The following is a 56,790-nucleotide window of genomic DNA, read 5'->3' as shown; positions in this document are numbered from 1 at the left end:
CGAAGGCCAGACGCTGGTCTACCAGGTGCCGATCCCGGAACCTCTGCGCTTCCTCGAGCCGCGCGAGACCGAGACCCGCAAGATGCATGCGCTCGAAGAATACGGGCTGATGCATGTGAAGCTTTACGAGGACATTGCCCGCAACGGCCACATCGCCACCACCTATGCCTATCCGGTGAAGGTCGAGGGTCGCTACGTCATGGATCCGTCGCCAACGCCGAAGTTCGACAATCCGAAGATGCACATGTCGGAAGCGCTCCAGCTTTTCGGCGCCGGCCGTGAAAAGCGCATCTATGCGGTTCCGCCCTATACCGAGGTCGTCAGCCTCGATTTCGAAGATCACCCCTTCGAGGTGCAGAAGTTCGACAAGCCCTGCGCGCTTTGCGGCGCCGAGAACGTCTATCTCGACGAAGTGGTGCTCGACGACAAGGGCGGACGAATGTTCGTCTGCTCGGACACCGACCATTGCGAAGACCGCCGCGACTGCGGCCATGCTGGACACATGCTTGCCCGCCAGGAGGCTGCAGAATGAGTGCCGTACCGCTTCTTAAAGTCAACGACGTCTCGAAATTCTACGGCAGCCGCATCGGATGCCGGAATGTCTCCTTCGACCTCTTCCCCGGCGAAGTGCTGGCGATCGTCGGAGAATCCGGCTCGGGTAAGACGACGCTTCTGTCCTGCCTTTCGACCCGGTTGATGCCGACATCAGGCATCGTCGAATACCATATGCGCGACGGACAGTACCGCGACCTCGCGCGCATGGGCGAGGCCGAACGGCGCTTCCTGATGCGCACCGACTGGGGCTTCGTACACCAGAACCCGGCCGATGGCCTCAGGATGACGGTCTCGGCCGGTGCCAATGTCGGCGAGCGGCTGATGGCCGTCGGCGACAGGCACTACGGCAACATCCGCACTGCTGCCAGCGACTGGCTGGAGCGTGTTGAGATCGGCATCGACCGCATCGACGACCAGCCCCGTGCATTTTCGGGCGGCATGCGCCAGCGCCTGCAGATCGCACGCAATCTCGTCACCAACCCTCGCCTCGTCTTCATGGACGAGCCGACCGGCGGCCTCGACGTTTCGGTCCAGGCTCGCCTGCTCGATCTCGTGCGTGGCCTGGTGCACGACCTTGGCCTCGCCGCCATCATCGTCACCCACGATCTCGCCGTCGCACGGCTTTTGTCGCACCGCATGATGGTGATGAAGGACGGCGCCGTCATCGAGCAGGGCCTGACCGACCGCGTGCTCGACGATCCGCGCGAGCCCTATACCCAGCTGCTCGTCTCCTCCATCTTGCAGGTATGACGCATGATCCCGAAAAGTGAAAATCGGTTTTCGGTCAAGATCATGCCCAAAGGAAAGTAAGAATCATGGCTACGCCCCTTGTTGTTTCCGAAGTCGCAAAGAGCTTCACCATGCACCTGCGCGACGGTGTGCGCCTGCCTGTCGTCGCCAACGTCTCCTTCTCGGTCAAAGCCGGCGAATGCGTCGTTCTCGGCGGCCCTTCCGGCGTCGGCAAGAGCTCGATCCTGAAAATGCTGTACGGCAATTACGGCGTCGATGAAGGCCAGATCCTGATGGAGCACGACGGCAAGCTGGTGAACCTCGCCACTGCCGAACCGCGCACCGTGCTTGAAGTCCGGCGCGCAACGCTCGGATATGTCAGCCAGTTCCTGCGCGTCGTGCCGCGTGTTTCGGCCCTCGATATCGTCGCCGAGCCGCTGCAGGCGCGTGGCGTCGCCATGGAAGATGCCCGCGCACGCGCCGCCGAGCTTCTGTCGAAGCTCAACCTGCCGAAGGAATTGTGGTCGTTGCCGCCCGCGACCTTCTCTGGCGGCGAGCAGCAGCGCGTCAACATCGCCCGCGGCTTCATCACCGACCACAAGATCCTGCTTCTCGACGAGCCGACGGCTTCGCTTGACGCGAAAAACCGTGCGGTGGTTGTCGAGATGATCGCCGAGAAGAAGGCGAAGGGAACGGCGCTGATCGGCATCTTCCACGATGAGGAAGTCCGCGACGCGGTGGCTGACCGCATTCTCGACGTATCGGCCTTCTCGCCGCGAAAGGCAGCCGCATGAGCCAGAAACTCGGGATCGAGCCTTTCATCCACCCGACCGCAAGCGTCAACAACTCGACGCTCGGCCGTTACACCGAAATCCAGGAGCGTTCGCGCCTGGAGGAGGTCGAGTTCGGCGACTACTCCTACATCATGCAGGACGGTTCGATCTGGTGTGCGACGGTCGGCAAATTCGTCAACATCGCTGCCGCCGTGCGCATCAATGCCACCAACCATCCGACTTGGCGCGCGACGCTCCATCACTTCACCTACCGCGCTCCGAACTACTGGGACGATACCGAAGTCGACCACGATCTCTTCGCATGGCGCCGGTCCAACCGGGTGACGATCGGCCACGACGTCTGGATCGGCCACGGCGCGACGCTGCTGCCCGGCGTCAATGTCGGCAATGGCGCTGTGATTGGGGCCGGCGCTGTCGTCTCCAAGGACGTAGCACCCTATACGATCGTCGGCGGCGTGCCGGCAAAGCTCATCCGCGATCGGTTCAATGCCGGCATCGGCGAGCGCATGGATAGCCTTGCCTGGTGGGATTGGGACCATCAGCGCCTGCGCAAGGCGCTCGACGATTTCCGCGAACTGACGGCCGAGGAGTTTCTCGTTCGCTACGCCTGAGCACGCCGACATCAGCGCCGCAGTTGGGGTCGAAGCTGCGCTTCGGCAGAAACGCCGCGAAACTCCGAATTGGTGGGGGGTTGCGGACGCTAGGGAGCGTCAAGCGAAGTGGCTGTTCGCCGTCGAGCGCGTTTTCTTCAGTCCTGGATTGCAATTTAACGGATTGCACTCAGACGGAATATTTCGCCCAGAATTACAAAGCTTATCGGGGGTAAGGACAATCATTTCCACCGACAAAGAAAGCCGGCAGGCATCCGCAAGTTAAACCGCAGTGCGCGATAGGGATATACATTATGCAATCGGGATAAAGCCACACGAGGTGACGTAAACATCCCATCGAATACATATTGCAGATTATGCCGTTCCTAGTGCATAAATGTCATTGGCACCGCCCTGGAAAGAAGGTGGCGGGCGTTGGTCGAATAGAGGAACTGCGCTGATCTTGTGACTTTGAATTTTCTTCTCTGCCACTCACCGGAAGGAACACGGAGATGGCTGTATGAAGTTGCTCAGAGAACCTCTGCTGCATTTCGCCGTCGCCGGTGCGCTCATGTTTGGCGGCTACTCATGGCTGCATGACAAGCGGGCGGAAGACGGGGCTGAACCTGTCCGCATCGGCGAGGGCGACATCCGATGGCTGAGGCAGACGTGGTCGAGCCAATGGTTACGTGATCCGACCGCCGACGAGTTGAAGGGAATGGTCGACGGTCTCCTGAACGAAAGGCTTCTGGCACGCGAGGCCAAGGAGATGGGCCTCGATCAGGATGACACCATCATCCGCCGCCGCCTGGCGCAAAAACTCAAATTCATGATTGAGGACACCGCCCAACTGGCTGAGCCGACGGAGGCGGAACTGCGGAAATTCTACGCCGCCAACTCGTCGCGCTTCGAGACGCCTGGCAAGCTGTCGTTTAAGCAGGCTTACTTCAGTCCCGAGCGCCGCGTTAACGCTGCGGCAGACGCCAAGGCGGCGCTCGCCAAATTGAACGGCGGCGACGTCGAGCCGGCGGCAGGCGACCGGCTGCTCCTCGGGAACAGCTTCGACGACACAGACGCAGCGGCTATTTCGGGCATGTTCGGTGCCGATTTCGCGCACGACGTCCTGGCCCTTCAACCGGGCGGGTGGAGCGGACCGGTGAAATCCGGCTATGGCTTCCATCTGGTGTTTGTCACACAGCGCGCGTCGGCAACTCCGAAACCTTTCGAAACGGCGCGGGACGCTGTTCTCGCCGAGTGGCGCAGCGCGAAGCAAGCCGAACTTACCCGCAATTATCTCGTCGAGCTTCGCAGGAAGTATGGGGTCGAACTGGATGACGGCGTGAGCGCGACTCTGGGTTCCGAGCCCGCGTCGAAGGCGGCTGCGAAATGAGCGGGCGACCCCGCCCATCCGTATTCGTGCGAGAGGCTTGCTCCGCAGCGAGGTTGGTTTGGCTGGTTGCACTTGCGGTGGCTGCCATGCTGCTTTCGGAGGCCGCCTTCGCCCATGAAGTGCGCCCCGCCTACCTCAGCATCCGGGAAGAAGCGCCGAACGAGTTGCGCGTGCTCTTCAAGACGCCCATGCAGGGCGATGCGCGGCTGGCGCTGAAAGCCTTGTTTTCCGGCAGGATCGAGATGATGACCCCGATCGTCTCGCATCCGACCGGCGATGCGATGATACAGACCTGGCGCATTCGAACCCTGGAGCCGCTGGCCGGCCAGACGGTGCTGATCGACGGGTTGCAGAACACCATGACCGACGCCCTGGTCCACCTGGTGCTTGCCAATGGCAACACCTGGACCGCACGGCTGACACCCGGCGCGCCATCTGCGCTGATACCCGCAACGCAAAGCACCTGGGGCGTCTTTACCACCTATGTTCGTCAGGGCATCGAGCACATCGCGTTTGGCTTCGATCACCTGCTCTTCGTCGCCGCTCTGATGCTGATCGTGCGCGACTGGCGCAAGCTGGTGAAGGCGGTCACCGCTTTCACCGTTGCTCACTCGATCACGTTGACCTGCGCGACGCTCGGCTGGGTGACATTACCATCGCGACCAGTCGAGGCGATGATCGCCATCAGCATCGTCATTGTGGCGGCAGAGATCGTGCGCATGGAGCGTGGCCAGACCAGCCTTGCGATCACCAGTCCATGGATGGTGGCCTTCGCCTTCGGGCTGCTGCATGGTTTCGGTTTCGCTGGCGCGCTGATCGAAATCGGCTTGCCGCAAGGCGACATTCCGCTGGCATTGGTAGCGTTTAATTTCGGGGTCGAACTTGGGCAACTGGCGTTCATCGGAGTATTGCTGACGCTGGCGCAAGTTGTCCGTCGCTTTGCCGCAATGCCGCGCGGGGCAGCCGTTGCCTCGGCGTACGCGATCGGGATTGTCGCGGCATTTTGGTGCGTCCAGCGGCTTGACGCCATGTTCCTGTAGGGCAGCGCAAGTCGTGAAGTTCTTACAGTTCGTTGAGTAGGAAAGATGAGAGCGAGAAGTTAACCGTCGATCGGGAGGACGTCATGCGCGTTTTGATGCCTTTGGCCGGATTGGCCTTGGTTGCGACCACGGCATTTGGTTACCCCACACTGGCACAGGAAACCATAGATAAGGGGACGCTCGATCCCAATATGGTCGACACTCTCTTCCCAAAGCCGGGGTATTCGCCTTACGCCGGCAATAGGTTCCCGTCCCGTCCGCTGTTCGGCGATACGCATCTGCACACGTCTCAGTCGTTCGACGCCATCGCCTTCGGCAACTCCCTTGGACCGGAGGAAGCCTATCGCTTCGCACGCGGCGAGGAAGTCATCTCCTCGACCGGTCAGCATGCACGATTGAGCCGCCCGCTTGATTTTCTGGTGGTGTCCGATCATGCCGAGAACATGGGCACGCTGGGCGAAATCAAGACCGGAAACCCGACCTTGATGAACGTTCCTGAACTGAAACGCTGGAACCAGATGATGGCAACCGGCGGCGACCAGGCAATGAACGTCTACTACGAAATAATGGCGAGCGTCGGCGGTGGAGGCAAGCCTTTGCCGGCTGCGCTTCGTTCGGACGAACTGACTCGGTCGGTATGGCAAAAGAACGTCCAGGCTGCGGAGAAATACAACGATCCCGGCACGTTTACTGCATTGATCGGTTATGAATGGTCATCCAACACCGGCGGCAACAACTTGCATCGCGTGGTCGTCTTCCGCGATGGCGCGGAAAAAACAGAGCCGATCCTGCCATTCTCGTCCTTGCAGAGCGACAATCCGGAAGACCTATGGAAGGCCCTCCAAAACTACCAGACGAAGACCGGCGGCAGCGTGCTCGCCATCCCTCATAACGGCAATCTGTCGAACGGCCTGATGTTCCCGTTGATCAATCCCGTCGGAGGAACGCCTATCACCGCGGAGTATGCGCGCACCCGCGCAAGCCTCGAGCCGCTGATGGAAGTTACCCAGATGAAAGGCGACGGAGAGACGCATCCCACTCTGTCGCCGACTGACGAGTTCGCCAACTTCGAGCGGTGGGATATGGGCAACCTCGACCTGAGTGCGGCGAAAACTCCGGACATGCTGCAGTTCGAGTATGCGCGCTCGGCCCTCAAGAACGGCCTGAAACTCGAGAAAGAGCTTGGCGTGAACCCGTACAAATATGGATTGATCGGATCGACGGATTCCCACACGTCGCTCGCCGCGGTCGAAGAGAACAACTTCTTTGGCAAACTCCCTGCGGCAGAACCGAGCGCCGGCCGCGCGACACACCCAATCGCCAAGTTCGGCGACAAGGAGGTCATGGGCTGGGAAGTCGTTTCGAGCGGTTATGCTGCCGTCTGGGCGACGGAGAACACGCGTGAAGCCATCTTCGACGCGATGAAGCGTAAAGAGGTCTTCGCCACCACTGGGCCGAGGATGCTGGTTCGGCTGTTTGGCGGATGGGAGTTCGCCGAGGCGGACGCCAAGACGCGAAGCCCGGCAGCGGTCGGATACGCCAAGGGTGTTCCGATGGGAGGCGACCTGCCGCCCGCGCCCGCAGGGAAAAAGGCTCCTACGTTTCTGGTGGCTGCGCTGAAGGACCCGATCGGCGCGAACCTCGACCGCTATCAGATCGTCAAGGGCTGGATGGATGCGGCGGGGCAATTGCACGAGCAAGTCTATGACGCCGCATGGTCCGGAGGACGTAAGCCTGGCGCTGACGGCAAGCTGCCGCCTGTGGGAAGCACGGTTGACGTCGCCGACGCCACCTGGACCAATACCATCGGGGCACCCGAGTTGATCTCGGTCTGGACCGACCCTGACTTCGACCCGGCCCAGCGCGCCTTCTACTACGCTAGAGTGTTGGAAATTCCGACGCCGCGTTGGACAGCCTACGACGCGAAGTACTTCGGCGTCACCATGCCGTCCGAAGTGCCAATGTCGTCGCAGGAGCGGGCATACACGTCGCCGATCTGGTACAATCCTGCGGGCTAGGCGAGAAGGTTGATACGCGCCTCGCGCGCAACGACCTAGCAAAGACTGGCCTTTGCTACGGACATCAGCGAAAGTCGCGCAAAAGTTTGCAGCGGTTTTGCGATAGCGACACGCGCAAGAACAAGACAACAAAAAGGGCGCGGTTGGGAGGACCCGCGCCCTTTTTGCGAGGAATGGACCGGACGGCGTTATCAGGCGTCGACGGCTTCCTTCAGAAAGTCGGCGGTAACGCGAGCCGTCAGCGCCAGCGACACCGCGCCTGCATCCGGATGGCCGATGCTCTTTTCCGCAAGCGGCCGCGCACGGCCGAGTTTCGGCGTCAGGCTGGACGTGGCGTCAGCCGCATCGCTGGCAGCCTTGGCCGCCGCCTCCCAAGCCTTGTTCAACGACTTCAGGTTTTCAAATTCCCGCTCCAACGTGTCGACGAACGGCACGAGGGCGTCGACCAAGGTCTTGTCGCCGACGCGGGCGCGTCCGAGACGGGTGACGCCGTCGAGCGCGAGCCGCGCACCTTCGACGATTGCCGCATACGAAGGCTTGTCGTCGTCGGAAAATGCGTTGCTCCAGGAGCGAAGAAGCAGGCCCCAGATTGCGCCCGACGTGCCGCCCGCGCGATCGGCCCAGGCATCGCCAGCCGTAGCCAGCACGCTGGCAGCACCTGCCCCAGCCGCGGCCGCAGAGTTCGCGGCCTCCTGGGCCGCCGCAGAGCCGCGGCGCATCCCCTGGCCATGGTCGCCGTCGCCGGCAAAGGCGTCGATACGGCCGAGTTCGTCTTCAGCTTGCTTCAGGGCATCGGCAACCTTGCCGATCAACCGGGCAATGCACTTGCCGCTTTCCTTGGATGCCTGCGACGCAGGCGCGAAGGTCGCGGGACCATCCTCATCGGAAATCGTATCGGTCGCCGGCTCCGCGTTGATGATCGCGCCCTTGCGCAGCACCGGTGCATCGCATGGCGCACGCCAGTAGGTTTCAAGCTCTTCGTCGAGCCAAAGCAGTGACAGCGAGCAGCCCTGCATGTCCAGGCTGGTGACGAACTCGCCGCATTCCGGATCGACGATTTCGAGGCCCGCCGCCTTCAATTCCTTTTCGACAGCGACCCAAAGAACGAAAAGCTCTTCGTACTTGGTCGAGCCCAGGCCGTTCAGCACCGGCGCGACCTTTGCCGTGCCGGCCGGACGTTCCGCCAGCAGTTTGCCGACAAGCAATTTCGCAAGCTCGGTTGCCGTTACGACGTTTTCTTCGCTGATGCCCGGCTCGCCGTGAATGCCAAGACCGAGCGCCATTTCGCCCTTTGGAACCGTGAAGAGCGGATGGTTCGCGCCCGGCAGGGTGCAGCCGCCGAAAGCGACCCCGAAGGAGACGGTGCGATCATTGGCAAGGCGGCTGACACGCTCGACCTCGTCCAGCGACAGACCGGCTTCGGCCGCAGCGCCTGCAATCTTGAAGACCACGAGATCGCCGGCGATGCCGCGGCGCTTGGGCGCCGTTTCAGCGGCGGCGCTGGCAACATCGTCGGTCACCGGCACGATGCGCACGTCGATGCCTTCGGCCCGAAGGCGTTCGGCGGCAACGCCGAAATTCAGGACGTCCCCGGCATAGTTTCCGAAACCGAGGAGAACTCCGCCGCCCTGGTCGGCATGACGGCAGACGCGCGCGACGGCAGCGGTCGACGGCGAGGCAAAGACGTCGCCGGCGACGGCAGCATCAGCCATGCCCGGGCCGACATAGCCTGCAAAGGCCGGATAATGGCCGGAGCCACCACCGATAACGACGGCGACCTTGCCCTTGGGCACCTTGGTCGAGCGCACGACGCCGCCCTTCACCAGGCGGACATTGCGGGCATAGATGGAGCTGAAGCCGGCGAGCGCGGTTACGGCGAAATCTTCCGGTGCGTCAAAGATCGTGGTCATCGCTACTTGTTCCTTAGTCGCGAGGCAGAATGCGCCTCAGATAGTCCCGATTGGTTGCGCTGACGGAGAGGCCATCGCCACCGTAATGCTCGCAGAGGAACGGGCTCTGGAACCCGTGGGAAAGCGCCATGCGAATGGCGGAACGGTAGTTGATCAGACCGAACTCCAGCGGGGCCGGATGGGTCACGATCAGCCCCGACGTTTCGTCCTCGGTGCGGTTGTAGTTCTTGACGTGCCAGTATTTGGCAAAGGGTGCAACCTTCGCCATCATCTCCTGCCAGTGCTCGACCGGACGATGCAGACGGATCAGGTTGCCGAGGTCGGCGTTGATGCCGACATTCGCAAGGCCGACGTCGGTGACGAAGCGCACCGCGCTATCGGCCGAACCAATGTAGGTGTCCTCATACATCTCGAGCGCCAGCTCGATGCCGAGTTCTTCGGCATGGCGGCCAAGCTCGCGGATGCGCGAGACACCCTTCTGCCAGATGGCAGCATCGTCAGGATTCTTGACGCCATCGACCGTCCAGAACCACAGCGCCTTCTTCTGCGCATCGGTCAACGGACCGAAGAAGCCGAAGGAGACCGAACGTGCCCCGATTGCGGCCACCGTATCGATGACCCGATGACCATAGGCGAGATACTCGTCGCCATGAACAGGATCGATGACGCTGCGACGCGCAGTCGAGATCCCCGGCATCGTCAGGCCGAGATCACGCGTCAATGCGACGAAGCTCTCAAGCCGTGCCGGTGACAAATCGGCAAGACGGATCCAGCTGTCGGTCGGGTCGAGCTCAGTGAAGCCGGCATCGACGACGTCATCGAGCGTCAACGCCCATTCCTCGACCGACTGGTCCTGAACCGAGCGGCCGTCTGCCAGCATGTTCGGATACTGGATCATGGCGGCCGCGATCGGCCAGGTGTCACGGTTCCATTTACGCGGCACGTTTGCCATGGCGTTTCCCCAATTTTTTGAAGTTTGGTGCGGCGGCTCCGTCAAGCCGCCGCGCTACCGTCGCCCTGCGATGTTGCATCATCGCGCTTGCGCTTGCGAACCAGGCCGATCAGTCCGAAGACGACAGGCGACAGCAGCATTGCCAGGCCAAGCGCCATCAATGACGAAACCAGCGCATTCGACCAGAAAATATTCAGCGATCCGCTCGACAGAAGCATCGACTGGCGGAAGGCATCCTCGGCCTTGTCGCCGAGCACCATGGCGAGAACCAGCGGCGCCAACGGATAATCGAGCTTCTTGAAGACGTAGCCCAGCACGCCGAAGCCGATGACCATGAAGATATCGGAGACGGAGTTTGCCACCTGATAGGCGCCGGAGAAGATGACGGCGACGATGATCGGGCCGATGATCGAGAACGGTACGCGCAGGATCGAGGCGTAGAGCGGCACGGTGGCGAGCACCAGGATGACGGCGACGACGTTGCCGAGATACATCGAGGCAATCAGACCCCAAACGAAATCGGGCCGGTCGGTAAACAGCATCGGACCGGGCGTGAGGCCCCAGATCATCAGGCCGCCCATCATGACGGCAGCCGTGGCCGAACCGGGAACGCCGAGCGCCAGCATCGGCAACAGTGCCGAAGTGCCGGCCGAATGGTCGGCGGTCTCAGGTGCTACGATGCCGCGCGGATCGCCCTTGCCGAACTTCGACTTATCGCGGGCCGAGCGGCGGGCGACGCCGTAGCTCATGAAGGATGCGGCGGTCGGGCCGGCAGGCGTGATGCCCATCCAGATGCCGATGATGGTCGAGCGTGCAATCGTCAGCCAATAGCGCGGGATCTCGACCAGTGTGCGGCCGATTTCAGCAAGCCGGACGCGCGCCTTGATGCCTTCGAAGCGCAGACCCTCTTCCGTCGTCAGCAGCAACTCGCCGATGCCGAAGAGGCCCATGACGGCGATCAGGAAGCTGACGCCCTTGATCAGGGTCGGGATGTCGAAGGTCAGGCGCAGATCGCCGGAGATCGTGTCCATGCCGACGGATGCGAGCGCAAAACCAACCATCATCGACACGAGCGTCTTGAACGGCGATTGCGCCCCCATCGAGATGAAACTTGCAAAGGCGAGGAAGTAGACCGCGAAATATTCTGGCGAAGAGAAGCGCAGCGCGAAGTTCGCGACCCAACCCGACAAAAGCGTGATCATGACGACGCCGGCAAGCGCGCCGATGCCGGCCGAGACGAAAGCCAGCGTCAAGGCGCGGCTCGCCTGACCTGCCTTTGCCATCGGATAGCCGTCGAAGGTGGTCGCCACCGACGAGGGCTCGCCGGGGATATTGAACAGGATGGATGTCGTCGAGCCGCCGAACAGCGCTCCCCAATACATGCAGGAAAGCAGGATGATGGCGGAGATCGGATCCATGGAGAAGGTCAGCGGCAACAGCAGCGATACGCCGTTGGGGGCGCCGAGGCCGGGCAGAACGCCGACGAGAATGCCGAGCGTGACGCCGACCATCATCAGCAGGATGTGATTCCAGCTGAGGATGTGGCCGAAGCCATCGATCAGAAGACCGATATTTTCCATGTCATTCCTCCCGGGGAAACTTTAAGCGGTCGGGATCAGTAGATCCCGAACCATGCCTCAACCGGTCCCTTCAAAAGCGGAACCTTGAAGCCGATCTCGAATACGATGAAGAAGAAGAGCGAAACGGCCACGCCCGCCGGCAGTGCGATCCACCACTTGTAACGCCCCTGGAAGAGCATCGCGCCGGCGATATAAAGCGCCGTCCCGACATAGAGCCCGAGCCAGGCGGAGACGCCGGCAAAGGCGACAAGAGGCAAGAGGAATGAGGCAACGACGCGGGCGCGCGCGCCGTCGATGAAGATATCACCCGTGCCGCGATGCTTCACGAATGCACCGATCGCATTCGCAATGCTTCCCAGAATGATCAGAACGCCGATGTAGAAGGGAAAATAGCCAGCCTCTGGGCCGAAATCGCTCCATCCGGCGCCGACATCGGAGGCGCCATAGCAGACGGCTGCGCCAAAGATACCAGTCAACGCGGCTACGCCAAGCTCCACCGCGAAGCGGGAGAGCCCATTCGCACTGTTCTCACTCATGATCGTGACCTTTCAAACCGGTTGACGGGCGCTGCCGTTAAGCGCGTCATACTTGACGCGCGGCGCTGTCGAGGCGCCCGTCCCGATATATCGCCTGTTTTAGTTGGCGAGCCAGCCTTCGCGCTTCAGAACTTCGCCGACTGCGGCGCCGTCCATCTCGATGGCGGCCTTGAAGTCGTCGCCAGCGATGTAAGCGGGAGACTGCGAGGTATCGGCGAGATACTTCGCCCACTCCGGCGTTTCGGAAACCTTACGCATCAGGTCCGCGTAGAACTTGACGGCATCGGGTTCAACGCCAGCCGGCAGCCAGACGGTGCGCGGCATGGAGTAGTTGTCGATGGCAATGCCCGTCTCCTTGCAGGTCGGGATGTCGCTCCAGCCCTTGTCGCCAGCAACCTTGGCGTCGTTCGTCAGCTTGACGCTCTTGAAGACGCACAGCGGCTTGACCATACCGGCCTGCCACTGGCCGAGGTTTTCACTCGGGTTGTTGACGTTGGCGTCGAGGTGTTCGCCGGCGAGCTGAACAGCCGCTTCGCCGCCGCTCTTGAATGGGATGTAGTTGATGGTCGCACCGGTCGCTTCGTTGATCATCGACGTGAGGATCTGGTCGACGTCCTTCGACTGGCTTCCGCCGATCTTCAGTCCACCTTCCTTGGCCTTGGCGGCGAAGTCGGCAGCCGTTGCGTAAGGCGCCTTGCCGTTGACCCAGAGGATGAATTCGTCGGAAGCAAGTGCTGCAACCGGCGTCAGGTCCTCAGCCTTGTAAGGGACCTTAGCGCGGACCGGCAGCAGGTAGGCATTGTTGGTGCCGAATGCCAGCTTGTAGGCGTCGCCCTTGTTGGTCGCCGTGTAGACGAAACCTTCGGCGCCGCCGGCGCTGCCCTTGTTGGTGACGACAACAGGCGCCTTCATCAGTTCGTACTTGCCGATGATCGCCTGGATCGTGCGCGCGAAGATGTCCGTGCCGCCGCCCGGGCCAGCCGTGACGACGAATTCAACCGGACGGTCCGGCTCAAAGGCCGACGCCGGAGCAGCAACGCCGAATGCGGCTGCCATGATGCATGCGATAGAAACGGATTTCTTCATATCTAGTCCTCCCGTTGAGTGAGATGCGGCGCAAGACCTCCTCCTGCGCCGGTAGTGGTTGAAAGCGTGCGAATTCAGGCAGCAGCCGAAAGGGCAGCCTTTTTCTTCGCCATGCGAACGGCGAGCAGAAGCGCCTCGCGGCTTGCGCCGACATCGGCAATGCCCTTGCCGGCAATGTCATAGGCAGTGCCGTGGGCTGGGGTGCAGAGCGGGAACGGCAGGCCGCCCATCATCGTCACACCCTTGTCGAAGCCCATGAGCTTCATCGCGATCTGACCCTGATCGTGATACATCGTCAGGACGGCATTGAAGCCTTCCTTGAGTGCGCGCACGAAAACGGTGTCGGCCGGGAACGGGCCATCGACGTTGTAGCCGAGCGCCTTGGCCTTCTCGACCGCCGGCTCGATGATGTCGATCTCTTCCATGCCGAAGCTGCCGCCGTCGCCGGCATGCGGGTTGAGGCCTGCAATTGCGATCTTCGCCTCTTCGTAACCGGCCTCCTTGAGGCAGGTCTGGGTCAGTTCGACCTCGGCGAGAATGCCCTCGACCGAAAGGTTGTCAGCCACGTCCTTGAGTGGAATGTGCGAGGTGACACGCGCATTCCAGACCTTTTCGAGGACGTTGAATTCGCGAACCTTGCCGGTGAAGCCGAGCACGTCGGCAACGAAACGGATCTCATCGTCATAGCCGGGATAGGCAAAGCGCATGGCCTTCTTGTTGAAGGGCGTGAAGCACACGGCCTCGGCCTTGCCGGCGTGGGCAAGCTCCAGCGCCGTGCGGAAATTGCGCGTTGCAAACGTGCCGCCGGCGAGCGTCGCCTCGCCGCGATCGACGTCTGCCGGATCGAGATGACCGAGGTCGACGAATACGTGACGGGCGGTACCGGCCTTGTCGAGATCCTCAAGCGTCGAGGACGCGAGATCGAGCGTCAGACCGGCAGCCTTGGCGCCTTCGTCCAGAATGCGGCGATCGCCGATCGTGATGATGTGTGCGGCCTCGCGAATATCGGGAAGGGCCAGCAGCCGCGCGGTCAGCTCGGGGCTGATGCCGGCGGGATCACCCATGGCAAGCGCGATGACAGGACGCGCGCCGTTACCGGCAGCACCATTGGTCGTCATGTGAGATGTCCTCCACTTCATGCTTTTCGCAGGCTGTCATACGTTATTCAAAATTCTGCATCAAGTCTTTTGTATTCTGTATGCAGCATTTTCTGTTGACGATGGCGAGCCCTGTCTCCATGCTTCAATCAGACAGTGCTGATTCAATCGGCACGCACGGGGAACGGATGGCCGACACGCGGCCACCAAGCGCAGAAGCAAAATGATGAACGAAATCACACCACTGGAGAGACGCGCCGACGGCGGCCCCGGCCCGATCAGGCGAACCGCTCTGCATGACACTCTTGTCAGCCACCTGCGCGACATGATCATTGAAGGTGACCTTTCGCCCGGTACGCGCCTGCATGAGGGCCAGCTCGGCGAGCAGCTCGGCGTCTCCCGCACACCCTTGCGCGAAGCCATCAAGTACCTGGCGAGTGAGGGATTGGTCGAACTCGTGCCCAGTCGCGGCGCCGTCGTGAAGCGCTTCAGCGCCAAGGACGTGCACGACATGCTGACCGTGTTGCAGACGCTGGAGGAACTTGCGGGCAAGCTTGCCTGTGATGCGGCAAGCGACGCCGGCATTGCCGAAGTCCGCGCGCTACATGACGAAATGGTCCGTCGCTACAAGGTCGGCGACCGGCTGCAATACTACAAGCTCAACCAGCAGATTCACTCGGCGATCGTACAGCTCGCCGAAAATGCGGCGCTCGCCGACATGCACAGCGTCTTGCAGACACGGCTGAAGCGCATCCGCTTCATCGGCCACGAGGGCCCGGAAAAGTGGGCAGCCGCGGTTGCCGAGCATGACGAGATGATCGTTGCGCTCGAAGCCCGCGACAAGGCCAAGCTGTCCGAAGTGCTCGGCCGTCACCTGATGAACGCCTGGGAGCGCGTTCGCGCTTCGGTTTGAAGAAGCGTCGCAGTCGCGTTCTAAGCTAACGGGCTCTTTCTTGCCCTGGGTCCTATTCTCAGGATCGACCCCATATATTGAGCGGCCCCGCCCTGTCCGTCGCCCCATGTATGGCGGCGCCGAGATGACATGTCCGCGATCCAACTTGATGCGTATCCCGGATACGCATATTTTGGCGAGGAAGGGGATCGGCGATGGCGTCTCGAGACAGGATGAAAAGGCACCCTGAGCGTAGTGGTGCAGCTGACCTCGTTCGAGTGGAAGTGCTGGTTCCGCGCGATAGAAGCAATGATATTGTCAGCGCCGCCGCAGGCATGCGCGAAGATCACAGAAAGCGCAAGGATCGTTTAGCGGAATATCTCAAGCTGGCGGCCGAGCGTTACGGCTTGCGAATATTCGACAATATCGACGTCGAGAGGCTCGATGATGTCCCAAGTCGGTCACGGGTCGTACCGAATGCGCTCATCGAAAGAGGCGACGCCAGAGCCTTTGCGATGGGAAGGAAGATGTTGTCCATACTTGACGACATTGAGACCCACGCCGTTTGACGCTTTCACTCCACGGCAGAGACAGCTCGGTCGCGCTCAAACCTTAGGGCCGCAAAAACTGCGCTCAATCGCTTCAGTGAAGTCCGCCGACGCCCAGCAATCGCTCGACGGCGTCGTGGTCGCTTGAAAGCGCCTGCGGCGTGCCCGTCCAGGCAATGCGTCCGCGCTCCAGCACGATGACTTGATCGGCGAAATCGAGCGCGCTCTGGATGCGCTGCTCGACCAGCACGATCGTCATGTCGCCGGTCTTGGCGAGTTCGGCAAAGGCCTTCATCAGTTCCTCGCAGATCACCGGGGCAAGCCCCTCGAGGGGCTCATCCAGCAGCAGGACCGACGGACGACCGAGGATCGAGCGCGCCGTTGACAGCATCTGCTGCTCGCCGCCGGAAAGCTGGCTGCCGAGGTTCCGCCGCCGCTCGTGAAGCCGCGGGAACATGTCGTAAGCCTCCTGCAGTGCGGTCTTCGGCCGGTCCTTGAGACCGACGAACAGGTTCTCCTCGACCGTCAGTGTCGGAAACACGCAACGCGCCTGCGGCACGAAGCCTAAGCCCTTGCGAGCGCGTGACGCGCTTGCCAGTGCCGTCACGTCAGCATCGCCCATGCGAATACGGCCGCCATAGCGTTTCGTCTGGCCGGCAAGCGTCGCCAAGAGTGTGGTCTTGCCCATGCCGTTGCGACCGAGAACGGCAAGCCGCGCGCCTGCTGGAACCGAGAACGAAATGTCTTCGAGCACCCGCGTCGGACCATACCCGGCCGACAGGTTTTCGACCTCAAGCGGCGTGGCTGGCATTGGCATAGCTCCCCAGATAGGCTTCTCGGACCCGCGGATCCTGGGTGACGTCCGACGGCGAACCGTCAAAGATGATGGCGCCAGCCGCCAGAACGACGACGCGCTTGGCAAAACGGAAGACCAGATCCATGTCGTGCTCGATCATCAGCACGGCCAGATCCGCCGGCAGGTCGGCGAGCGCCTGCTCGATGCGACCGGTATCGCTCTGCGGCACGCCGGCGGCCGGCTCGTCGAGCAGCAGCACCTTCGGCTTCAAGGCAAGCGCCACGGCGATTTCAAGCAGGCGCTGCTGGCCATAGGCGATCTCACTGACCTTGCGATGCATCAGTTCGCGAAGCCCGAGTTTGCCGAGCAGTTGCCCGACTTCGTCCATCACATCAGGCATCGAGAGAAAATTGCCGAACAGACGACCGGAGCGGCCGTCGCGCTGCAAAACGGCGAGCGCAACGTGCTCGGCCGGCGTCATGTCGAGAAACAGGCGCGTGACCTGGAAGGAGCGCACCAGCCCTCTCCGCACCCGGCCTATGGCATCGATGCCGGTGACCGTCTCGCCGCCGAGGCGAACTTCGCCGGAATCAGAGACAAGGTTGCCCGTGACAAGATTGACGAATGTCGTCTTGCCGGCGCCGTTCGGGCCGATTAGCGCCACGCGGTCGCCCGGCGCCATGCTGAGGCTCACGTCGTTGGTGACTGCCAAGCCGCCAAAGGCGCGCTTGAGGTTGCGAACTTCAAAGATGGGCTGCATCACTTTGCCTCCCGACGGCGGGCAACGAAGGCGGCTGCCGTTCCGTAAAGCCCCTTCGGCGCGAAGAGGACGACGGCAATCAGCAGCGCGCCGACCATCGTCAACCAGTGGAACGGATTGGCGGCGGAAACGACGTCTTCGAAGAACATGAAGACAATGGTGCCCGTGAGCGCGCCGAAGAGCGAACCGGTGCCCCCGAGAACGAGCATCACCAGGCTTTCAGCGGACATGGTGAAGGAGAGGCTGTCGAGACCGACCACCTGCGTCGAGATGGCGTTGAGCGCGCCGCCGACACCGGCCACGGCCCCGGAGATGACATACATCTTCATCAGAGCGCCCTTCGGCGATGCCCCCATCGAGCGGATGCGGATCGGGTCTTCCTTGATCGCCCGGCACAGCATGCCGAAGGGCGAGCGCACGATCAGCCGCAGGACGGCGAAGACGAGCGCGAGCAGCACCACGCCGAAGACGTAAGCCGTACGGCCCCACAGGTCGAACTCGTAGACACCGAGGAGCGCGCTGGGGGCGATACCGGACAGACCATCGCTGCCGCCGGTCCACGACGACGCCTTGTTGGCGAACTCATGAAAAAGATGGATGAGCGCGATCGACAGCACCAGTTGCGGCAGACCATGCGCTCGCAGGATCACCGCGCCGCAAAGGAGGCCGGCAACGGCACCGGCGGCAATGCCGAAGGCGAGCATCGCGAAGGGATCATTGATGCCGTAATGGGCCGAGACAATTCCGGCGGCATAGGCACCGGCACCGAACAGAGCCGCATGCCCGAGGGTCGCGACGCCGCAATAGCCGGTGACGAGATCAAGCGAGAGCACCAACAGCGCGATGGCGATGATGCGCGTCAGCAGCGCCAGATTGTTGGGAAACAGGAAGTAGCCTGCAATAGCGAGCGCCAAAATGACGCTAAGGCCGATCAGGTCGCCGCCGCCGAAGCGGCGCTTGCCCGGTGTCTGTGTGATCAGGTCGTTGGTGGTGGTCATGGTCATCCCTTGGCTCTCCCGGCAAGTCCGCGCGGGAAGACGCAGATGATCGCGATGACGGCCAGATAGAAGAAGAATTCACCGAACTCGGGCATCAGGTAACGGCCGGTCGTGTCGATGCCGCCGAGCAGCAGGCAGGCGACGAGCGCCCCTGGGATCGAGCCTGCGCCGCCGACCGAAACGACCACCAGGAACGTCACCATGTAGCGCAGCGCATAATAGGGTTCGACCGGCAGCAACTCGGCGCCGACGACCCCGCCGAAGGCGGCAAGGCCAACGGCAACCGCGAAACTCACGGCATAGACGATCTCGGTGCGCACGCCGAGTGCTGCTGCCATGGCCGCATTGTCGACCGAGGCACGCAGCTTCACGCCGAAAGCTGTCCTTTCGATCGTATACCAGAGGGCGATTGCCACCGCGAGGCCGCAAAGGATCGCAAAGAGCCGATGCGTGGCGATCGCGCGGAAGCCGAGATCGACAGAGCCCTGTAGCTGCGCCGGCAACGGCACCGTCTTCAGCGTAGGGCCGAAGACATAGTTGGCGATGCCGATGATGCAGAAGGTGATGCCGATGGTCATCAGCACCTGGGTCAGTTCCGGCGCCCCATAGATGCGACGATAAAGCAGACGCTCGATCGGGATGGCGATCAGGATCGTGCCGAACACGGCAAGCACGATGGCAAATCCATAGGCAAGGCCGAGGTCGCGCGCCGCGTAGGAGGCGATGTAACCGCCGATCATGGCAAAGGCACCATGGGCAAGGTTGACGACGCGCATCAGCCCCATGGTCACGGAAAGCCCGATGGAGATGACGAAGAGCACCATGCCGTAGGCAAGGGCATCGATCGCAATGCTGAAGACTGTTTGCATGGGGCTATCCGATACCTTTCGTTATCGATGACTGGCAGAGCGGCGGGACGAGACGAACCCATCCACGGCAAACAGCCGCACACGCCTGGTTCGTTTCCGCCTTCAACGGAGGACCGAAACGCTCCATCTTTTTATTTCAGGTATTCCCGAATGGAAAAACGCATCGCGCCCTTCCTGGAAATGCGTCCCTATCTTATGCATCCCCTGAGCGAAAACCGCTTCGGACTTTTCCTGGAAATGCTTTGGGACGCCCGGACCGCTCAATTCGCCGGACGCCGGTATTTTGTGGCCAATGCGGGCGGGGCTCAACCGGTGCCCCGCGTTGCCAAAGCGTCTACTTCAGGGCCGCCAGACCGGGATCGCCCTGCTTCTCGAAGGTCTGGACTTCCTTGTTGTAGTAGGTGCCGTCGTCAGCCTTGGTTACTTCGCGCAGGTAGATGTTCTGCGTGATGTGGCGCGATTCGGGATCGATGGAAACCGGCCCCCTCGGGCTCGTCCAGGTAAGACCCTTGACTGCGTCGACGGCTTTCTGCGCCTCCTGCTCGCCGCCGGTCGCCTCGATCATCTTGTAGATCACATGCATGCCATCATAGGCGCCGACCGAGGGGAAGGAGAGTTCGGCCGGATTGCCGATGGCCTTTGCGGCCGCTTCGACAAAGGTCTTGTTCTCAGGACTGTCGTGCGAGACGGCATAGTGGAACGTCGTCTGGATGCCGAGCGCCGCTTCGCCGAGCGCCGGCAGATCGGATTCCTGCGTCAGGTCGCCTGGAGCAAAGAACTTGATGCCGCCGCTCTTAAGACCGTTTTCGTTATAGGCCTTGACGAAACCAAGCGTGGTCGGGCCCGACGGCAGGAAGGCGAAGACGCCTTCGGCACCCGAGTCCTTGATGCGCTGCATGATCGGCGAGAAGTCGTTGGTGGCAAGCGGCATGCGAATGGCTTCGACGACCTGTCCACCGGCCGCCTCAAAACCGGCCTTGAAGGCATTTTCAGCGTCGACGCCCGGGCCGTAGTCGCTGACCACCGAGATGACCTTGGAGACGCCGGCATCCTTCGCCACCTTGGCGATCGGCGTCGAGGTCTGCCAGGTGGTAAACGAGGTGCGCACCACCAACGGGCTCTTGGTCACGATCGCCGACGTCGCCGCGTTCATGATCACCAGCGGCACGTTCGCCTGTTCCAGAAGCGGCGTGACGGCCATTGCATCGGGGGTGAAATAGAAGCCAGCCAGATACTGCACGCCTTCCTTGACGACCAGCTCCTGGGCAAGCGCCTTCGATTGCGCCGGATCAGCCTGCGGCACGTCGCGATAGATGATCTCGATATCATCGTCGCCGACCTTGCTGCCGTTCATCGCCATATAGGCGTCGATGCCAGCCTTGAAGTTCTTGCCCTGCAGCGCGAAGGGACCGGAAAAGGGTCCAACGACGCCGATCTTGATCGTGTCCGCATAGGCGGCACCACTCATGGCCAAGGCCGCGAGCGCGGCCAGAATTGTCCGTTTCATATTTCCTCCCTGTGGCACCGTCCACTCCCGTTGCGGCACCGTCTTCGCAAAGCAATCCAATTTTGATGTCTGTCAGTTTGCCATGCGAAACGGTGATGCAAAAATGAAATATGGGGTGGAAATCATAATTCAACAGTTATGTTTTGTCTTGGTTTTCGGTGAGCAGCAGCGTTTAACCATGGCACTAGCACCGGAGACCTGAATCCAAAAGCGTGTTGAACAAAGCGCTGCTATGACAACCCGGCAAAGACAGAGATTTAGCGTTTAACCCAAGGTGTCCACCGATTCCTCCCGGCACCGGCAGAATCTCGCCGCGTGACCAACCTTTGAATTCGAGATCTTCGGTGCGGGATACTTCTCAGCGAGCGCACTTCTACGCATGAATTCGCGCAGAAAATTCGTGCTGCGGCGAAGCGACAGCAGCTTCTACGAAGAATCTGCAATAGCAGCAGCGACTTCCAGCTCCACGAGGAGAGCGATGGTCGATGGCGCACCATCTGGCGCGGCGATCAACTTGTTCGCGTTCGCAGATAGGTTGAATCGAAAAAATTGAACACTTCATTCGTTCGCACAAACTTTGGTTTGGCGGTGGTCGTTCCGACCACCTGGGAAGAAGCCTAACGCCAATGAGCGCTCAGCCGTTCATAATACCGTAATCGAACTTTCATCGTTTCATCATTCGATTTGGCAGGGAATGTCACACTCAACTGTTAGCAAGCGCCCCGGCTCATCCGTGTCGCCGATTTTGGTGACCGCCATTCTGCAAGGAGCATTTTGCAATGAGAGACTCCGCCACCACGTTCGCACTTATCAGCCTGATGGCAACCGCCGCGTTTGGCCCTTCACCAGCAGCAGCCGAAACGACGAAATTCGAATTCTGGTACGGCCTTTCGGGTGATCTTGGAGAGCGGGTCCAGGAAGCGTGCAAGAAGTTCAACGATAGCCAGTCCGAATTCGAAATCGTCTGCACCTCGCAAAACGGATACGACACGACCCTGCAAAACACCATTGCGGCATACCGCGCCAAAAAACAGCCCGCGATCACACAGATCTATGATGCCGGCACCCTGGACATGATGCTGTCCGGCGCGTTCGTGCCGGCCAAGAAGCTGATGGCCGACAACGGCTATACAATCGATTGGAACAATTATTTCGGCGGCATCGCCAACTATTATGCGACCGCTGGGGGCGAACTGAATTCCTTCCCCTTCAATTCCTCGACTGCAATGTTCTATTACAACGTCGATGCGTTCCAGAAGGCCGGCGTGGACTTCAAGCCCGACACCTGGGAACAGGTCGAGGAAGCGGCCCGCAAGCTGAAGGCCGCCGGCTTCGAATGCCCGCTCGCTTTCAACTTCGACACATGGCCGCTCATGGAGCAGTTTTCGGCCATTCATAACCAGCCGATCGCCACCAAGGCGAATGGTTACCAGGGGCTGGATGCCGAACTCGTCGTCAACAAGACCAAGTTCGTCGATCACGTGAAGTTCTTCAAGAAAATGGCAGACGAGAAGCTCTTCGTCGTCAAGACCAAGCAGCTTGGCATGGATACCGTCCCCGCCTTCACGTCCCAGACCTGCCAGATGATACAGACCTCGATCGCCGACCATGGCACCATCGGCAAGTCCCTTCCCGAGGGCGTGAAGTGGGATGTCGCCATGTTGCCGGTATGGAAAGGCACAGAGCGTCAGAATTCGCTGGTCGGCGGCGCATCCCTTTGGGTGCTGGCTGGCCGTCCGGAAGCGGAATACAAAGGTGCAGCCGCCTTCCTCAACTACATCGCGACACCGGAAATGGCCGAGTGGTGGTCGACGGTGACGGGATACATTCCGGTAACGAAGACCGGTTTCGACGCGATGAAGTCCAACGGCTTCTACGACAAGGCGCCCTACAAGGGGCGTGAATTTGCCATCCAGAGCCTCTCGTTCACGCCGACGTCGGAAAATACCCGTGGCATTCGCCTGGGCGGCTTCACTCAGATCCGCAAGGAATTCGCAACGGCCCTCGAAGCGATCTTCATGCAGAATGCAGATGTGCAGGCCGAGCTCGACAAGACGGTCGAACGGGGCAACGCAGTGCTGCGTCGCTTCGAGAAAACCTACGCCGGTCAGACGCTGAACTAAAATCTGATCCGTCGGGAGCCTGCCTGCGCAATGGCAGGCTCCCATACCTGTTCTTACGCACGGAATTTGCACACATGGACAAGCGCGCGGCCTTTCGTAGCTGGTGGCTGCCCAGCCTATTCGCCCTGCCGCAGATCATCCTGATCCTGCTCTTTTTCTACTGGCCGGCGGTCGCGGTGTTGCGTTGGGCCTTCACGCTCGAACCGCCCTTCGGTGGAACTGCGGAATTTGTCGGACTTGCCAATTTCAAGGAAGTGTTCGCCGACCCGCTCTATTGGAATTCCGTTGGGGTCAGCCTGGCGTTCGCCCTTTGCGGCACCTTGGCTACGATCTTTATCGGCCTTGTTCTTGCCCTGGCGGTTGACCGCCAGCTACCGGGTTCCGCGCCATTCAGGTTCCTCTACATCCTGCCTTACGCGATCGCGGGACCTGCTGCCGGCATGGCCTTCCGTTTCATCCTGTCGCCAGAGCGCGGGCTGATGGCATCGGTCAACGCCGCCTTTCCGGACTTCTGGAACCCAGCCAAGTATGGCAGCCATGCCCTTATTCTCGTCATCGTCGTGTTTGCCTGGAAATGGGCGGGCTACACATTCATCTTCCTTCTCGCAGGTCTGCAGTCTGTCCCGCGGTCGCTCATCGAGGCTGCAGCGATGGACGGCTGCGGCCCGATACGCCGCGCGGTCGACATCCAGATACCGATGCTTGCGCCCACGCTTTTCTTCCTGCTCGTGATCATGATGACCGAAGGTTTCGTCGGTGCGGACACTTACGGCATCGTCGCGCGTACGACGGATGGCGGCCCGAACCACGGGACGGATGTGATGGTCTACCGCATCGTCGAGGAGGCGTTCCGTGGATTGAACTACTCCGGCGCGTCGGCCCAGAGCCTCGTGCTCATCGGCCTCATCATGATCTTCACCTTTATCCAGTTCCGCTTCATCGAGCGCCAGGTCCATTACAAGTGAGGCAGTCATGATTCAGCGGACCCCTTTCGCAAACGCCCTCACCTATGGCGTGATGATCTTCGGCTTCCTCCTGCTGATAGGTCCCTTCATCGTCATCGTGTCGGGCGCGAGCCAAACGTTTCAGCAGGTCAACGCCATACCCTTCAGTTTCCTGCCGCAGGATCGCCTGTTTGAGAATATGAGCGCCGCCTGGACGCGGGCGAACCTCGGGACGGCGATGTTGAACAGCTTCGTGATGGCCAGCCTTGTAACTGTCGGCAAGGTCGCACTGTCAGCGTTGACTGCCTTTGCCATCGTATTCTTCCGAACCCCGCTGAAGGGCTTCTTCTTCTGGATGGTGTTCATCACGTTGATGCTGCCGCTTGAGGTGCGTGTCGTGCCCACCTACGCAGTCGCTGCCGATCTGTTTCAGCCCGTACGGCTTCTCATCTCCACTGCGACTGGTTTCGAGGTGTCCCTCGACTGGAACCTTCTCAACTCCTACGCCGGTCTCACGCTGCCGCTGATCGCAACGGCCACCGGAACATTCCTTTACCGCCAATTCTACCTAACTCTGCCCGATGAACTGGCCGAGGCCGCGCGAATGGACGGGTCGGGCCCGATCCGTTTTTTTATCGATATGCTCTTGCCGCTCTCGCGCACCAACATGCTCGCTCTGACCACGATCATGTTCGTCTACGGCTGGAACCAGTATCTCTGGCCGCTCCTGATGGTGACGGACCCTGCCTACAAGACCACGATGATGTCGCTGGTCGCGCTCCTGCCGGCCGACAACGGCACGCCGGATTGGAACGTGACGCTCGCCGGATCGCTGATCATCATGCTGCCCCCATTGGTCGTCGTTGCCGTCTTGCAGCGCTGGTTCGTACGGGGCCTGGTGGCCACCGAAAAATGAAACCGCTTCCCCCCATCTGCAGAAAAAAAGAGGTCCGCGTTCATGGCTGACATCGCAATTCGCGCCGTGCGTAAATCTTACGGCAAGACCCCCACCTTGCATGGCATCGACCTTGTTTTCGCGTCGGGAGAATTCGTCGTGATCCTCGGCCCATCAGGCTGTGGCAAATCCACGCTTCTCAGGATGATCGCGGGACTGGAGGAAATCACCGCGGGTGAGATCGCCATCAACGGACGGGTCGTTAACAGGCTTGAACCGCGCGAACGCGGTTGCGCCATGGTGTTTCAGAATTATGCCCTCTATCCACACATGACGGTCGCGGGAAACATCGGCTATGCCCTGAAAGTCGCTGGCGTACCAAAGGCAGAGCGCCTTCGCCGCATCGAGGAGACAGCCAAGATCGTCGGGCTCGCCGACTATCTCGATCGCAAACCTGCGGCCCTCTCCGGTGGCCAGCGGCAACGGGTTGCCATGGCACGCGCGATCATCCGCGAACCGAACGTATTCCTTTTCGACGAACCGTTGTCGAACCTCGATGCCAAGCTTCGTGTCACCATGCGCGCCGAGATCCGCAAGCTCCATCAGCGCCTGTCGGCAACGTCCGTTTTCGTCACACATGATCAGGTAGAAGCGATGACGCTCGCAGACAAGCTGGTCGTCATGAACAAGGGCGTCGTCGAACAGGTGGGCCGGCCGCTTGACATCTACCACCGTCCAGCAAGCATTTTCGTCGCCTCCTTCATCGGTTCGCCGGCGATGAACCTGTTTGACGCTCACATCAACGTCGACGACGCCTGCATAGAGTTCAGCGGCACGAAGATGCCGATCGACAGGGCTCTTGCCGCACGCTTGGGCGAAAGACATGTGACCGTGGGTATTCGTCCGGAACAATGTGTTGTTGCCACTGGCGCAAGAGGCATCTCGATGAAAGTGGACTTTGTCGAAGAGCTCGGAGCTGGCCGCGTCATCCACTCGGAATTGGATGGCCAACTCTTTGCAGCCTGTGTCGATGAAGAGACGTACGTGAGGCCTGGCGACCGGATCGCGCTGGAACTGCCGCTTGCGCATTTGCATGTGTTCGACCGAGAGACTGGTCGACGTATCGAGCTTGAAGTCGAGCCTCGCAGTGGCCGCAATGCGCGGCAGGTGCTCGAAGCAGTCTAATCATCACAACATCGAAGGAGATGGAAATGAACGAATTCATATCCGCTATTGGCTTTTGCAACCGGACGGGCAAGGGAGATCTGTCGAGCCTTGACGCTTCTTTGCGCGAAATCGCCGATACGGGTGCGGATGCCTGCGAGATCGGGATCTATGGCGAGGAGATCATCAGCGGAGGTCGCGTCATCGAGGATCGGCTCCAGTGCGTCGCCGACATCACGCGCAAGTACAGTTTCAAGAAGCTTTCGCTGCACGGTCAGATCGTATCCAACTTCATGGATCGCCAGCATCACGATTTGCAGAAGAAGGTCGTGAGAGCGATGCTCGAGCTGTGCGACCGGCTCGGCGCAGGAATCCTTGTCCATCACTCCGGCGCGGCGCAGCTTGCCGCCGGAGAGAGCGCCGCTGATCTCGACAAGATGGAACGCGACGCACTCGCAGAGATGTCGGATATCGCAAAAGGATATGGGGTACGGATCGCGCTTGAAAACATTTTCACGACGGAAACCGGACAGTATCGGCAAACACCGAGCCAGGTCGCCGAAACAGTCCGTTCGATCGGCTCCGACAACGTCGTTGCGCTTATCGACTTCTCGCATGCTTACATCGAGGCCACGCATCGCGGGCTGGATTTTCGCGAGCAATTGCGGGCAATGGCACCGGTGGCAGGCCACCTGCATGTTCACGACAGTTTTGGGCTGCCCTACTCCATGAACCGCTTCTATCATCCAGCTGAGGCGACGGCACTAGGCATCGGAGATTTGCATCTGCCAATTGGTTGGGGCGATATTCCTTGGGATGACATCTTCGCCGAACTGATCTTCCTTCCAGACACGGCACTAATCATGGAAATCAACGCCGAGCGGTTTGCTGATCAGCAACCTGCGAGCCTGGAACGAGCAAGGCGTTTGGCAACCGTGGTGGGCCTTCGATCAGCTGCCTGAGGAAGTTCCGGTTAGCTCGTTACCATCCATGTTGATTGGTTGTCCGGCCGCACATGTGCGGCGGGACAACTGTTCCATCGCCTAGAAGCCCGTTCGTCAGACGGCCCGTTTGATCGCTATTCGAGGTCCTTCGCTCCTGTCTGCGCCGACGATCTTCAGATCGGGATGCGGCCGGCGCTTTCCGGGCGCAGTTTCTGACTTGGCAGTGATCAGAAAGCGATATTGCTCCGCTCACGCCGAAAGCAGCACCCGTGTGAGGGCGTGTCCGACGTCGGCGAGGCCGTCGATAACGTTGAAATGATGTTTGTCCGGTTCCGCGATCGCGGCGGTTGTTGCACCCAGTCCGGTCCAGATATTGGCTAGCAGAGCGCTCTGGCGCAAGAACTCGGCGCGTTCGCCGCCCCCGACCCAGCAGGTGATGCGGGCATTTGCCATGGGGCGCAGCAGAGCAGGACTTTCCGAAAGCGCCTCGCTCTCGTCGATCGCGAGCCTCTCGTTCATCGCGGTTGCCATGATCGGACGCAGGTCATGAACGCCCGAGATCGAGACGACGTTTCGAATCCGCTGCTGCACATGCGGTGCCAGTGGCGCGGTCGTCGTGATCATCCGGCTGACGAGATGCCCTCCGGCCGAATGCCCGGTCAATATCAGCGGCCCATCGACCAGCTTTGCGGCCTCGCCGATGGCCGCAGCCACCTCTTCGACGACCCCCGCGATGCGAATTTCGGGGCAGAGCGTGTAGGAGGGCATGGCGACGGCGTAGCCGCTGGCAACGGCGCCGGTGGCCAGATGCGACCAAAAGCTCTTATCGAGCTGCAGCCAGTATCCACCATGCACGAAGACGACCAGGCCCTTGGCTGAGCCATCAGGGAAAAACAGGTCCATGCGGTTTCTCGGCCGCTCGCCATAGCGGAGGTCGAGTTTTGCACGCCCGGCTGCCTGAAGGGCACTGCGGAAGGCTTCGGCTGGCTTGACCCAGGCTTCCGGCCATAGGTCGCCACGAGCGATGTTCGAGCCATTCGCATAGGCGTCGTCCCAATTGGTAATGCGGCGTTCCAGCATCGATTTTAATCCTCCTCATTTTCTCCTCAGGCGTAGCAATCGCCTGCCAGACCAGCAAACACAATGCCACCACCCAAAAAAACTTTAGGCTTGAAATAGTTTTTGACCGGTGCGATGCTGCCCCATGTTCAGCCGAGAAGTGGAGGTCTCGCTGTGCCTATCACGATCATTGGAGTCGTCTCAGCGACGACGCGCTTCATCGGCAACGATCCGGCGACGCCTGCAACCGGTTTGTACGGCCGGGCTTCGCACGAACGCAAGAATTATAGCCGGCTTTAAAAAATGCCTGAGCAACAGGCAGGAACGGAACAGGGGATTAGCCGCCACATGCTTGGACCGACTTCGCACGTCGATACGTTTACCCGTGACCATCTGCCTCCGCCGGAAGAATGGCCAGACTTCCTTCTCGAAGGCTTCGACTATCCGGACCACCTTAACGCCGCGGTCGAACTGACCGACGCCATGGTCGCCAAGGGCTTTGGCGACCACACCGCCCTGATCGGCAACGGTCGTCGGCGAACTTACAAGGAACTTTCCGACTGGACGAACAGGCTGGCCCATGCGCTTGTCGAGAATTACGGCGTCAGGCCCGGCAATCGCGTGCTCATACGCTCCGCCAACAACCCCGCCATGGTCGCCTGTTGGTTGGCAGCCACCAAGGCCGGCGCCGTCGTCGTCAACACGATGCCGATGCTCAGAGCCGGAGAGCTGTCCAAGATCATCGACAAGGCCGAGATCAGCCTGGCACTCTGTGACACACGTCTGATGGACGAGATGATCGCCTGCGCAAAGGATAGCCGCTACCTGAAACAGGTCGTCAGCTTCGACGGGACCGCAAACCACGACGCCGAACTTGACCGGATTGCACTCGACAAATCCGTCCTCTTCGAGGCGGTGCACACCGGTCGGGACGACGTGGCGCTTCTCGGTTTCACCTCGGGCACGACCGGGATCCCGAAGGCGACCATGCACTTCCATCGCGATCTGATGGTGATCGCAGACGGCTACGCCAGAGAAGTCCTAGGGATCACACCCGATGATATCTTTGTCGGCTCGCCTCCACTTGCATTCACCTTCGGCCTCGGCGGCCTTGCGATCTTTCCCTTACGCTTCGGGGCGGCAGCAACCCTTCTTGAGCACGCGACGCCCGCGAACATGGTGGAGATTATCGAGAAATACAAAGCCACGATCTCGTTCACCGCCCCTACCGCGTATCGGGCGATGATGAAGGCGATGGACAACGGCGCGGACCTTTCATCCCTGCGGGTTGCAATTTCGGCCGGAGAGACACTGCCGGGGCCCGTCTTCGACGAATGGACGAACAAGACTGGCAAGCCGATCCTCGACGGGATCGGCGCGACAGAGATGCTGCACATCTTCATTTCCAACCGATTCGAGGACCGTAAGGCCGCCTCGACCGGGAAGCCCGTCGGTGGCTACGAAGCACGGATCGTCAACGACGAGATGCAGGAAGTTCCCCGCGGTACGATCGGCAAGCTTGCAGTGCGCGGCCCGACCGGCTGCCGCTACATGGCCGATCCACGCCAGCGTGACTATGTCCGCGACGGCTGGAACCTGACGGGTGACGCCTTCTATCAGGATGAGGACGACTTCTTCCATTTCGCGGCCCGATCCGACGACATGATCATTACCGCGGGCTACAACATCGCCGGCCCAGAAGTCGAAGCGGCCTTGATCTCGCATCCGGAAGTCGTTGAGTGCGCCGTGGTCGGTGCACCCGACGCCGAGCGCGGTGAGATCGTCGAGGCCTATGTCGTGCTGTCGGCCGGCGTGTCGGCAGATGAGGCGACGATCAAGCGCTTGCAGGATCACGTGAAGGCGACGATCGCGCCCTACAAGTATCCACGGTCGGTAAAATTCCTGGACAGCCTGCCGAAGACAGCCACGGGCAAGATCCAGCGGTTTCGATTGCGGTTGGAGAACTGAAATGAGCGAACCATACGATCCTTCGAAGGAAGGCGCCCAGATGTCGTTCAAGGGGCGCATGTCCTACAGCGACTACCTGATGCTGGAGAAAGTGCTGGACGCACAGGAGCCGCTCTCAAAGGCTCATGACGAGATGCTGTTCATCATTCAGCATCAGACGTCTGAACTCTGGATGAAACTCGCACTGCACGAGATCAACGCGGCTGTCCGGTCGATCCGCGAAGACCGGCTGGAACCCGCCTTCAAGATGCTGACGCGCGTGGCGCGTATCTTCGAACAGTTGAACAGCGCCTGGGACGTGCTTCGCACGATGACGCCCAGCGAATACACGCAGTTCCGCGAGTCTCTGGGACAGTCGTCCGGCTTCCAGTCGTGGCAATACCGGGCGATCGAGTTCCTCGCCGGCAATCGCAACGTCGCCATGCTCGGACCACACACGCATCGTCCCGAGATCCTTAAAAAGCTGGAGGCGATCCTGGCCGCACCGTCGCTCTATGATGAGGCGATCCGGCTCCTGTCTCGCAAAGGGTTCGATGTCGGCGAGGAAGCAGACAGGACGGATTGGCGCGAAACGCGCACGGAAAGCGACAAGGTCTTTGCGGCCTGGCAGACGGTCTACCGCGATCCCGAGCGCTACTGGATGCTCTATGAGCTCGCCGAGAAGCTGGTCGATTTCGAGGATTACTTCCGTCGATGGCGCTTCAACCACGTCACGACAGTGGAGCGCATCATCGGCATGAAACGCGGAACCGGGGGAACATCCGGCGCGTCCTACCTCAAGAAGATGCTCGAGGTGGAGCTCTTCCCAGAGCTCTGGCATGTGCGCACAGGTCTCTGATAGAACACAACTCAAAAGGGAACCTACTAGGAGGAGAACAGCATGAACCGCATTCTGGCAGCGGGCCTTCTTGGCCTCTCGCTAACGACATCAAGCCTCGCCCACGCCGAGCCGGTGAAGATCGGCGTCATCACAACGCTTTCGGGCGGCGGCGCCGGTCTCGGCATCGACATGCGCGACGCATTCACGCTTGCGATCAAGCAATCGGGCAACAAGGACGTGGAGCTGGTGATCGAGGACGATGCCCAGAAGCCGGAACTTGCGGTGCAGATCGCCGAGAAGATGATCCAGGGCGACAAGGTCGACCTGATGACCGGGATCATCTGGTCGAACCTCGCCATGGCCGTCGTACCGAACGCGGTCGCGCAGGACGTGATCTATCTTTCGCCCAATGCTGGTCCCTCGGCACTTGCCGGCGCGAACTGCAATCCGAACTATTTCAACGTCGCCTACCAGAACGACAACTTCCATGAGGCGATGGGCCAGTACGCCAACAAGGACTACAAGAACGCGTTCATCCTGGCGCCCAACTATCCGGCCGGGAAGGATGCACTGACCGGCTTCAAGCGCTACTACAAGGGCGACCTTGCCGGCGAGATCTATACCCAGGTGGGCCAGACGGACTATGCCGCAGAGATCGCCCAGATCCGCGCCTCCGGCGCCGACTCCGTCTATTTCTTCCTGCCCGGTGGCATGGGCATCGCTTTCATGAAGCAATATGCCCAGTCGGGCGTCGGCATCCCGGTCATGGGCCCCGGCTTCTCCTTTAGCCAGGACGTTCTGCCGGCGATCGGCGACGCCGCCCTTGGCGTCAAGAACTCGGCGACCTGGTCCAAGGATCTCGACAACGAGGCCAACAAGAAATTCGTCGAAGCCTTCAAGGCCGAGTACAAGCGCCTGCCCTCGATCTACGCGGCGCAGAGCTGGGACACGGCGAACCTGATCCTTGCCGCGCTGTCGAAGGCGAGCGTCAAGGACAAGGACGCCTTCCGCGCGGCGCTGAAGGCGGCGGATTTCAAGTCCGTGCGCGGCGAGTTTGCCTTCAACAACAACAACCACCCGATCCAGAACATCTACGTGCGTGAGGTGGTGAAAGAAGACGACGGCGTCCTGACCAACAAGATCATCGCGACTGCCTTCGAGCATCACAAGGATGCCTACGCCGAGAAGTGCGGGATGTAAGACTTGCACCTGTTGTCGCCCGGGTGCTCGGCTTGCCGACATCCGGCCGATGATCCATGCAACCCTGCCACCAAGCTTGGACCGGTCTCTTGTTCACCGCACTCCTGATCGAACAACTGCTCAACGGGCTCCAGCTCGGCGTGATGCTGTTTCTGATGGCCGCCGGCCTGACGCTGATTTTCGGCGTCATGGGTCTGATCAATCTCGCCCACGGCTCGCTCTACATGATCGGCGCCTTCGCTTGCGCCACAGTCGCAGCCGCGACCGGCTCCTTCTGGCTGGGGCTGATCGCCAGCCTCACGGCCGCCGCCGGCGTCGGTGCGATCATCGAGGTCGCCGTCATCCGCAGGCTCTACGACCGTGATCATCTCGACCAGGTGCTCGCCACCTTCGCACTGATCCTGATCCTGTCCGAAGGTGCGCGCTGGATCTTCGGCTCGTTCCCGCTCTATCTCGACATACCGCCTTTGCTTCAGGGCGCTGTGCCGCTGCCGGGCGGCGGTCAGTATCAGCTCTATCGCCTGGCGATCATCGGCGTCGGCATCGCCGTGGCCGTCGGCCTCTATTTGCTGATCTCCAGGACCCGGCTCGGCATGCGCATCCGCGCGGGCGAGTCGGACCGCGAGATGATCGCGGCGCTCGGCGTCGACATCGGCACACTTTACACAGTCGTCTTTGCGCTCGGCGCAGCACTTGCGGGTCTTGCCGGCGCATTGGTCGGGGCGCTGCAGTCGGTGCAGGTCGGAATGGGCGAACCGGTCCTTATCCTCGCCTTCGTCGTCATCGTCATCGGCGGCATCGGCTCCATCAAGGGTGCGCTCGTCGGCGCTGTGATCGTCGGGGTCGTCGATACCATGGGCCGCTTCCTGCTGCCCTCGCTGCTGGCATTGACCATGCCTGCATCGCAGGCGACCACGATCGGGGCGGCGCTGGCCTCGATGCTGATCTATGTCGTCATGGCCCTCATTCTTGCCTTCAGGCCGAGCGGCCTGTTCGCCGCGCAGTCATGAGGTCCCGATGAGCCGCGAAACCACAGTCAATCTGCTTTTGGCGCTCCTCCTTCTCGGTGCACCACTTGTCGCCGTCGGCATCGGCGAGCCCTTCTATGTGACGCTTGCAACCCGCGTCGCCGTGCTGGCGCTCGCCGCCGTCGGTCTCAACCTGGCGCTTGGGCTTGGCGGGTTGCTTTCCTTCGGCCATGCAGCGTTCTTCGGCCTCGGCGGCTATGTCGCCGGTATCCTTGCGACGCACGCCTTCAATGGCGAACCGCTCATTGCCGACATTCCGGCAACCACGTCGATGCCACTCATCTGGATAACGGCGGTGGTGGTCGCAGGGCTCGTTGCGTTGCCCATCGGTGCGATCAGCCTGCGCACGACAGGCGTCTATTTCATCATGATCACCCTCGCCTTCGCGCAGATGATCTACTATTTCGCGATCTCCTGGCCGGCCTATGGCGGCGAAGATGGCCTGTCGATGTCGGTGCGCAACGCCTTTCCCGGAGTCAATACCTCCAAGCCCCTTCCCTATTTCCTGGTCTGCTACGCCGCGCTAATGGCAACGCTTCTCCTGTTCCGCATCGTCGAGGGCTCGCGGTTCGGCAGCGCCCTGCAGGCAGCGCGACAGAACGGAACGCGCCTTGCCGCCGTCGGCATCGCGCCCTTCAATATCCGGCTCGTCGCCTTCGCGGTCTCGGCGATGATCACCGGATTTGCCGGTGCGCTCTATGCCGATCTCAATCGCTTCGTCGGCCCTTCGATGCTGTCGTGGCACATGTCAGGCGAACTGATCGTTCTCATCATTCTCGGCGGCAAGGGTCGGCTGTTCGGGCCTGTTGCCGGTGCAATGATCTTCGTGTTCTTCGAATATGTGCTCGGTGGCATCACCGAGCGCTGGCAGTTCTTCCTCGGCCTAATCCTGCTCGGCATCGTGCTCTTTGCACGCGGCGGGCTGCTGGGCCTGCTCTCGGGAAAGCCGCGTCATGTCTGAGCCGACACTCGAAATCCGCGACCTCAGAAAATCCTTCGGCGCGCTCAAGGCCACCGACGGGGTGAGCCTTAAGCTTCACCCGGGACAAATCCATGCGCTGATCGGTCCGAACGGCGCCGGAAAAAGCACGCTGATCCACCAGATCGCCGGTTCGCTCAAGGCCGATAGCGGCACGATCCGCTTTCTCGGCCAGGACATCAGTGGGCTCGACATGGCCGCCCGCGCGAGACTCGGTCTCGCGCGCAGCTTCCAGATCTCCTCGCTGGCACAGGAGTTCTCGGCCCTTCGCAACGTCATGCTGGCGGTGCAGGCAAGCCGTGGCAGCAGCTTTCGTTTCTTCCGCCAGGTGGTTGACGACAAGGACCTGACCGAGCCAGCAATGGAGATGCTGGAGCGCGTCGACCTCGCCGCGCGCGCCCACGTTCCGGCGGCGGAACTCTCCCATGGCGAACGCCGGCAGCTCGAAATCGCTATCGCGCTGGCGCTATCGCCGAAGGCTTTCCTGTTCGATGAACCGATGGCCGGCATGGGGCCGGAGGGCTCCAAGCGGCTGACGTCGTTCCTCGATGGCTTGCGCCACGAAGCGCCGATGCTGCTCGTGGAACACGACATGGACGCGGTTTTTGCACTCGCAGACCGGGTATCCGTGCTCGTCTATGGCCGCATCATCGCAACCGGCACGGTCGAGGAAATACGCAGCGACCCGGAAGTGCGCCGCGCCTACCTGGGAGAAGCCGCGTGAGCCTCCTCGAACTGAGAAGCCTCGAAACCTTCTATGGCGCTTCCCAGGCGCTCTTCGGTGTCAACCTCGATGTGCGGGAGGGCGAAGTGGTCGCCCTCATGGGTCGCAACGGCATGGGCAAGACGACGACGATCAACTCGATCCTCGGCCTCGCGCGCCCGCGCTCGGGCGCGATCAGTTTCGCTGGCAAGGCGATTTTCGGCATGCGGCCGCACCGGATCGCCAGACTCGGCCTTGGCCTCGTGCCCGAAGGACGACGCTGCTTCCCGAACCTCACGGTCATGGAAAACCTCGTTGCCACTGCGCGCGGTAGCGAATGGACCTTGGAGAAGGTGGTCGCGCTCTTTCCCCGCCTCGGAGAGCGGCGCGACCAATATGCCAATACGCTTTCCGGCGGCGAGCAGCAGATGCTTGCCATCGGCCGGGCGCTGATGACCAATCCCAGCCTGCTCATTCTGGACGAGGCGACCGAGGGCCTGGCGCCGGTGATCCGGCAGGACATCTGGTCGGCGATCCGTACGCTGAAGGCGGCCGGCCAGTCGATCCTCGTCGTCGACAAGACGCTTTCGGAATTGCTGCCCGTGGCTGACCGCTGTTTCGTCCTGGAGAAGGGTACGACGGTTTTCGAGGGATCGCCGGCAGCGCTGACGCCGACGCTTCAGGATCGCTATCTCGGCGTCTGAGTTCGTCGGTCAGGCGGCAGGAATGCCGCCACCAAGCACGACGGAATAGGCCGCAGCGTCGATGTTGCCGCCGGAAATCACGCAAACGATGTTTCCCTTAAGGTCCGGTCGGGCGATCGCGGCGGCAAGCGAAGCGGCTCCTGCACCTTCTGCCACGATCTTGGCCTTCCTGAACAACAGCCGCATCGCCTCTGTCACCTCAGCGGGACTGACGGCAATGGCCCCGTCGATCAGGTCGTTTGCAACCGGCCAAAGCTGCGGGACCAGCGATGGAGCGCCGATGCTCTTGATGAAGGACGGGCGGGTTTTGACCGTCACGATCCGCCCCGCCTCAAGGGCCGCGCAAACCGGGGCGGCGCTGTCGTCCTCGACCGCAAAGACGCGCGCCCGCCGGGAACCGGTTTTGATGGCACTGGCGACCCCGGTGGTCATGCTGCCGCCGCCATAGGGGGTCAGTACCACATCGACATCGGGCAAGTCCTCGACGATCTCCATGCCAATGGAGCCGTTGCCTGCGAGTACCGCCTGATCGGTCACCGGATTGATGAGCAGTTCCGGCGCATCCGGCCGGTCTACGCCGATAATGTAGTCCCACCAGGTCTCGGCAGTGACGAAGCGCACCTCGCCGCCAAGGTCGCGCACGCCGTCAATCTTCGTCTGCGGCGCTCCTTGGTACATATAGGCGACCATCGGAACACCGATGAGGCGCGCGGCCCAGGCCATGCCATAGGCCATATTGCCGGAACTGGTGACCGCCACGCCGTTCTGCAGGACTAACGGATCACGCGACAACACGGCATTCAGCGCCGGGCGAAGCTTGAAGGCGCCGATCGGAGAAAGGGTCTCCAGTTTCAGAAAGATCTGCCGGTCCGCAAGTCCGAGGTCGAGCCTGACCAGTGGCGTGCGCGCGAAGTGGGGAGCGATGCGGCCACGCGCCTCGGCGATTTCGTCCAATGTCGGCCGGTGTGGTGCAGCGGTCATTGCGAAAGTCCCCGTTTGCCGTCTTCCCACTCTCGGCGCAGCGACCAAGACCTGATCCGCGGGGCGGCGTGATCTTTGCTTGCGTCTGGATGCGAGGCTGCGGGCGGCATGCCGCCCGCAATGTGTCGATGCTATCAGATCAGGTCACGGCCGCACGGACGGCAAAATGCGCATCCTGCCACGCACCGGTGCGCAGGATTTCTTCGAGAATCTCAACCGCCTGCCAGACATCGGCGTAGCTGACATAGAGCGGGGTGAAACCGAAACGCATCGTCGACGGCGCGCGGAAGTCGCCGATGACGCCGCGGGCAATCAACGCCTGCATGATCTCGTAGCTGTTGGGATGGCTGAACGAAACCTGGCTTCCGCGCCTCGCGCCGTCACGCGGGCTCTCGAGCTTAAGGCCGTAGGCGCCGCATTTCGCCTCAACCAGCGTGATGAAGATGTCCGTGAGCCGGATGCTCTTCTCACGCAGCTGGGTCATGTCGACCTCGTCCCAGACGTCGAGCGAACCCTTGAGCGCCCGAAGCGACAGGATCGGTTGCGTTCCGCAGAGGAAGCGACGAATCCCCTCGCCCGCGGCATAGTGTTTTTCGAAGGCAAAGGGGCGCGCATGCCCCCACCAGCCACTGAGCGGCTGGCGGATATCGCCATGGTGACGCGTTGCGGCATAGATGAAAGCCGGCGCTCCGGGGCCGCCATTCAGGTACTTGTAGGTGCAGCCGACGGCGAAATCGACATTCGCGCCGTCGAGATCGACCGGCAGGGCGCCTGCCGTATGGCAGAGATCCCAGATGATCAGCGCGCCATGATCGTGCGCCTTGCGGGTCAGCGCCGCCATGTCGCGCAGTTCGCCGGACTTGTAGTTCACGTGGTTGACCAGAACCACGGCAACGTCACTGTTGATCAGGTCTTCGATCTCGGGCGCATCGACCCCTTCGAGACGCAGCGCGGCGCCAGGACGCGTCGAGACCACGCCTTCGGCCATGTAGAGATCGGTCGGGAAACTGCTGCCTTCGCTGACGATCACCGAGCGCTCCGGCCGCAGCGCCATCGCCGCATGGAGGGCCTTGTAGATGTTGATCGACGTGGTGTCGCAAACGACCGTCTGGCCGGCCGCCGCGCCAATCAGCCGGCCGACCCTGTCCCCGAGCGCAAGCGGCATCTCGAACCAGCCGGCCGTGTTCCAGCTTCGGATGAGATCCTGGCCCCACTCCTCCGTCGCTGCCTTGGTAAGCTCAGCGAAGGCGGCATTCGAGGCTACGCCCAGGGAGTTGCCGTCGAGATAGATGAGGCCCGGCGGCAGGATGAAGCGCTCGCGCATCGGACGCAGCACATCGGCCGCATCCATGGCCTCGATCGCCGCAAGATCAGGAACTGCACTCATGAAGATGGTCCTTGGTTATTCACGAACGGTTTCGCGGGCGGGTGCTGGCCCGCGGCTTCGCTTGAGGCTCGGAAGAGCCAGCATGGCGAGAACGAAGAGGCCGGTCGCAAGTTTCAGATCAGGTGGTGGCATGCCGGCGGCCAGGCAGAAGGAGACGAGCTGATAGTAGACGACCGCACCGACAAACGGGGCGGCGAGCTGGCGCAGCACGCTTTGCTTGCCGACGATCGCCTCGCCAATCATCAGCGCCGCGAGCCCGTTGATCAGGATGCCGAGGCCCATGTTGACGTCGGCAAAGCCCTGCGACTGCACCATCAGCGCTCCGCCCGCCGCCGAAAAAGCGCCGGCAAGCCCGACGCCGCCGATCGTCGCCAGCCAGACATTGATGCCTTGCGCTTCGGCCATGTCAGGGTTGGCACCGACGGCGCGAACCGCCGTGCCCTTCTCGGTCCTGAAAAAATGATGAAGCAGGAAGAGGACGATGAGAGCGATCAGCCCGGCGACCACGATCTTGCTTGCCGGGAAGCCCGGCTGCAGCCCTGGCACCCAGTCGAATATCGTCGGTGCCCCGAAGACCGAGAGGTTCGACCGGCCCATAATGCGCAGATTGATCGAGTAGAGCATCGTCATCATCAGGATGCCGGCAAGCAGCGTATGAATGCGGAACCTGAGATGGATGAACGCCGTGCAGCAACCGGCAACGAAGCCGGCAACCAGGGCAATGGCAATCGCGGCCAGCGGCGACATGCCGGCTGCCATCAGCACACCGCAGACGCAGCCGCCAAGCGGGAAGGCGCCCTCACTGGTCAGATCCGGAAAGCTCAGCATGCGAAACGGGATCATGATCCCCAGCACGACGAAAGCGAGGATCAGGCTCTGGGCCAAGGTGACGGGGATGAGCGAGACAAAACTCGCGATGGTGTTTTGAAGAATATCCATGATCATCAGCTCGCCAGGAACATGCGGTCGGTTTTGACGGAGAAATGGCCAATCAGGTCCGGGACCGTCGTCTGGGCCTTGTCCTTGCCATCGATTTCGAGGCGCACGCGCCCGGCGTCGAGCATGATGACCTTGTGGCCGAAGTCCACGGCATGCTGCATGTTGTGCGTCACCATCAGCGTCGTCAGCTTCAAGGCTTCGACCGCGCGGATCGTTGCTTGCATGACGATATCGGCGGTGCGCGGGTCGAGGGCCGCGGTGTGCTCGTCGAGTAGCAGCAGCTCCGGCGTACCGCCGACCGCCATGATCAACGACAACGATTGCCGTTGGCCGCCCGACAGTAGCTCCACGCGCGTATCAAGACGCTTTTCGAGGCCGAGGCCCAGAAGCGACAGGCGCTCCTTGTAGGCGCAGAGCCTTGCCGCGTTCAGCCCGAGGCGCAGGGTGCGCTTGTTGCTTCGAAGCTCGGCGAGCAGCATGTTTTCGGCCACCGTCATGCTGGCGGCCGTACCGCGCATCGGGTCCTGGAACACCCGCGCAAGCCGCATGGCGCGTTTGTGCACGGGCGTCGCCGTCACATCGTCGCCATTGATGACGATCTGGCCGGAGTCGAGCGCGAGCGCCCCGGAGATGGCGTTGAGCATGCTGCTCTTGCCGGCGCCGTTCGAGCCGATGACGACGCCGAACTCGCCTGTTGCAAGGCACAGGTCGAGGCCGTCGAGCGCGACCTTTTCGTCTGCCTGCCCCTTGTAGAAGACCTTGCGGGCCGATCTGATTTCCAGCATTGGCTCCCCCCCTTATAACCCATGAAGTGACGGCGCTCCCGACGCCGTCACCTATTCGCCCAAAATCAGTCGACCAGGCAGCCGCAATCGGCGAGCGACGCCGGCACTTCGATGCCGAAGGCCGCCGCCGCCTTCTTCGAAATCAGCGGCGCATGATCTTCATAGCTCGGGCGCGAGGGAGCGATTGTCTTTGGATCCTTGCCCTTGAGGATTTCGGCGGCAATCTTGCCGGCATTCATGCCGACCTGCTCGTAGTTGACGGCAAAGCTTGCCGGCACGACGCCGTCGCGTACAGCACCATCGTCGGAGTTGACGATCGGGATCTGCGCCTGGCGTGCAGCCGCAGAGACGGCGCCGATTGCCGGCTGGAGCAGGTTGGATGCGGGCGTATAGATCACGTCGGCCTTGCCGGCGAAGGAGGCAATGCGCTGCTGGATGTCGTTGACGTTGTCGACGCCAACGGCCACGACCTCAAAGCCGGCGGCCGGTGCAGCCGCCTTGATCTTGTCGAGCAGCGCCGTGTCGTTCGCCTCGCCAGGGTTGTACGGCACGCCAAAGCGCTTGGCCTCCGGAAGGAGCTTGCGGGTAAAGGCCATCACGGCAGCCACATCCTGAAGGTCCGTCGCGCCAGTCATGCCGTCGTCACCCGCCCCCCAGGACGGAACCAGCTTGGCTGCCACCGGATCGGTGACGGCGGAAAAGACAACCGGAATACCGGATCCGGCGAGCGCCTTCTTGGCGATCTGCGAGACCGGCGTGGTGATCGTATAGATTAGTTTCGGCTGTTCTGCCTGCAGCTTGGCAATCATCTGCGGCACAAGCGAGGCGTCGAAATTTGTGTGGCTTTCGGTGTAGACGACATCTGTGCCCTCGACGAAGCCGTTTTCAGCAAGCGCCTTCTTGAAGCCGGCGATCGATGCGCTCAATTGCGGATGTTCGCCGAAATTGGCGATGCCAATACGGATCGGATCAGCAGCCGCCGTTCCCGCTCCCCACGCCAGCACGCCGGCGACAACCAATCCCGAAAGCCAAGTGCTCTTAAGCCTGCCCATACATCCCTCCCAGAATCTGACGAGCGTTACCGCCCTCCTCGGCGGCGTGGGTGGATGATGGAGACCGTCAGACTTCTTGTCAAACAAATATATATATTTTCATCGGAAGCTCAGAACTATATATATTTGTATCGACCCGATGCGGGCGTTAAGGGAACTTGATGCAAGACCACGAACAGTCGACCAAGACCGAATTGGCCTACCGCCTGCTGCGACGCGATATCCTGGCGACGCGTCTCAAGCCTGGCGCGCCGATGAAGCTGAGTGTGCTGCGCGAAAGCTACGGAATCGGCTGGACACCTCTGCGCGAAGCGCTGTCGCGTCTGGAGGCGGAAGGCCTGGTCACGGCGATCAGCAACCGCGGCTTTGCCGTTGCTCCGGTTTCACGCGAGGAACTGGACGATCTCACCCGCGCGCGCCTGGCCGTCGAAATGCCGCTGCTTCTCGAGTCGATCGAGAATGGCGACAGTGCATGGGAGTCCGCCGTCGTCACCGCGCACTACCGGCTGTCCCGCTGCAAAGTTTCCGTCGAGCATTTCTCCGAAAGCGAGATCGACGAGTGGGACGAAAAGCACGCCGCCTTCCACGCGGCACTGATCGGTGCGGCACGATCGAACTGGTTGACCCGCTTCCAGTCAACGATTTCCGATCAGCTTCGTCGCCACCACCGTTTCCTCAGCCTGGCCCCGACATTGAGGGCTGCCGCAGGGATGAGCAAGGGATACGAGGAAGCCGTCGCCGCCTTGCAAGACGCCATGGCGATCGAGCATCACACTGAGCTAATGGAGGCGGCACTTGATCGAGATTTCGAGCGCGCCAGGTCGCTGATGGCCGACCACATCGGCTTTACCGTCAATGTCTATGTCCAATCCGAAGACGGTGGCCGTTCTCAATCTTCCGGGCGCCCGTCGTTGCCGGGGCTTGCGTCCAAATGACGGCCCGACGCAGCCTGTCCAAGAGCCGGAAACATCTCTAATAGAGACAAGGCGGCAGTATACGCCTGCAGCTTTGGGAAAGCGGACGTTTGGTATGATGGGTGAAGACAAGTTCGACATCTCGCCGGAATGGGTGGATGGCGAGACCAAGGCCCTCGAGGCTCCCGGCGATCACCGTGTCGAGCTCAGGCTCTGGCTGCGTCTGCTGACGTGCTCGACACTGGTCGAGAGCGAAGTCCGCCGGCGGCTGCGGGAAGAATTCGACTCCACCCTGCCACGTTTCGACCTGATGGCCCAACTCGAGCGAGCGCCTGATGGCATGGTCCTGGGGGAAGTCTCTAAGCGCATGATGGTCTCACCCGGCAACATAACGGTTCTTGTGGAACGGCTGACCGAGAGCGGCCACATCAGCCGTACGACACCGCCGACGGATCGACGTGTACAGATCATCGCGCTGACGCCCTTCGGCCGCGCTGAATTCGAGAAAATGGCGGCAAGGCATGCCGACTGGATTTCCGACCTGTTCGCTGGACTTTCAGCGAAGGAGGGCGGTGTGTTGATGGACGAGCTTGCCAAGCTCAAGCGATCCGTCATTGCTGCGTTGGCCAGGAATAGCTGAGGCGCTGCGCCTTTCGTTACGCCTTCTCCCGAGATCCTCCGAAACGGTTCGCCACTCGCGCACCGCGCTTCCGACGCATGAAGCGTCGTCACAATTGTCGAAACAATTTTAAGCTTGAAATTTCTCTGGAACGAGTCCACCCTGCTCCTCGCAGTCCGGGATGACGGTCGACGACATCTGGACGATGACACACGCAGCCGGAGCTCGGGAGGAGAACGACATGCGGATCGTCTGTATCGGTGGCGGGCCAGCCGGCCTCTATTTTGCGCTGCTGATGAAGCGCCAGCACCCGGAACACCGCATAACGGTCGTCGAGCGGAACCGCGCCTTCGACACCTTCGGCTGGGGGGTGGTCTTCTCGGATGCGACGATGCAGTCAATGCGCCAATGGGATCCGGAGACTGCTGAGGCGGTCGAGGTCGCGTTCAACCACTGGGACGACATCGAACTGGTTTTCAAGGGCCGCAAGATCAGGACGACGGGCCACGGCTTCGTCGGCATCGGCCGCAAGAAGATGCTCAATATCCTCCAGGATCGCTGCCTCGAACTCGGTGTCGAGCTTGTGTTCGAGCACGACGTCGAAAGCGACGAGGAATTCGCCGATGCGGACCTCATCATCGCCTCCGACGGCGTCAACTCGAGGATCCGCAACAGATACGCCGACGTTTTCCAACCCGACATGGTCGTTCGGCCAAACCGTTATGTCTGGCTCGGTACGGACAAGCGCTTCGACGCCTTCACCTTCGACTTCCAACGCACCGAACACGGCTGGTTCCAGGCGCATATCTACCGCTTCGATGAGAACACCTCGACCTTCATCGTCGAAACCACGGATGACGTCTTTCAGGCCCATGGTCTCGACCAGATGGACCAGGAGCAGTCGATTGAGTTCTGCGAAAAACTCTTTGCCGAGACGCTCGACGGTCACAAGCTGATGACCAATGCGCGCCATATGCGCGGTTCGGCCTGGCTGAACTTCGGCCGGTTGATTTGCGAGAAGTGGAGCCATTTCAACGGCAATAGCCACGTCGTGCTGATGGGTGACAGCGCCCACACGGCGCATTTCGCCATCGGCTCGGGCACCAAACTTGCGATCGACGACGCCATCGAGCTTACCCGGCAGTTCGATATCCTCGGCCACGACGAAGCCAACATCCCGGCTGTACTCGCGGCTTACGAGGAGGTGCGCCGGGTTGATGTCGCCCGCATCCAAAATGCGGCGCGCAACGCCATGGAGTGGTTCGAGGTCGTCGGCACGCGCTATGCCGATACGCTGGAGCCGGAGCAGTTCATGTATTCGATGCTGACCCGCTCACAGCGTATCAGCCACGAGAATCTTCGCCTTCGCGACAAGGACTGGCTCGAAGGTTTCGAACGCTGGTTCGCCGAACGTGCCGGCGTCGAGCCGGCGCCGAATGGCACGGTTCCGCCGCCGATGTTCACGCCCTTCAAGCTTCGCGGCCTGACGCTCAGGAATCGCATCGTCGTTTCGCCGATGGCGATGTATTCGGCGACCGACGGCGTGCCGAACGACTTTCACCTGGTGCATCTCGGTGCGCGCGCCATGGGCGGCGCGGCCCTCGTCTTTCCTGAAATGACCTGCGTGTCGGCCGACGCCCGCATCACGCCCGGATGCTTGGGACTCTGGAACGACGAACAGACGTTGGCCTTCAAGCGCATCGTCGATTTCGTGCACCAGCAGACGCCTGCCAAGATCGGCATCCAGCTCGGGCATGCCGGGAGAAAAGGTGCGACCAAGTTGGCCTGGGAGGGGATCGACCAGCCCTTGAACGAGGGCGCCTGGCCGCTCATTTCGGCGTCCGCCCTGCCTTACCTCAAGCATTCGGATACGCCGCGCGAAATGACCCGCGCCGACATGGACCGCGTCGTCGCTGACTTCGTGCAGGCGACCGGACGCGCCCGTGACCTCGGTTTCGACATCCTCGAACTGCACGTGGCGCACGGCTACCTGCTGTCGAGCTTCCTGTCGCCGCTCACCAACCTCCGCACGGACGAATATGGCGGCGACCATGCGGCCCGCGCCCGCTTCCCGCTCGAAGTGTTCCACGCGGTTCGCAAGACGTGGCCCGAGGACCGGCCGATGTCGGTGCGCCTTTCTACGCATGACTGGCACGAAGGCGGCAACACGCCTGAGGACGCGGCGATTTTCGCCCGCCTGTTCAAGGAAGCCGGCGCGGACATGATCGACTGCTCCTCCGGTCAGGTGGTGAAGGAAGAAAAACCGGTTTACGGCCGGCTGTTCCAGACGCCATTTTCCGACAAGATCCGCAACGAGATCCAGGTTCCAACCATCGCCGTCGGAGCGATTTCCGAAGCAGACCACGCCAATTCCATCATTGCCGCCGGCCGCGCCGACCTCTGCGCGATTGCGCGTCCCCATCTGGCGGACCCGTCCTTCGTCATGCACGAGGCAGCGAGGATCGGCTATGACGGGCAGTCCTGGCCAAAGCAATACCACTCCGCCCGTGCGCAATATGTGAACAATCTGGCGCGTGCCGCAACGACGGTAGGCAAGCCATGAGCCGCAGACACGCCCTCGTCACGGGCGCCGGAAGCGGCATCGGCAAGGCGATCGCGCTTGCACTCGCAGCCGATGGCCATATCGTCAGCCTCGTGGGGCGTCGCGCCGCGCCGCTCGAAGCCGTGAAAAAGGAAATCCACTCATCGGGCGGCGAAGCCCATGTCCACCATGAGTTCGATGTGACCGACCCGGCAGCGGTCGAGCAAGGCATTTCGGCTGCGATTGCGAAGAGCGGAGAGATTGCGGTGCTCGTCAACTGCGCCGGCGAGGCTCCTTCGGCGCCGTTCGAGAAAACCGATCTTTCACTCTGGCAACGGGTGCTCACGGTCAACCTGACCGGGGTGTTTCTCGTGACGCAAGCAGCCCTTGCCTCGGTGCGCCGTGCTGGAAACGGCCGGATCGTCAATGTCGCGAGCACGGCGGGCCTGACCGGCTATTCCTACGTTTCCGCCTACTGCGCATCGAAGCACGGCGTTGTCGGTCTGACGCGCGCGTTGGCGCTCGAACTTGCGCGCACCGACGTCACCGTCAATGCCGTCTGCCCGGGTTTCACCGACACGCCGCTGATTGATGGGGCGCTTGAGACAATCAGCGAAAAGACGGGCCGCTCACGCGAGGAAGCCCGCGCCAGTCTCGCGCGAGCCAATCCGCAAGGGCGGTTGGTCACACCTGACGAGGTGGCTCACACCGTCTCCTGGCTGGTGTCGGAGAAGGCGAGCGCCATCACCGGCCAGGCCGTTGCGGTTGCCGGCGGCGAAGTTCTCGGAGGATGACGACATGACAAACCCGATGCAGGCCAAGAAGCGCGCCTTCAAGAACCACAAGGCGAAACACTTCCTGTTCGAAACGGATGCTGACGGCCGGGTTGCCACGATCACGCTCAACCGTCCCGAAAAGAAGAACCCGCTGACCTTCGAAAGCTACGAGGAGCTCGTCGATCTTTTCCGGGCACTCGGTCGCGCCAGCGACGTGCGCGCGGTGATATTGACCGGCGCCAATGACAACTTCTCCTCCGGCGGCGACGTTTTCGAGATCATCGAGCCATTGACGCGCATGTCGATGCCCGACCTGCTCGATTTCACCCGCATGACCGGCGAGCTTGTGCGCCAGATCCGCGCCTGCCCCCAGCCGGTCATCGCCGCCGTCGACGGCATCTGCGCCGGTGCCGGCGCGATCCTGACGATGGCCGCGGATTTCCGTGTGGCAACGCCGGAGGCGAAAACGGCATTTCTGTTCACGCGTGTCGGGCTCGCGGGTGCCGACATGGGCGCCTGTGGCATCCTTCCCCGGATCATCGGCCAGGGTCGCGCGAGCGAACTTCTCTTTACCGGCCGGGTCATGACCGCGACGGAGGGCCATGCCTGGGGCTTTTACAACGCGCTGCATGAGCGTCCGGCGTTGCTGACCGAGGCCGAGAAATACGCACGCGGCATCGCCGACGGCCCGTGGTTCGCCCATGCGATGACGAAGAAGATGCTCGACCAGGAATGGGCGATGGGCATCGACCAGTTGATCGAAGCAGAAGCACAGGCCCAGGCGATCTGCATGGCAACCGGCGACTTCCGCCGCGCCTTCGAGGCCTTTGCCGCCAAAGCGAAGCCCGAATTCAAGGGAAACTGACGATGAGCGCGATGGACAAAGCACCGCGCGGACCGACCCGCGATCATCTTGACTGGCCGTTCTTCGAGGATAACCATCGCGCTCTTGCGGAGGAATTGGACAACTTCATTGCCGGCGGCGGCCTCGGCGCGATCGATCACGGAAATGTCGATACTGCGTGCCGGCATCTGGTCAAGGCGCTCGGTTCCGCAGGCGTTCTCCGCCATTGCGTGCCGAAGGCGTTCGGCGGCGCAAGCGACGAGATCGACAGCCGGTCAGTCTGCCTCGTCCGCGAAACGCTTGCCTATAGCGACGGCCTTGCCGATTTTGCCTTCGCGATGCAGGGGCTTGGCACCGGCGCAATCAGCCTTTCCGGGACGCAGGCGCTGAAAGAGACGGTCCTGCCCAAGGTCGCCAGCGGCGCGTGGATATCCGCCTTCGCCCTTTCCGAACCCGACGCCGGTTCGGATGTCGCGGCGATGACCTGCGCGGCCCGACGCGACGGCGATCACTTCGTGCTCGACGGCGAAAAGACCTGGATCTCGAACGGCGGCATCGCCGATGTCTACACGGTTTTCGCCCGGACCGGCGGGGCCCCCGGCACGCGTGGCATATCTGCCTTCGTCGTCTTCGCCGACACACCTGGCTTTACGATCGCCGAGCGTATCGAGACGATTGCGCCGCATCCGCTCGCCCGGATTCGCTTCGACAATTGCCGCATCCCGGCGTCACAGCTTCTCGGCAGCCCGGGCGAAGGCTTCAAGATCGCCATGCGCACTCTCGACATCTTCCGCCCGTCCGTTGCGGCGGCCGCAACCGGCTTTGCCCGCCGCGCTCTCGACGAGGCGTTGGCGCATGCAAAAAGCCGGAAGATGTTCGGTGCGACGCTCGCCGATCTGCCGACGGCACAAAGCACGTTCGGCGAAATGGCGACCGCAATCGATGCCGCCGCACTTTTGACCTGCCGCACGGCGTGGCAGCGCGACGTACAGAAACGGCCGACGACCCGCGAGGCGGCAATGGCCAAGATGACGGCGACGGAGAATGCGCAATGGGTCATCGACCAGGCGCTGCAGCTCTTCGGCGGTCGTGGGGTACGCGTCGGCGAGATCACGGAGCGCCTCTATCGTGAGATCCGTGCGCTGCGCATCTACGAGGGCGCGACCGAAGTTCAAAAGCTCATCATCGGCCGCGAGCTGATGAAGGGCACGGCACGATAACGGGGGGTGTCGAGCATGCACGGCTCAAAAGTGTCATTCGACTGGCACGATCCATTCGACCTGGATGGACAGCTGACGGAAGAAGAACGCATGGTGCAGCACACCGCTAGGGGCTACGCCGAAGGCCGGCTTTCGCCCCGCGCGCAAGAGGCGTTCCGTCAAGAAAAGACCGATCCGTCGTTCTTTACCGAGATGGGCGAACCGTCGATCCTCAAGCGGAATTCCTGCGGAAAGGCGCTGGAAATCGCCAGAACCGCCCGCGACATGCTCGGCGGAAACGGCATCTCGGACGAGTTCCCTGTGGCGCGCCATCTCGTCATTCTCGAAGTGGCCAACACCTATGAGGGCACCCACGACATCCACGCGCTGATCCCAGGTCGTGCCATCACCGGCATCGCCGCCTTCGCGAACTGAGGTCCGGCATCCGTGTACAGAAGCAAGAGATCGCTGCGGTTCGGAGACTGCGATCCCTCCGGGATCGCCTACTTCCCCTCCTACCTCAACATCCTCGTCGGGGTGATGGAGGACTTCTTCGCTTCGCTCGGCTTTCCCTGGAAGGCGATGATCGACGAACGCCAGATCGGCGTGCCGACGGTGCGCCTCGACCTGACGTTTGTTCGTCCGGGCTTTCAGGGCGACGAACTCGAATTCGAGCTCGCCGTGCGAGGTGTTGGCCGGTCGTCGCTCGACATGGAGCATACGGTCTCGGCTAAGCAAATCGTCCTCTGGACGGCGAAGCACCGGGTCGTCGCCACCTCGCTCGCCAACCACTTTTCCCTTGCATGGCCGGACGATATCCGAGCCGCACTGACGCAACATCTGGAGACAACCAATGCACACCATCCTGCAACCTGAAGGCTGGGCAAAGCCCATCGGCTATGCCAACGGCGTCGCTGCGAAGGGCCGCACTGTCTTCGTCGGCGGTCAGATCGGCTGGAACGAGCGCTCCGAGTTCGAAACCGACGATTTCATCGAGCAGGTCCGCCAGACGCTGAAAAATGTTGTCGCCGTTCTTGCCGCCGGCGGGGCGGAGCCGCACCATATCACTTCGATGACGTGGTACTTCACCGACAAGCAGGAATATGTCGGCAACCTCCGCGGCATCGGCCAAGCCTACCGCGATATCATCGGCAGGCACTTCCCTGCAATGGCGGCAATGCAGGTGGTCGCGCTGGTCGAGGACCGGGCCAAGATCGAGATCCAGGCCACAGCCGTCATCCCCGATTGAGGATTGCCGACATGCCAGAGATCAGATTTTCGCAGAGCGTTTCCGCCCGTCGAGAACAAGGTGCTCTTGTCGTCACCATCGACAATCCGCCCGTCAACGCGCTGTCGGCGCATGTCAGGTCCGGCCTGATGGCTGCTTTGGATCATGCTACTGACCTTCCGACGATTACCGGTCTCGTGATCACCGGTGCCGGCAGCACGTTTATCGGCGGTGCTGATATCAAGGAGTTTGGCAAACCGCCCATCGAGCCGATGCTTCCCGAGGTGATCGATCGCATCGAGACTTTCGAGAAGCCGGTCGTCTGCTCGGTGAATGGCGCCGCCCTTGGCGGCGGCTGCGAGGTGGCGCTCGCCTGCCACGGCCGTATAGCCGGCGAAAAGGCCGCGTTCGGACTGCCTGAAGTGAAGCTCGGCATCGTTCCGGGTGCTGGCGGGACACAACGCCTGCCACGGCTGATCGGCACGCTCGCGGCCATCGATCTCATCGGAACGGGGCGCGTCGCCAAGGCGCGCGAAGCTGTCGCACTCGGCCTTGCCGATGGCACCGCCACGGACCCTATAGCCGCCGCCCTTACGCTCCTGCGCGAACTGGGTGCAAAGCCGCTCCGTCGCACCGGCTTGATGGCCGTCCCGACGGTGGACGCCGCAGCCGTCAGCGCGGCGGAAGCGAGGGTCCTGGCGCGAGCCCGCGGCCAATCTGCTCCGGTCGAGGCGGTACGTCTCGTCAAGGCGGCCGGCCAAGTCGATCTGAAACAGGGATTGGCGGAGGAACGCCGCACATTCCTGCGTTTGCGCGACTCCGTCGAGTCCGCTGCCCTGCGGCACGTATTCTTTGCCGAGCGCGCCGCCGGCAAGATCGCAGGGTTAGAGACAGTCTCGCCACGCAGAATCGAGACAGTTGCGGTGGTCGGCGCGGGGCTGATGGGGTCCGGCATTGCGGTCTCCGCCCTGACCAGCGGCTATCGCGTCATCGCTTTGGAACAGACAAAGGAAGCAGCCGCCGGCGCGCGCGACCGCATTGCCGAAACACTCGACAAAACCGTCCGCTCCGGACGGATGGGCCAGGATGGACGCGACGACTGCCTCGCCAGATTACAGACCACCGCTGAAGCGGCAGACCTCGCCACCGCTGATCTCGTCATCGAAGCGGTGTTCGACGACCTCCAGGTCAAGATGGACCTGTTTCGCAGGCTTGACGACATCCTTGCACCAGGCGCCATTTTGGCGACCAACACCAGCTACCTCGATCCCGACGTGATCGCCGCGGCGACGACCGATCCGTCGCGGGTGGTCGGATTGCACTTCTTCTCGCCCGCCAATGTCATGCGGCTTGTCGAAGTCGTCGATTGCGCCAAGACCGCACCCGATGTGCTGGCGAGTGCAGTCGCCTTCGTGAAACGCCTGGGCAAGTTACCCATTGTCTGCGGCGTTACCGAGGGCTTTATCGGCAACCGCATCTTTTCCGCCTATCGTCGCGAGGCAGAGTTCATGCTCGAGGATGGTGCCGCGCCCGACGAGATCGACGCCGCCTTCGAAGCTTACGGTTTTCCGATGGGCATCTTCGCCGTCAATGACATGGCCGGGTTGGAGATCGCCTGGGCGCGCCGGAAGCGGCAGGCCGCGACGCGGGATCCTGCCGCACGTTATGTCGAGATCGCCGACAGGCTCTGCGAGGCGGGCCGTCTCGGCCGCAAGAGCGGCCGCGGCTGGTACGCCTACCCCAATGGCGAGCGCACCGTCGATCCGGAAGTGACGGCGATGATCAAGGCAGCGCGCGCCGCCAAGAACATCACGCCGCGAGCCTTCACTGCCGAAGAGATCATGGGCCGGCTTCTGAAGGCGATGGTTGATGAAGGGACGGCGCTGCTGGCCGAAGGTATCGCCGCGCGTCCCGGCGACATCGATCTGGTGATGATCAACGGCTACGGCTTTCCGGCCCACAAGGGCGGGCCGATGTTTACCGCGCAGCAAGGCAAGGACCTGAAATCATGAGCGAAGCCTATATCATTGATGGCGTCCGCACGCCCATCGGCCGATACGGCGGCGCTTTGTCGGCCGCCCGTGCCGACGACCTCGCCGCGCACGTAATCCGCGAGGCGCTGGCGCGCGTCGCGTCCGTACCGGCCGAAGAGATCGATGAAGTCGTCTTGGGCTGTGCCAACCAGGCGGGCGAAGACAACCGCAACGTGGCCCGCATGGCCGCCTTGCTTGCCGGATTGCCGGACGCGGTTCCTGGCACGACGATCAATCGGCTTTGCGGCTCGGGGCTGGATGCCGTCGGTTACGCCGCACGCGCGATCCGGCTCGGCGAGGCGGACATCGTGATTGCCGGCGGTGTCGAGAGCATGTCGCGCGCGCCTTTCGTCATGCCAAAGGCCGTGAGCCCCTTCCAGCGCAGCACCGAGATCCACGACACCACGATCGGCTGGCGGTTCATCAACCCGCTCATGGAGGCGAGCTATGGCACCGACTCGATGCCGGAGACCGCTGAAAACGTTGCAGCCGAGTTTGCAATCTCACGCGCGGACCAGGACGGCTTTGCGCTCCGCAGCCAGGCCCGTGCTGCGGCTGCGCAAAAGAATGGCCGCTTCTCGCGCGAAATCGCCCCCTATCCGATCAAAGGGCGCAAGGGCGAGACGACGCACGTCTTAGAGGATGAGCACCCGCGCGAGACGACGTTCGAGAAGCTCGCCAGCCTGCCGACGCCGTTCCGCGCCAATGGCACCGTGACAGCCGGCAATGCATCCGGTGTCAACGACGGCGCGGCCGCACTTTTACTTGCCTCAGGCCGCGCGGTCGAACGCTACGGCCTGAGGCCACTTGCTCGCGTCGAGGGGATGGCAACGGCGGGGGTTCCTCCACGCGTCATGGGTATGGGCCCTGTCTATTCCACCAGAAAGCTCCTGGATCGCCTCGGCGTTGGCATCGGCGATATCGATATCCTCGAGCTCAATGAAGCCTTCGCAGCCCAGGCTCTCGCCTGCATGCGGCAGCTAGGCCTTGCGGATGATGCTACCCACGTAAATCCCAACGGCGGCGCCATTGCCTTGGGACATCCTCTCGGCATGTCCGGTGCGCGCCTTGCGCTGACCGCAGCACTGGAACTTGAACTTCGAGGAGCAAGGCGAGCTGTCGCCACCATGTGTATTGGCGTTGGACAAGGCATCTCGATGTTACTGATGCGACCGTGACGCCGACGGATGCTCAGGTGTCGTTCGGTCCGCTGAAGCCTTTCGTTTCAGGCCGGATGCGTCCGACGAACGGACATCTGGATCGGAGCAGGCGTGTACGGTCTCGAATGTGTGCGTCTGCACTTCAAGAACGATCTGCTCGTCACAGCCGGCCAGAGGTGCGACGCAGCGATAGGGTCTCGACATGCTTTCAAAATCGAAATGGTCTCAGGATCGACTGGGCAGAGACTTGTCGTACCCGCGCGCGCAGGACCGTCCTTCAATCATTTTGCTCGGCGTGCAAAAAGCGATTCCTGTCCGCGAGCGCTAGAAGATCCAAAACAATTTGTATCGCGTCTTCCGCCGGGCGTCATTCCAGCACATTCTAAGGAACTTGACCCGAGCGAGAACGCTTGAGGGAGGAAGTTTCTGGATCAGCTTGTAGCAACCAAACGTATAGATCATGCGCTGGCTGAAGCGCTCTCTAAATGTCTTAGCGCCAAACTTTTTGTCGGAACCAGACCCCTCATAGAAATGGTAGGACGTATCGTCCACATAGGCTACCAAGTCTCGCACGACGAATTCGGACACAACATACGAGGCAAAGCACCAGGGGTTCCCCAGTTCATACCAGCGGGCGTTCAGGATTTCTTCTGCGCCATCTGATCGAAACAATCCGTATATCCACTCAGCGGGGAAGGTCAGATTTCGAGGCACAATACCCTTGGTAAATCTACCTCTGAAATCAAATATATCTGGGCTTGGCCGCTTTATCCTGGACGTTCCGGCCGGGGAGATAAGGGTCGTTGAACCTGCAGCCAGAAGCTTAGAACGGTCGTTCTCCAGAGCGCCCATAAGGGACGACAGATAGTTTTCAGACGACATGTCATCGCATGCCCGCAGGCAAAAGAACTCGGCCGCAGCCGAACCTATCTTGACGGCCTTTGCAAAATTATCCAGTGCGCTCAGATGCACATCATTGCTGATCAGAGAGAAGCGGGGATCGGTCGAGCAAAAGCGCTTAGCGATCTCAACGGTCCCATCCGTCGACACATTCTCTAGGATGAATGCGCGAAAATCTGCGTAGTCTTGTGCAGCTATGCACTGAAGACTGCGCTCGAGCGTTTTGGCGCCATTGTAGACAGGGAAAACGATTGCAACTTTGCTCTTGGCCATTCCAAGCCCCAGGTTTCTTAACCGGAAACAGCTTATTTCCATACTCGATAAGGTGCGCGAGGCTCATCGTCCAGATCGTAGCAAATGCTGGGCATAAAACCGAGTTCGACCAGTTGCGCCGGATTGGTGAAACGGGCAGAGTTCTTAGCCATGAAATCGATACCGCCTTTCTGATCCAGTTCTTCCTTCATCGTTTGGTAATGCTGCGAGCCATTGTAGTGCTGGCGGCCATCAACGGCCTCAGCTATCTTCTCTCGATAATTCGTGAAGAACTTGAAGTGGAGGAGAACGCCCCAGATGGGCGCAAAATTGCGGTTGTACGGCAAGGGCCGGTGAATGCTGCTGCCGAAGTAGCAATGCTTGTCCCAATAGATTAGGGGATATTTGATTAGCTCATTTTCTTCGTTGAAAAGTCGTTTACGCGGACCGCCTTTGACGCTGATACCTCGCTTGAGATAGGAGATCTCATAGCCATCGGCATCAAATCGATTGACTGAGAACCACGGCAGATCTCCGTCGACGGCATTATCGGTTTCCACGCCCGGGTAAATATCCAGCATCGGTGCCGGCAGCCGTTTAATCCCATTGTCTTCAAGAACTTGTATAAGCGCAGGTATCGTTTCTTCGGGGCATTGATCGTAAATGAGAAACTCATCGGAATCGACATTGATATACCAACGTCCATAACCATACCTGCCAAAGAGCCCCTCGCGCCAACGTCTGCCGCGGCGTGCCTTCTCAAATCTGATGTTTGACGTCCACACGTCGATATCTGGCTGTTCGAGCAGATACTCCTTCGTGCCGTCATTCGAAACATCGTCGACGCATATGAAGCGCGTTACCCCGATCTTGCGATAGTGTTTCAGGAACGAAGGCAGCAGAGCTATATCGTTGTGCGTGATGAACACGAGCGGCACATCAATGCTGTTCAAGGGGACTATTGGCTTGGCGGGCAATAGCTCAACGTTTTGCTTGCTTCGCCTCTCCCTGATAGACACCCGCGCATTGTCGTATAGTGTCTTTGCACGGTCGATTATGCTGCGTTTCGGAAATAAAAATTGGCGGTCGAATGGATATTTCATACTGCCACGTTTCATCGATCACAACGTCCTCAGTTTGTCTCCAGAGACAGCCTCTTGCATAAATGCGAATGGAATGAAAGGCCGAACGCCGCCGGGGACGTCGGCGCAAGCGATCGCAGTTGTTTTTTAACATATTCCAATCTGAGTGGTGATTGGTCGGCGCCACGCGTTGACTAGCGGCGCGGGCAGACTGAGCAGGCAGAAAGCCGCAAGGCCCGAGCCCGAATTATGGACGTTGCTTTCCGCGCTCTAAACGCCCCGTCGATTGCCCCACAGCAAGACGTGCAACTGCGGCAGCACCCGTGCATCGAACCATTTGTCGCCGGTCACCTTGTCGACCAGCCAGAGCATGCGGTTCATCACGCCATCGATGTCCACCTTCGCGCTGTCGTCCTGCGGCGGTGGTGGCGTGTGGTTTCCCGGCTGCAGATAGACGGGCAGCGCCGGATATCGCCGGGCCACGTCCCTGGCATAGGCATAGTCACCATCGTCGAACACGACGATCTTGAGCACTGTCATCGGCCGGCCAGCCGCCATCGCAAGACACTCGTCGAGCTTTGCGAAATCGGTTTCCATGCCGCTCGACGGCGGCTTCGGGCTGAGGACCAGAACGTCGAGGTCGGAGAACCAGTCCCTGGCAACGCTGCCCTGCGTCTCAAGCGCAAAGCGATAGCCGTCGCCATGGCCGCAATCGATCAAAGGCCCGAGCGGCTGAATGGCCGGGTTTCCGCCGGAAAGCGAGACGGTCAGCGGCACGCCGCCCGAGAGCCGCCTGACTTCCTCCCATATCTCTCCGACCGACCTCGGCTGCCACTGGTCGCGGTACTCGCTGTCGACGGCATGCAGCGTATCGCACCAGGAACAGCGGTAGTCGCAGCCGCCGGTGCGCACAAACACCGTCGGCTGGCCGATCAACACGCCCTCACCCTGGATTGTCGGCCCGAAGATCTCGCTGACGCGGATCGCCGCACCCGTCATGGCCGATATTCCGCCCATGTCTTCGGCGTCTCGCTGACGCGAACTGCCGACGTTTCCGGCAGCCGCTCCTTGCACCAGTCGTAGAAATGCCTCGCCAGGCACTCCGACGTCACCCGGTCGTGTCCGAGCACGTCGTTGAGATGGCGGTGGTCGAAGCTGCCGTCGATGTAGTGCTTGAGCGGGGCGAGGTCGTGATAATCCCGCACGAAGCCGTTGTCGTCGAGATCCGCGGCGGCAAGCTCGACCTCGACGATGTAGTTGTGGCCGTGCAACCGCGCGCACTGGTGATCGGCGGGCAGATGGCTCAACTGATGCGAGGCGGAGAAGTGGAATTCCTTGGTGATGCGGTACATCAGCGAACCTCCTCTGCCGAGAAGCGGCTGGTGGCAGCGCGCCAGAAATCCGGATCGGCATACTCGGTCGGGTCATCGACGCCGGCGAGATGGAAGGCCTCGCGCCGCTCGACGCAGGTGCCGCAGCGACCGCAATGGCGTGCGCCGCCCTTGTAGCAGGACCACGTCTCACCAAAAGGCGTGCCGTGCTTGGCGCCGTCCGTAACGATGGCGGCCTTCGGGACATTGACATAGGGTGCAAGGAGCTGAACGGTGCCATAGCCCTCCAACGCCTCGTCCTGCATTTTCTGGAACGCATCGATGAAGCCCGGCCGGCAATCTGGGTAGATGAAATGGTCGCCGCCATGGACGGCAACGGCGACGGCGTCGGCCTTTTGCGCCGAGGCGAGGCCGAAGGCGATCGCCAGCATGATGGCATTGCGGTTCGGCACCACCGTGGCCCTCATCGTCTCCTCGGCATAGTGGCCATCGGGCACGTCGACGTCATCGGTCAGCGCCGATCCGGTCAGGTGCCGGCCAACGCCGGTGATGTCGATGATCTGGTGAGGAACGCCAAGCCGGTGGGCACAGGCCGCGGCGAAGTCGAGTTCCTTGCGATGGCGCTGGCCGTAATCGAAGGAAAGAAGGCCGACGAGTTCGTGCTCGGCCGCGATCCTGTGCGCGAGCGAAACGGAGTCCAATCCGCCGGAGCAGATGACGATAGTTCTCATAATTATGGGTCCCTTGTTTTGACCGGGTGGGCTGCGACCGGATGCGGGCCGCTTTTAAGCCATTGCTACGGTTTTGACCAGCCCTTAGCGGCGAGCCTTGCTTGCGGCGGCGGCACCGCCATTCCAATCGGTCGGAACGACGGACGAGCAATTTTATCCTCTGCGCAAAATCAAAAATCACTTCGGCCGATTTCCGCCGCGTTTCAAAGAGGCTAACGTCGCGCCATCACCGCCTGACGGCGGTGAGCTCCGGCCCCCGTCGTTGGCGACAACTGCCAAACGGTGGCGGAGTTCGGTATTGGAGGAGTTCTGGAATGCTGATCGACGGAAAAGTCTTCATTGTGACCGGTGGCGGATCTGGCCTTGGTGCCGGCGTTGCACGCCTGCTCCACGGCAAGGGCGCGCGTGTCGTCCTTGCGGACATCAACGAAGACGCCGGGCGGGCGATGGCCGAGGCGCTTGGGAGCAATGCTCTTTTCGTCAAGACGGATGTCACCAGCGAGACCGATGGCGCAGCCGCAGTCTCCGCAGCCGTTGATACCTTCGGCCATCTTAATGGGCTGGTGAATTGCGCCGGCATCGCGCCGGGCGAAAAGGTACTTGGGCGCGACGGCCCTCATCGGCTCGACAGCTTCGCCCTTGCCGTTGGCATCAATCTGATCGGCACATTCAACATGATCCGCCTGGCAGCGGCGGCGATGGAAAAGGAAGCACCCGGCGACGACGGCGAGCGTGGCGTCATCATCAACACCGCCTCTGTCGCGGCCTTCGACGGTCAGGTCGGCCAGGCTGCCTATTCCGCCTCGAAGGGCGGCGTCGTCGCCATGACTCTGCCGATTGCCCGCGAACTGGCACGG

55 protein-coding genes (2 of these 55 running past the window's edge) are annotated in these 56,790 nt (G+C 61.4%); 33 read left to right on the top strand and 22 right to left on the bottom strand.

Annotated features, from left to right (window positions below):
* The 7 genes from ASD52_RS04295 to ASD52_RS04265 all read left to right on the top strand — a co-directional run.
* On the top strand, positions 1-532 hold the 3' portion of the coding sequence (locus ASD52_RS04295; protein WP_057223093.1) for an alpha-D-ribose 1-methylphosphonate 5-phosphate C-P-lyase PhnJ. The gene continues 347 nt to the left of window position 1, outside the view; 532 of the gene's 879 nt are visible here — the last part of the coding sequence; its start codon lies off the left edge, out of view; it ends in the stop codon at positions 530-532.
* Positions 529-1,305, top strand: coding sequence for a phosphonate C-P lyase system protein PhnK (gene phnK / locus ASD52_RS04290; RefSeq protein ID WP_057223091.1), 777 nt, complete (start codon positions 529-531; stop codon positions 1,303-1,305). Before ASD52_RS04295 ends, phnK begins: the two co-directional genes overlap by 4 nt.
* Before the next feature lie 65 nt (positions 1,306-1,370).
* Complete coding sequence (gene phnL, locus ASD52_RS04285; RefSeq protein ID WP_057223088.1) at positions 1,371-2,078, top strand: phosphonate C-P lyase system protein PhnL; 708 nt, start codon at positions 1,371-1,373, stop codon at positions 2,076-2,078.
* On the top strand, positions 2,075-2,689 hold the full coding sequence (locus tag ASD52_RS04280) for a DapH/DapD/GlmU-related protein (RefSeq protein ID WP_057223083.1): 615 nt from the start codon (positions 2,075-2,077) through the stop codon (positions 2,687-2,689). Before phnL ends, ASD52_RS04280 begins: the two co-directional genes overlap by 4 nt.
* Before the next feature lie 550 nt (positions 2,690-3,239).
* Positions 3,240-4,058 (top strand): peptidylprolyl isomerase, encoded by an 819-nt coding sequence (locus ASD52_RS04275; RefSeq protein ID WP_244497412.1) that lies wholly within the window; start codon positions 3,240-3,242, stop codon positions 4,056-4,058.
* A gap of 86 nt (positions 4,059-4,144) precedes the next feature.
* Positions 4,145-5,098, top strand: coding sequence for a HupE/UreJ family protein (locus ASD52_RS04270; RefSeq protein ID WP_057223436.1), 954 nt, complete (start codon positions 4,145-4,147; stop codon positions 5,096-5,098).
* 83 nt (positions 5,099-5,181) lie between these two features.
* Positions 5,182-7,116: a DUF3604 domain-containing protein gene (locus ASD52_RS04265; RefSeq protein WP_057223074.1), complete on the top strand. Its 1,935-nt coding sequence runs from the start codon at positions 5,182-5,184 to the stop codon at positions 7,114-7,116.
* A gap of 191 nt (positions 7,117-7,307) precedes the next feature.
* On the opposite strand, the gene ASD52_RS04260 is transcribed toward ASD52_RS04265, so the two are convergent.
* The 6 genes from ASD52_RS04260 to ASD52_RS04235 form a co-directional block, all read right to left on the bottom strand.
* Positions 7,308-9,026 carry a dihydroxyacetone kinase family protein gene (locus tag ASD52_RS04260; protein ID WP_057223071.1) on the bottom strand — a complete coding sequence of 573 codons (1,719 nt, stop codon included), beginning with the start codon at positions 9,024-9,026 and terminating at the stop codon, positions 7,308-7,310.
* Between the two features lie 13 nt (positions 9,027-9,039).
* On the bottom strand, positions 9,040-9,978 hold the full coding sequence (locus tag ASD52_RS04255; RefSeq protein WP_057223069.1) for a sugar phosphate isomerase/epimerase family protein: 939 nt from the start codon (positions 9,976-9,978) through the stop codon (positions 9,040-9,042).
* 41 nt (positions 9,979-10,019) lie between these two features.
* A complete protein-coding gene (locus ASD52_RS04250) occupies positions 10,020-11,558 on the bottom strand; it encodes a tripartite tricarboxylate transporter permease (protein ID WP_057223067.1) in 1,539 nt (512 codons plus the stop codon).
* A 35-nt stretch (positions 11,559-11,593) separates the two neighbouring features.
* On the bottom strand, positions 11,594-12,094 hold the full coding sequence (locus tag ASD52_RS04245) for a tripartite tricarboxylate transporter TctB family protein (protein WP_057223065.1): 501 nt from the start codon (positions 12,092-12,094) through the stop codon (positions 11,594-11,596).
* Positions 12,095-12,193: 99 nt separating this feature from the next.
* Entirely contained in the window at positions 12,194-13,180 is a 987-nt protein-coding gene (locus tag ASD52_RS04240) for a tripartite tricarboxylate transporter substrate binding protein (protein ID WP_057223059.1), read from the bottom strand.
* A gap of 74 nt (positions 13,181-13,254) precedes the next feature.
* A complete protein-coding gene (locus tag ASD52_RS04235; protein WP_057223056.1) occupies positions 13,255-14,298 on the bottom strand; it encodes a 4-hydroxythreonine-4-phosphate dehydrogenase PdxA in 1,044 nt (347 codons plus the stop codon).
* A 205-nt stretch (positions 14,299-14,503) separates the two neighbouring features.
* Here ASD52_RS04235 and ASD52_RS04230 point away from each other — a divergent pair, with 205 nt between their 5' ends.
* The gene (locus ASD52_RS04230; protein WP_025429087.1) at positions 14,504-15,190 is read left to right on the top strand and encodes a GntR family transcriptional regulator; all 687 of its coding nucleotides are present in this window, start codon (positions 14,504-14,506) and stop codon (positions 15,188-15,190) included.
* Positions 15,191-15,384: 194 nt separating this feature from the next.
* Positions 15,385-15,738: a hypothetical protein gene (locus ASD52_RS04225; RefSeq protein WP_057223055.1), complete on the top strand. Its 354-nt coding sequence runs from the start codon at positions 15,385-15,387 to the stop codon at positions 15,736-15,738.
* 73 nt (positions 15,739-15,811) lie between these two features.
* Here the strand turns inward: ASD52_RS04225 and ASD52_RS04220 are convergent, their stop codons facing one another.
* From ASD52_RS04220 to ASD52_RS04200, 5 genes are all read right to left on the bottom strand, one after another.
* On the bottom strand, positions 15,812-16,528 hold the full coding sequence (locus tag ASD52_RS04220) for an ABC transporter ATP-binding protein (RefSeq protein WP_057223054.1): 717 nt from the start codon (positions 16,526-16,528) through the stop codon (positions 15,812-15,814).
* Positions 16,509-17,273, bottom strand: a complete 765-nt coding sequence (locus tag ASD52_RS04215) for an ABC transporter ATP-binding protein (protein ID WP_057223052.1) — start codon at positions 17,271-17,273, stop codon at positions 16,509-16,511. Before ASD52_RS04215 ends, ASD52_RS04220 begins: the two co-directional genes overlap by 20 nt.
* Positions 17,273-18,277, bottom strand: coding sequence for a branched-chain amino acid ABC transporter permease (locus tag ASD52_RS04210; protein ID WP_156612879.1), 1,005 nt, complete (start codon positions 18,275-18,277; stop codon positions 17,273-17,275). Before ASD52_RS04210 ends, ASD52_RS04215 begins: the two co-directional genes overlap by 1 nt.
* Entirely contained in the window at positions 18,274-19,140 is an 867-nt protein-coding gene (locus ASD52_RS04205) for a branched-chain amino acid ABC transporter permease (RefSeq protein WP_057223050.1), read from the bottom strand. The genes ASD52_RS04210 and ASD52_RS04205 overlap by 4 nt, the downstream gene beginning before the upstream one ends.
* A 334-nt stretch (positions 19,141-19,474) precedes the next feature.
* On the bottom strand, positions 19,475-20,647 hold the full coding sequence (locus ASD52_RS04200) for an ABC transporter substrate-binding protein (RefSeq protein ID WP_057223047.1): 1,173 nt from the start codon (positions 20,645-20,647) through the stop codon (positions 19,475-19,477).
* Positions 20,648-21,465: 818 nt separating this feature from the next.
* Between ASD52_RS04200 and ASD52_RS04195 the strand changes: the two genes are divergently transcribed.
* From ASD52_RS04195 to ASD52_RS04175, 5 genes are all read left to right on the top strand, one after another.
* On the top strand, positions 21,466-22,770 hold the full coding sequence (locus tag ASD52_RS04195; protein ID WP_244497421.1) for an extracellular solute-binding protein: 1,305 nt from the start codon (positions 21,466-21,468) through the stop codon (positions 22,768-22,770).
* 74 nt (positions 22,771-22,844) lie between these two features.
* Entirely contained in the window at positions 22,845-23,735 is an 891-nt protein-coding gene (locus ASD52_RS04190) for a sugar ABC transporter permease (protein WP_057218926.1), read from the top strand.
* A 7-nt stretch (positions 23,736-23,742) separates the two neighbouring features.
* Positions 23,743-24,630 carry an ABC transporter permease subunit gene (locus tag ASD52_RS04185; protein ID WP_057223044.1) on the top strand — a complete coding sequence of 296 codons (888 nt, stop codon included), beginning with the start codon at positions 23,743-23,745 and terminating at the stop codon, positions 24,628-24,630.
* Positions 24,631-24,672: 42 nt separating this feature from the next.
* Positions 24,673-25,794 carry a sn-glycerol-3-phosphate import ATP-binding protein UgpC gene (locus ASD52_RS04180; RefSeq protein WP_057223042.1) on the top strand — a complete coding sequence of 374 codons (1,122 nt, stop codon included), beginning with the start codon at positions 24,673-24,675 and terminating at the stop codon, positions 25,792-25,794.
* Between the two features lie 26 nt (positions 25,795-25,820).
* The gene (locus ASD52_RS04175) at positions 25,821-26,735 is read left to right on the top strand and encodes a sugar phosphate isomerase/epimerase (RefSeq protein WP_082571709.1); all 915 of its coding nucleotides are present in this window, start codon (positions 25,821-25,823) and stop codon (positions 26,733-26,735) included.
* A gap of 231 nt (positions 26,736-26,966) precedes the next feature.
* Here ASD52_RS04175 and ASD52_RS04170 read toward each other — a convergent pair whose 3' ends face one another.
* Positions 26,967-27,797: an alpha/beta hydrolase gene (locus tag ASD52_RS04170; protein ID WP_057223038.1), complete on the bottom strand. Its 831-nt coding sequence runs from the start codon at positions 27,795-27,797 to the stop codon at positions 26,967-26,969.
* Between the two features lie 327 nt (positions 27,798-28,124).
* Between ASD52_RS04170 and ASD52_RS04165 the strand changes: the two genes are divergently transcribed.
* The 7 genes from ASD52_RS04165 (at position 28,125) to ASD52_RS04135 (ending at position 35,178) form a co-directional block, all read left to right on the top strand.
* Positions 28,125-29,744, top strand: coding sequence for a benzoate-CoA ligase family protein (locus tag ASD52_RS04165; protein WP_057223036.1), 1,620 nt, complete (start codon positions 28,125-28,127; stop codon positions 29,742-29,744).
* Position 29,745: 1 nt separating this feature from the next.
* A complete protein-coding gene (gene kynA, locus ASD52_RS04160) occupies positions 29,746-30,582 on the top strand; it encodes a tryptophan 2,3-dioxygenase (protein WP_057204692.1) in 837 nt (278 codons plus the stop codon).
* Between the two features lie 42 nt (positions 30,583-30,624).
* Positions 30,625-31,764 carry an ABC transporter substrate-binding protein gene (locus ASD52_RS04155; protein ID WP_057223034.1) on the top strand — a complete coding sequence of 380 codons (1,140 nt, stop codon included), beginning with the start codon at positions 30,625-30,627 and terminating at the stop codon, positions 31,762-31,764.
* Between the two features lie 89 nt (positions 31,765-31,853).
* Positions 31,854-32,774, top strand: coding sequence for a branched-chain amino acid ABC transporter permease (locus ASD52_RS04150; protein ID WP_156612877.1), 921 nt, complete (start codon positions 31,854-31,856; stop codon positions 32,772-32,774).
* A gap of 7 nt (positions 32,775-32,781) precedes the next feature.
* Positions 32,782-33,753, top strand: coding sequence for a branched-chain amino acid ABC transporter permease (locus ASD52_RS04145; RefSeq protein ID WP_057223030.1), 972 nt, complete (start codon positions 32,782-32,784; stop codon positions 33,751-33,753).
* Positions 33,746-34,495, top strand: coding sequence for an ABC transporter ATP-binding protein (locus tag ASD52_RS04140; RefSeq protein WP_057223028.1), 750 nt, complete (start codon positions 33,746-33,748; stop codon positions 34,493-34,495). The genes ASD52_RS04145 and ASD52_RS04140 overlap by 8 nt, the downstream gene beginning before the upstream one ends.
* Entirely contained in the window at positions 34,492-35,178 is a 687-nt protein-coding gene (locus ASD52_RS04135) for an ABC transporter ATP-binding protein (RefSeq protein WP_057223026.1), read from the top strand. The genes ASD52_RS04140 and ASD52_RS04135 overlap by 4 nt, the downstream gene beginning before the upstream one ends.
* Before the next feature lie 9 nt (positions 35,179-35,187).
* Here ASD52_RS04135 and ASD52_RS04130 read toward each other — a convergent pair whose 3' ends face one another.
* The 5 genes from ASD52_RS04130 to ASD52_RS04110 form a co-directional block, all read right to left on the bottom strand.
* Complete coding sequence (locus tag ASD52_RS04130; protein WP_057223024.1) at positions 35,188-36,159, bottom strand: pyridoxal-phosphate dependent enzyme; 972 nt, start codon at positions 36,157-36,159, stop codon at positions 35,188-35,190.
* Positions 36,160-36,298: 139 nt separating this feature from the next.
* Positions 36,299-37,546 carry a kynureninase gene (gene kynU, locus ASD52_RS04125; protein ID WP_057223022.1) on the bottom strand — a complete coding sequence of 416 codons (1,248 nt, stop codon included), beginning with the start codon at positions 37,544-37,546 and terminating at the stop codon, positions 36,299-36,301.
* A 15-nt stretch (positions 37,547-37,561) separates the two neighbouring features.
* Entirely contained in the window at positions 37,562-38,485 is a 924-nt protein-coding gene (locus ASD52_RS04120) for an ABC transporter permease (RefSeq protein ID WP_057223431.1), read from the bottom strand.
* Between the two features lie 5 nt (positions 38,486-38,490).
* Positions 38,491-39,270 (bottom strand): ABC transporter ATP-binding protein, encoded by a 780-nt coding sequence (locus tag ASD52_RS04115; RefSeq protein ID WP_057223017.1) that lies wholly within the window; start codon positions 39,268-39,270, stop codon positions 38,491-38,493.
* A gap of 65 nt (positions 39,271-39,335) precedes the next feature.
* A complete protein-coding gene (locus ASD52_RS04110) occupies positions 39,336-40,322 on the bottom strand; it encodes an ABC transporter substrate-binding protein (RefSeq protein ID WP_057223015.1) in 987 nt (328 codons plus the stop codon).
* A 161-nt stretch (positions 40,323-40,483) separates the two neighbouring features.
* Between ASD52_RS04110 and ASD52_RS04105 the strand changes: the two genes are divergently transcribed.
* The 11 genes from ASD52_RS04105 to pcaF all read left to right on the top strand — a co-directional run bounded on the left by ASD52_RS04105 (position 40,484) and on the right by pcaF (position 51,655).
* Positions 40,484-41,257, top strand: a complete 774-nt coding sequence (locus ASD52_RS04105; RefSeq protein ID WP_057223014.1) for a GntR family transcriptional regulator — start codon at positions 40,484-40,486, stop codon at positions 41,255-41,257.
* Between the two features lie 94 nt (positions 41,258-41,351).
* Positions 41,352-41,876 carry a MarR family transcriptional regulator gene (locus ASD52_RS04100; protein ID WP_244497411.1) on the top strand — a complete coding sequence of 175 codons (525 nt, stop codon included), beginning with the start codon at positions 41,352-41,354 and terminating at the stop codon, positions 41,874-41,876.
* A 220-nt stretch (positions 41,877-42,096) separates the two neighbouring features.
* A complete protein-coding gene (locus tag ASD52_RS04095) occupies positions 42,097-44,418 on the top strand; it encodes a bifunctional salicylyl-CoA 5-hydroxylase/oxidoreductase (protein ID WP_057223425.1) in 2,322 nt (773 codons plus the stop codon).
* Complete coding sequence (locus ASD52_RS04090) at positions 44,415-45,191, top strand: SDR family NAD(P)-dependent oxidoreductase (protein WP_057223013.1); 777 nt, start codon at positions 44,415-44,417, stop codon at positions 45,189-45,191. Before ASD52_RS04095 ends, ASD52_RS04090 begins: the two co-directional genes overlap by 4 nt.
* 4 nt (positions 45,192-45,195) lie before the next feature.
* Positions 45,196-46,038 (top strand): enoyl-CoA hydratase family protein, encoded by an 843-nt coding sequence (locus ASD52_RS04085; RefSeq protein ID WP_057223422.1) that lies wholly within the window; start codon positions 45,196-45,198, stop codon positions 46,036-46,038.
* An 11-nt stretch (positions 46,039-46,049) separates the two neighbouring features.
* A complete protein-coding gene (locus tag ASD52_RS04080) occupies positions 46,050-47,237 on the top strand; it encodes an acyl-CoA dehydrogenase family protein (protein ID WP_057223419.1) in 1,188 nt (395 codons plus the stop codon).
* Between the two features lie 15 nt (positions 47,238-47,252).
* The gene (locus tag ASD52_RS40540) at positions 47,253-47,651 is read left to right on the top strand and encodes an acyl-CoA dehydrogenase family protein (protein ID WP_057223012.1); all 399 of its coding nucleotides are present in this window, start codon (positions 47,253-47,255) and stop codon (positions 47,649-47,651) included.
* 12 nt (positions 47,652-47,663) lie between these two features.
* Positions 47,664-48,092: a thioesterase family protein gene (locus tag ASD52_RS04070; RefSeq protein ID WP_057223011.1), complete on the top strand. Its 429-nt coding sequence runs from the start codon at positions 47,664-47,666 to the stop codon at positions 48,090-48,092.
* The gene (locus ASD52_RS04065) at positions 48,070-48,465 is read left to right on the top strand and encodes a RidA family protein (protein WP_057223010.1); all 396 of its coding nucleotides are present in this window, start codon (positions 48,070-48,072) and stop codon (positions 48,463-48,465) included. Before ASD52_RS04070 ends, ASD52_RS04065 begins: the two co-directional genes overlap by 23 nt.
* Positions 48,466-48,476: 11 nt before the next feature.
* Positions 48,477-50,456 (top strand): 3-hydroxyacyl-CoA dehydrogenase NAD-binding domain-containing protein, encoded by a 1,980-nt coding sequence (locus tag ASD52_RS04060; protein WP_057223009.1) that lies wholly within the window; start codon positions 48,477-48,479, stop codon positions 50,454-50,456.
* Positions 50,453-51,655: a 3-oxoadipyl-CoA thiolase gene (pcaF, locus tag ASD52_RS04055; RefSeq protein WP_057223008.1), complete on the top strand. Its 1,203-nt coding sequence runs from the start codon at positions 50,453-50,455 to the stop codon at positions 51,653-51,655. Before ASD52_RS04060 ends, pcaF begins: the two co-directional genes overlap by 4 nt.
* Before the next feature lie 306 nt (positions 51,656-51,961).
* Here pcaF and ASD52_RS04050 read toward each other — a convergent pair whose 3' ends face one another.
* The 5 genes from ASD52_RS04050 to queC all read right to left on the bottom strand — a co-directional run bounded on the left by ASD52_RS04050 (position 51,962) and on the right by queC (position 55,933).
* On the bottom strand, positions 51,962-52,810 hold the full coding sequence (locus ASD52_RS04050) for a glycosyltransferase (protein ID WP_057223007.1): 849 nt from the start codon (positions 52,808-52,810) through the stop codon (positions 51,962-51,964).
* Between the two features lie 32 nt (positions 52,811-52,842).
* A complete protein-coding gene (locus ASD52_RS04045; RefSeq protein ID WP_156612872.1) occupies positions 52,843-53,907 on the bottom strand; it encodes a glycosyltransferase family 2 protein in 1,065 nt (354 codons plus the stop codon).
* A gap of 234 nt (positions 53,908-54,141) precedes the next feature.
* Positions 54,142-54,870, bottom strand: coding sequence for a 7-carboxy-7-deazaguanine synthase QueE (gene queE / locus ASD52_RS04040; protein WP_057223005.1), 729 nt, complete (start codon positions 54,868-54,870; stop codon positions 54,142-54,144).
* The gene (gene queD, locus ASD52_RS04035; protein WP_057223004.1) at positions 54,867-55,223 is read right to left on the bottom strand and encodes a 6-carboxytetrahydropterin synthase QueD; all 357 of its coding nucleotides are present in this window, start codon (positions 55,221-55,223) and stop codon (positions 54,867-54,869) included. Before queD ends, queE begins: the two co-directional genes overlap by 4 nt.
* Positions 55,223-55,933: a 7-cyano-7-deazaguanine synthase QueC gene (gene queC / locus ASD52_RS04030; protein WP_057223003.1), complete on the bottom strand. Its 711-nt coding sequence runs from the start codon at positions 55,931-55,933 to the stop codon at positions 55,223-55,225. The genes queD and queC overlap by 1 nt, the downstream gene beginning before the upstream one ends.
* A 314-nt stretch (positions 55,934-56,247) precedes the next feature.
* Here queC and ASD52_RS04025 point away from each other — a divergent pair, with 314 nt between their 5' ends.
* Positions 56,248-56,790 carry the 5' portion of a 3-hydroxyacyl-CoA dehydrogenase gene (locus ASD52_RS04025; protein WP_057223002.1) on the top strand. It continues 225 nt past the right edge of the window, so the window shows 543 of its 768 coding nt (coding positions 1-543); the start codon lies at positions 56,248-56,250; the stop codon falls past the right edge of the window.

This window comes from Ensifer sp. Root142, assembly GCF_001426785.1.
In the GTDB taxonomy this organism is placed as follows: domain Bacteria; phylum Pseudomonadota; class Alphaproteobacteria; order Rhizobiales; family Rhizobiaceae; genus Ensifer; species Ensifer canadensis.
This window is presented reverse-complemented; position numbering and strand designations above follow the sequence as displayed.

Coding starts and splice junctions, on each gene's coding strand:
- ASD52_RS04050 (WP_057223007.1), bottom strand. CDS start 52,810: ATGGCCAAGAGCAAAGTTGCAATCGTTTTCCCTGTCTACAATGGCGCC.
- ASD52_RS04165 (WP_057223036.1), top strand. CDS start 28,125: ATGCTTGGACCGACTTCGCACGTCGATACGTTTACCCGTGACCATCTG.
- ASD52_RS04145 (WP_057223030.1), top strand. CDS start 32,782: ATGAGCCGCGAAACCACAGTCAATCTGCTTTTGGCGCTCCTCCTTCTC.
- ASD52_RS04230 (WP_025429087.1), top strand. CDS start 14,504: ATGAACGAAATCACACCACTGGAGAGACGCGCCGACGGCGGCCCCGGC.
- ASD52_RS04080 (WP_057223419.1), top strand. CDS start 46,050: ATGGACAAAGCACCGCGCGGACCGACCCGCGATCATCTTGACTGGCCG.
- ASD52_RS04270 (WP_057223436.1), top strand. CDS start 4,145: ATGCTGCTTTCGGAGGCCGCCTTCGCCCATGAAGTGCGCCCCGCCTAC.
- phnK (WP_057223091.1), top strand. CDS start 529: ATGAGTGCCGTACCGCTTCTTAAAGTCAACGACGTCTCGAAATTCTAC.
- ASD52_RS04225 (WP_057223055.1), top strand. CDS start 15,385: ATGGCGTCTCGAGACAGGATGAAAAGGCACCCTGAGCGTAGTGGTGCA.
- phnL (WP_057223088.1), top strand. CDS start 1,371: ATGGCTACGCCCCTTGTTGTTTCCGAAGTCGCAAAGAGCTTCACCATG.
- ASD52_RS04155 (WP_057223034.1), top strand. CDS start 30,625: ATGAACCGCATTCTGGCAGCGGGCCTTCTTGGCCTCTCGCTAACGACA.
- ASD52_RS04095 (WP_057223425.1), top strand. CDS start 42,097: ATGCGGATCGTCTGTATCGGTGGCGGGCCAGCCGGCCTCTATTTTGCG.
- ASD52_RS04115 (WP_057223017.1), bottom strand. CDS start 39,270: ATGCTGGAAATCAGATCGGCCCGCAAGGTCTTCTACAAGGGGCAGGCA.
- pcaF (WP_057223008.1), top strand. CDS start 50,453: ATGAGCGAAGCCTATATCATTGATGGCGTCCGCACGCCCATCGGCCGA.
- ASD52_RS04100 (WP_244497411.1), top strand. CDS start 41,352: ATGATGGGTGAAGACAAGTTCGACATCTCGCCGGAATGGGTGGATGGC.
- ASD52_RS04240 (WP_057223059.1), bottom strand. CDS start 13,180: ATGAAGAAATCCGTTTCTATCGCATGCATCATGGCAGCCGCATTCGGC.
- ASD52_RS04200 (WP_057223047.1), bottom strand. CDS start 20,647: ATGAAACGGACAATTCTGGCCGCGCTCGCGGCCTTGGCCATGAGTGGT.
- ASD52_RS04185 (WP_057223044.1), top strand. CDS start 23,743: ATGATTCAGCGGACCCCTTTCGCAAACGCCCTCACCTATGGCGTGATG.
- ASD52_RS04060 (WP_057223009.1), top strand. CDS start 48,477: ATGCCAGAGATCAGATTTTCGCAGAGCGTTTCCGCCCGTCGAGAACAA.
- ASD52_RS04110 (WP_057223015.1), bottom strand. CDS start 40,322: ATGGGCAGGCTTAAGAGCACTTGGCTTTCGGGATTGGTTGTCGCCGGC.
- ASD52_RS04235 (WP_057223056.1), bottom strand. CDS start 14,298: ATGACGACCAATGGTGCTGCCGGTAACGGCGCGCGTCCTGTCATCGCG.
- kynU (WP_057223022.1), bottom strand. CDS start 37,546: ATGAGTGCAGTTCCTGATCTTGCGGCGATCGAGGCCATGGATGCGGCC.
- ASD52_RS04210 (WP_156612879.1), bottom strand. CDS start 18,277: ATGACCATGACCACCACCAACGACCTGATCACACAGACACCGGGCAAG.
- kynA (WP_057204692.1), top strand. CDS start 29,746: ATGAGCGAACCATACGATCCTTCGAAGGAAGGCGCCCAGATGTCGTTC.
- ASD52_RS04265 (WP_057223074.1), top strand. CDS start 5,182: ATGCGCGTTTTGATGCCTTTGGCCGGATTGGCCTTGGTTGCGACCACG.
- ASD52_RS04105 (WP_057223014.1), top strand. CDS start 40,484: ATGCAAGACCACGAACAGTCGACCAAGACCGAATTGGCCTACCGCCTG.
- ASD52_RS04130 (WP_057223024.1), bottom strand. CDS start 36,159: ATGACCGCTGCACCACACCGGCCGACATTGGACGAAATCGCCGAGGCG.
- ASD52_RS04175 (WP_082571709.1), top strand. CDS start 25,821: ATGAACGAATTCATATCCGCTATTGGCTTTTGCAACCGGACGGGCAAG.
- ASD52_RS04065 (WP_057223010.1), top strand. CDS start 48,070: ATGCACACCATCCTGCAACCTGAAGGCTGGGCAAAGCCCATCGGCTAT.
- ASD52_RS04275 (WP_244497412.1), top strand. CDS start 3,240: ATGTTTGGCGGCTACTCATGGCTGCATGACAAGCGGGCGGAAGACGGG.
- ASD52_RS04245 (WP_057223065.1), bottom strand. CDS start 12,094: ATGAGTGAGAACAGTGCGAATGGGCTCTCCCGCTTCGCGGTGGAGCTT.
- ASD52_RS04260 (WP_057223071.1), bottom strand. CDS start 9,026: ATGACCACGATCTTTGACGCACCGGAAGATTTCGCCGTAACCGCGCTC.
- ASD52_RS04140 (WP_057223028.1), top strand. CDS start 33,746: ATGTCTGAGCCGACACTCGAAATCCGCGACCTCAGAAAATCCTTCGGC.
- ASD52_RS04280 (WP_057223083.1), top strand. CDS start 2,075: ATGAGCCAGAAACTCGGGATCGAGCCTTTCATCCACCCGACCGCAAGC.
- ASD52_RS04215 (WP_057223052.1), bottom strand. CDS start 17,273: ATGCAGCCCATCTTTGAAGTTCGCAACCTCAAGCGCGCCTTTGGCGGC.
- ASD52_RS04170 (WP_057223038.1), bottom strand. CDS start 27,797: ATGCTGGAACGCCGCATTACCAATTGGGACGACGCCTATGCGAATGGC.
- ASD52_RS04220 (WP_057223054.1), bottom strand. CDS start 16,528: ATGCCAGCCACGCCGCTTGAGGTCGAAAACCTGTCGGCCGGGTATGGT.
- ASD52_RS04255 (WP_057223069.1), bottom strand. CDS start 9,978: ATGGCAAACGTGCCGCGTAAATGGAACCGTGACACCTGGCCGATCGCG.
- ASD52_RS04045 (WP_156612872.1), bottom strand. CDS start 53,907: ATGAAACGTGGCAGTATGAAATATCCATTCGACCGCCAATTTTTATTT.
- ASD52_RS04205 (WP_057223050.1), bottom strand. CDS start 19,140: ATGCAAACAGTCTTCAGCATTGCGATCGATGCCCTTGCCTACGGCATG.
- ASD52_RS04250 (WP_057223067.1), bottom strand. CDS start 11,558: ATGGAAAATATCGGTCTTCTGATCGATGGCTTCGGCCACATCCTCAGC.
- ASD52_RS04195 (WP_244497421.1), top strand. CDS start 21,466: ATGGCAACCGCCGCGTTTGGCCCTTCACCAGCAGCAGCCGAAACGACG.
- queE (WP_057223005.1), bottom strand. CDS start 54,870: ATGACGGGTGCGGCGATCCGCGTCAGCGAGATCTTCGGGCCGACAATC.
- queD (WP_057223004.1), bottom strand. CDS start 55,223: ATGTACCGCATCACCAAGGAATTCCACTTCTCCGCCTCGCATCAGTTG.
- queC (WP_057223003.1), bottom strand. CDS start 55,933: ATGAGAACTATCGTCATCTGCTCCGGCGGATTGGACTCCGTTTCGCTC.
- ASD52_RS04180 (WP_057223042.1), top strand. CDS start 24,673: ATGGCTGACATCGCAATTCGCGCCGTGCGTAAATCTTACGGCAAGACC.
- ASD52_RS40540 (WP_057223012.1), top strand. CDS start 47,253: ATGCACGGCTCAAAAGTGTCATTCGACTGGCACGATCCATTCGACCTG.
- ASD52_RS04090 (WP_057223013.1), top strand. CDS start 44,415: ATGAGCCGCAGACACGCCCTCGTCACGGGCGCCGGAAGCGGCATCGGC.
- ASD52_RS04190 (WP_057218926.1), top strand. CDS start 22,845: ATGGACAAGCGCGCGGCCTTTCGTAGCTGGTGGCTGCCCAGCCTATTC.
- ASD52_RS04120 (WP_057223431.1), bottom strand. CDS start 38,485: ATGGATATTCTTCAAAACACCATCGCGAGTTTTGTCTCGCTCATCCCC.
- ASD52_RS04085 (WP_057223422.1), top strand. CDS start 45,196: ATGACAAACCCGATGCAGGCCAAGAAGCGCGCCTTCAAGAACCACAAG.